This window comes from Streptomyces sp. NPDC014801 (genome assembly GCF_043082085.1).
Classification (GTDB): Bacteria; Actinomycetota; Actinomycetes; order Streptomycetales; family Streptomycetaceae; genus Streptomyces.
On record NZ_JBIBXG010000007.1, the window covers coordinates 1 to 55,026 of the forward strand.

The 55,026-nt window shown below is 72.6% G+C and carries 51 protein-coding genes (1 of these 51 only partly in view); 22 read left to right on the forward strand and 29 right to left on the reverse strand.

The genetic code is table 11. The features are described 5' to 3' along the window. The coding region (locus ACF1AL_RS17510; RefSeq protein WP_391826415.1) for an acetyl-CoA carboxylase biotin carboxyl carrier protein subunit at positions 1–258 on the forward strand (258 nt) is incomplete at its 5' end. 114 nt (positions 259–372) lie between these two features. On the opposite strand, the gene ACF1AL_RS17515 is transcribed toward ACF1AL_RS17510, so the two are convergent. From ACF1AL_RS17515 to ACF1AL_RS17525, 3 genes are all read right to left on the reverse strand, one after another. Continuing rightward, positions 373–1,644, reverse strand: coding sequence for an HNH endonuclease (locus tag ACF1AL_RS17515; protein ID WP_391826417.1), 1,272 nt, complete (start codon positions 1,642–1,644; stop codon positions 373–375). Positions 1,645–1,779: 135 nt separating this feature from the next. Beyond that, complete coding sequence (locus tag ACF1AL_RS17520; protein ID WP_366842210.1) at positions 1,780–2,727, reverse strand: DeoR/GlpR family DNA-binding transcription regulator; 948 nt, start codon at positions 2,725–2,727, stop codon at positions 1,780–1,782. Between the two features lie 179 nt (positions 2,728–2,906). Next, the gene (locus ACF1AL_RS17525) at positions 2,907–4,355 is read right to left on the reverse strand and encodes an NAD(P)H-quinone dehydrogenase (protein WP_366842211.1); all 1,449 of its coding nucleotides are present in this window, start codon (positions 4,353–4,355) and stop codon (positions 2,907–2,909) included. Between the two features lie 86 nt (positions 4,356–4,441). On the opposite strand from ACF1AL_RS17525, the gene ACF1AL_RS17530 reads away from it, so the two are divergent. The 3 genes from ACF1AL_RS17530 (at position 4,442) to ACF1AL_RS17540 (ending at position 7,682) form a co-directional block, all read left to right on the forward strand. After that, positions 4,442–4,879 carry a gamma-glutamylcyclotransferase gene (locus ACF1AL_RS17530; protein ID WP_366842212.1) on the forward strand — a complete coding sequence of 146 codons (438 nt, stop codon included), beginning with the start codon at positions 4,442–4,444 and terminating at the stop codon, positions 4,877–4,879. 306 nt (positions 4,880–5,185) lie between these two features. Continuing rightward, positions 5,186–6,010, forward strand: coding sequence for a purine-nucleoside phosphorylase (locus ACF1AL_RS17535; protein WP_103782069.1), 825 nt, complete (start codon positions 5,186–5,188; stop codon positions 6,008–6,010). Positions 6,011–6,050: 40 nt separating this feature from the next. Beyond that, complete coding sequence (locus tag ACF1AL_RS17540; RefSeq protein ID WP_391826678.1) at positions 6,051–7,682, forward strand: phospho-sugar mutase; 1,632 nt, start codon at positions 6,051–6,053, stop codon at positions 7,680–7,682. Between the two features lie 672 nt (positions 7,683–8,354). On the opposite strand, the gene ACF1AL_RS17545 is transcribed toward ACF1AL_RS17540, so the two are convergent. Beyond that, positions 8,355–9,020: a PH domain-containing protein gene (locus tag ACF1AL_RS17545; RefSeq protein ID WP_391826419.1), complete on the reverse strand. Its 666-nt coding sequence runs from the start codon at positions 9,018–9,020 to the stop codon at positions 8,355–8,357. Between the two features lie 191 nt (positions 9,021–9,211). Here ACF1AL_RS17545 and deoC point away from each other — a divergent pair, with 191 nt between their 5' ends. The 3 genes from deoC to ACF1AL_RS17560 are packed head-to-tail and all read left to right on the forward strand — an operon-like array spanning position 9,212 to position 12,496. Beyond that, positions 9,212–10,171: a deoxyribose-phosphate aldolase gene (gene deoC / locus ACF1AL_RS17550; protein ID WP_366842191.1), complete on the forward strand. Its 960-nt coding sequence runs from the start codon at positions 9,212–9,214 to the stop codon at positions 10,169–10,171. A 5-nt stretch (positions 10,172–10,176) separates the two neighbouring features. After that, positions 10,177–11,613, forward strand: a complete 1,437-nt coding sequence (locus tag ACF1AL_RS17555) for an aldehyde dehydrogenase family protein (protein WP_366842183.1) — start codon at positions 10,177–10,179, stop codon at positions 11,611–11,613. Next, the gene (locus ACF1AL_RS17560) at positions 11,606–12,496 is read left to right on the forward strand and encodes an aldehyde dehydrogenase family protein (protein ID WP_391661625.1); all 891 of its coding nucleotides are present in this window, start codon (positions 11,606–11,608) and stop codon (positions 12,494–12,496) included. Before ACF1AL_RS17555 ends, ACF1AL_RS17560 begins: the two co-directional genes overlap by 8 nt. A gap of 128 nt (positions 12,497–12,624) precedes the next feature. On the opposite strand, the gene ACF1AL_RS17565 is transcribed toward ACF1AL_RS17560, so the two are convergent. Then, positions 12,625–13,071: a hypothetical protein gene (locus tag ACF1AL_RS17565; protein WP_391826422.1), complete on the reverse strand. Its 447-nt coding sequence runs from the start codon at positions 13,069–13,071 to the stop codon at positions 12,625–12,627. 140 nt (positions 13,072–13,211) lie between these two features. On the opposite strand from ACF1AL_RS17565, the gene ACF1AL_RS17570 reads away from it, so the two are divergent. Further along, positions 13,212–13,847 carry a uridine kinase gene (locus ACF1AL_RS17570; protein ID WP_366842186.1) on the forward strand — a complete coding sequence of 212 codons (636 nt, stop codon included), beginning with the start codon at positions 13,212–13,214 and terminating at the stop codon, positions 13,845–13,847. Between the two features lie 285 nt (positions 13,848–14,132). Here ACF1AL_RS17570 and ACF1AL_RS17575 read toward each other — a convergent pair whose 3' ends face one another. Beyond that, entirely contained in the window at positions 14,133–14,870 is a 738-nt protein-coding gene (locus ACF1AL_RS17575) for a SigE family RNA polymerase sigma factor (protein WP_391703810.1), read from the reverse strand. A 238-nt stretch (positions 14,871–15,108) separates the two neighbouring features. Between ACF1AL_RS17575 and afsQ1 the strand changes: the two genes are divergently transcribed. The 5 genes from afsQ1 (at position 15,109) to ACF1AL_RS17600 (ending at position 19,375) form a co-directional block, all read left to right on the forward strand. Then, on the forward strand, positions 15,109–15,786 hold the full coding sequence (gene afsQ1, locus ACF1AL_RS17580) for a two-component system response regulator AfsQ1 (RefSeq protein ID WP_366842188.1): 678 nt from the start codon (positions 15,109–15,111) through the stop codon (positions 15,784–15,786). Further along, positions 15,783–17,354 (forward strand): ATP-binding protein, encoded by a 1,572-nt coding sequence (locus tag ACF1AL_RS17585; protein ID WP_391703813.1) that lies wholly within the window; start codon positions 15,783–15,785, stop codon positions 17,352–17,354. Before afsQ1 ends, ACF1AL_RS17585 begins: the two co-directional genes overlap by 4 nt. Next, complete coding sequence (locus tag ACF1AL_RS17590; protein ID WP_366842190.1) at positions 17,354–17,959, forward strand: hypothetical protein; 606 nt, start codon at positions 17,354–17,356, stop codon at positions 17,957–17,959. The genes ACF1AL_RS17585 and ACF1AL_RS17590 overlap by 1 nt, the downstream gene beginning before the upstream one ends. A 577-nt stretch (positions 17,960–18,536) precedes the next feature. Further along, the gene (locus ACF1AL_RS17595) at positions 18,537–19,109 is read left to right on the forward strand and encodes a VanZ family protein (RefSeq protein ID WP_366838029.1); all 573 of its coding nucleotides are present in this window, start codon (positions 18,537–18,539) and stop codon (positions 19,107–19,109) included. A 65-nt stretch (positions 19,110–19,174) separates the two neighbouring features. Continuing rightward, entirely contained in the window at positions 19,175–19,375 is a 201-nt protein-coding gene (locus ACF1AL_RS17600; RefSeq protein WP_391661629.1) for a PspC domain-containing protein, read from the forward strand. Positions 19,376–19,474: 99 nt separating this feature from the next. Here ACF1AL_RS17600 and ACF1AL_RS17605 read toward each other — a convergent pair whose 3' ends face one another. Both ACF1AL_RS17605 and ACF1AL_RS17610 read right to left on the reverse strand, forming a co-directional pair. Next, a complete protein-coding gene (locus ACF1AL_RS17605; protein ID WP_391661630.1) occupies positions 19,475–19,822 on the reverse strand; it encodes an ATP-binding protein in 348 nt (115 codons plus the stop codon). A gap of 135 nt (positions 19,823–19,957) precedes the next feature. Further along, a complete protein-coding gene (locus ACF1AL_RS17610) occupies positions 19,958–21,121 on the reverse strand; it encodes an adenosine deaminase (RefSeq protein ID WP_391703816.1) in 1,164 nt (387 codons plus the stop codon). 113 nt (positions 21,122–21,234) lie between these two features. On the opposite strand from ACF1AL_RS17610, the gene ACF1AL_RS17615 reads away from it, so the two are divergent. Further along, entirely contained in the window at positions 21,235–21,996 is a 762-nt protein-coding gene (locus ACF1AL_RS17615; protein ID WP_391826424.1) for an alpha/beta hydrolase family protein, read from the forward strand. A 76-nt stretch (positions 21,997–22,072) separates the two neighbouring features. Here the strand turns inward: ACF1AL_RS17615 and ACF1AL_RS17620 are convergent, their stop codons facing one another. Beyond that, complete coding sequence (locus ACF1AL_RS17620) at positions 22,073–23,023, reverse strand: LysR family transcriptional regulator (RefSeq protein ID WP_366838023.1); 951 nt, start codon at positions 23,021–23,023, stop codon at positions 22,073–22,075. 63 nt (positions 23,024–23,086) lie between these two features. Here ACF1AL_RS17620 and ACF1AL_RS17625 point away from each other — a divergent pair, with 63 nt between their 5' ends. Both ACF1AL_RS17625 and ACF1AL_RS17630 read left to right on the forward strand, forming a co-directional pair. Beyond that, complete coding sequence (locus tag ACF1AL_RS17625) at positions 23,087–24,376, forward strand: MFS transporter (protein WP_391826426.1); 1,290 nt, start codon at positions 23,087–23,089, stop codon at positions 24,374–24,376. Positions 24,377–24,506: 130 nt separating this feature from the next. Beyond that, complete coding sequence (locus ACF1AL_RS17630) at positions 24,507–25,523, forward strand: sigma-70 family RNA polymerase sigma factor (protein WP_386419669.1); 1,017 nt, start codon at positions 24,507–24,509, stop codon at positions 25,521–25,523. Here the strand turns inward: ACF1AL_RS17630 and ACF1AL_RS17635 are convergent. After that, a complete protein-coding gene (locus ACF1AL_RS17635) occupies positions 25,407–25,751 on the reverse strand; it encodes an STAS domain-containing protein (protein ID WP_391826428.1) in 345 nt (114 codons plus the stop codon). The two genes, ACF1AL_RS17630 and ACF1AL_RS17635, sit on opposite strands and share 117 nt — an antisense overlap. 173 nt (positions 25,752–25,924) lie before the next feature. Between ACF1AL_RS17635 and ACF1AL_RS17640 the strand changes: the two genes are divergently transcribed. Beyond that, entirely contained in the window at positions 25,925–26,845 is a 921-nt protein-coding gene (locus ACF1AL_RS17640; RefSeq protein WP_391826430.1) for an AEC family transporter, read from the forward strand. Between the two features lie 3 nt (positions 26,846–26,848). Here the strand turns inward: ACF1AL_RS17640 and ACF1AL_RS17645 are convergent, their stop codons facing one another. The 9 genes from ACF1AL_RS17645 to ACF1AL_RS17685 all read right to left on the reverse strand — a co-directional run bounded on the left by ACF1AL_RS17645 (position 26,849) and on the right by ACF1AL_RS17685 (position 37,865). Beyond that, positions 26,849–27,442, reverse strand: a complete 594-nt coding sequence (locus ACF1AL_RS17645; RefSeq protein ID WP_366838017.1) for a Uma2 family endonuclease — start codon at positions 27,440–27,442, stop codon at positions 26,849–26,851. 97 nt (positions 27,443–27,539) lie between these two features. Further along, positions 27,540–28,817 (reverse strand): thymidine phosphorylase, encoded by a 1,278-nt coding sequence (locus ACF1AL_RS17650; protein ID WP_391780425.1) that lies wholly within the window; start codon positions 28,815–28,817, stop codon positions 27,540–27,542. Positions 28,818–28,891: 74 nt separating this feature from the next. Further along, positions 28,892–29,305, reverse strand: coding sequence for a cytidine deaminase (locus tag ACF1AL_RS17655; RefSeq protein ID WP_391703835.1), 414 nt, complete (start codon positions 29,303–29,305; stop codon positions 28,892–28,894). Next, positions 29,302–30,564, reverse strand: a complete 1,263-nt coding sequence (locus tag ACF1AL_RS17660; protein ID WP_366838014.1) for an ABC transporter permease — start codon at positions 30,562–30,564, stop codon at positions 29,302–29,304. Before ACF1AL_RS17660 ends, ACF1AL_RS17655 begins: the two co-directional genes overlap by 4 nt. Further along, the gene (locus ACF1AL_RS17665; protein WP_366838013.1) at positions 30,564–31,682 is read right to left on the reverse strand and encodes an ABC transporter permease; all 1,119 of its coding nucleotides are present in this window, start codon (positions 31,680–31,682) and stop codon (positions 30,564–30,566) included. The genes ACF1AL_RS17660 and ACF1AL_RS17665 overlap by 1 nt, the downstream gene beginning before the upstream one ends. Next, a complete protein-coding gene (locus tag ACF1AL_RS17670) occupies positions 31,679–33,301 on the reverse strand; it encodes an ABC transporter ATP-binding protein (RefSeq protein WP_384208861.1) in 1,623 nt (540 codons plus the stop codon). Before ACF1AL_RS17670 ends, ACF1AL_RS17665 begins: the two co-directional genes overlap by 4 nt. 293 nt (positions 33,302–33,594) lie before the next feature. Continuing rightward, a complete protein-coding gene (locus tag ACF1AL_RS17675; RefSeq protein ID WP_366838012.1) occupies positions 33,595–34,641 on the reverse strand; it encodes a BMP family ABC transporter substrate-binding protein in 1,047 nt (348 codons plus the stop codon). 196 nt (positions 34,642–34,837) lie between these two features. Continuing rightward, entirely contained in the window at positions 34,838–35,905 is a 1,068-nt protein-coding gene (locus tag ACF1AL_RS17680) for a BMP family protein (protein ID WP_386419663.1), read from the reverse strand. A gap of 712 nt (positions 35,906–36,617) precedes the next feature. Continuing rightward, the gene (locus tag ACF1AL_RS17685; protein WP_386419679.1) at positions 36,618–37,865 is read right to left on the reverse strand and encodes a M20 family metallopeptidase; all 1,248 of its coding nucleotides are present in this window, start codon (positions 37,863–37,865) and stop codon (positions 36,618–36,620) included. 353 nt (positions 37,866–38,218) lie between these two features. Between ACF1AL_RS17685 and ACF1AL_RS17690 the strand changes: the two genes are divergently transcribed. Further along, the gene (locus tag ACF1AL_RS17690; protein WP_391821003.1) at positions 38,219–38,884 is read left to right on the forward strand and encodes a class I SAM-dependent DNA methyltransferase; all 666 of its coding nucleotides are present in this window, start codon (positions 38,219–38,221) and stop codon (positions 38,882–38,884) included. A 47-nt stretch (positions 38,885–38,931) separates the two neighbouring features. Here ACF1AL_RS17690 and ACF1AL_RS17695 read toward each other — a convergent pair whose 3' ends face one another. The 4 genes from ACF1AL_RS17695 to ACF1AL_RS17710 are packed head-to-tail and all read right to left on the reverse strand — an operon-like array spanning position 38,932 to position 43,624. Next, entirely contained in the window at positions 38,932–40,011 is a 1,080-nt protein-coding gene (locus tag ACF1AL_RS17695; protein ID WP_391703841.1) for a hypothetical protein, read from the reverse strand. Positions 40,012–40,050: 39 nt separating this feature from the next. Beyond that, positions 40,051–40,989, reverse strand: a complete 939-nt coding sequence (locus tag ACF1AL_RS17700) for an N-acetylneuraminate synthase family protein (protein WP_391821004.1) — start codon at positions 40,987–40,989, stop codon at positions 40,051–40,053. A 14-nt stretch (positions 40,990–41,003) separates the two neighbouring features. Next, on the reverse strand, positions 41,004–42,257 hold the full coding sequence (locus tag ACF1AL_RS17705) for a cytidylyltransferase domain-containing protein (protein ID WP_391826432.1): 1,254 nt from the start codon (positions 42,255–42,257) through the stop codon (positions 41,004–41,006). A 32-nt stretch (positions 42,258–42,289) separates the two neighbouring features. Then, a complete protein-coding gene (locus tag ACF1AL_RS17710; protein ID WP_391826434.1) occupies positions 42,290–43,624 on the reverse strand; it encodes a DUF6716 putative glycosyltransferase in 1,335 nt (444 codons plus the stop codon). 199 nt (positions 43,625–43,823) lie between these two features. Between ACF1AL_RS17710 and ACF1AL_RS17715 the strand changes: the two genes are divergently transcribed. The 3 genes from ACF1AL_RS17715 (at position 43,824) to ACF1AL_RS17725 (ending at position 47,451) form a co-directional block, all read left to right on the forward strand. Beyond that, on the forward strand, positions 43,824–44,801 hold the full coding sequence (locus ACF1AL_RS17715) for a glycosyltransferase family 2 protein (RefSeq protein WP_391703850.1): 978 nt from the start codon (positions 43,824–43,826) through the stop codon (positions 44,799–44,801). Then, complete coding sequence (locus tag ACF1AL_RS17720; protein WP_391826436.1) at positions 44,798–46,183, forward strand: polysialyltransferase family glycosyltransferase; 1,386 nt, start codon at positions 44,798–44,800, stop codon at positions 46,181–46,183. The genes ACF1AL_RS17715 and ACF1AL_RS17720 overlap by 4 nt, the downstream gene beginning before the upstream one ends. A gap of 107 nt (positions 46,184–46,290) precedes the next feature. After that, a complete protein-coding gene (locus ACF1AL_RS17725; RefSeq protein ID WP_391826438.1) occupies positions 46,291–47,451 on the forward strand; it encodes an acyltransferase family protein in 1,161 nt (386 codons plus the stop codon). A gap of 3 nt (positions 47,452–47,454) precedes the next feature. Here ACF1AL_RS17725 and leuE read toward each other — a convergent pair whose 3' ends face one another. Together leuE and ACF1AL_RS17735 are read right to left on the reverse strand one after the other, a co-directional pair. Continuing rightward, a complete protein-coding gene (gene leuE / locus ACF1AL_RS17730) occupies positions 47,455–48,111 on the reverse strand; it encodes a leucine efflux protein LeuE (RefSeq protein WP_366838001.1) in 657 nt (218 codons plus the stop codon). 69 nt (positions 48,112–48,180) lie between these two features. Beyond that, a complete protein-coding gene (locus tag ACF1AL_RS17735; RefSeq protein WP_366838000.1) occupies positions 48,181–49,761 on the reverse strand; it encodes a methylmalonyl-CoA mutase family protein in 1,581 nt (526 codons plus the stop codon). Between the two features lie 210 nt (positions 49,762–49,971). On the opposite strand from ACF1AL_RS17735, the gene ACF1AL_RS17740 reads away from it, so the two are divergent. Next, on the forward strand, positions 49,972–50,817 hold the full coding sequence (locus tag ACF1AL_RS17740) for a L,D-transpeptidase family protein (RefSeq protein WP_391826681.1): 846 nt from the start codon (positions 49,972–49,974) through the stop codon (positions 50,815–50,817). 341 nt (positions 50,818–51,158) lie between these two features. On the opposite strand, the gene ACF1AL_RS17745 is transcribed toward ACF1AL_RS17740, so the two are convergent. The 4 genes from ACF1AL_RS17745 to ACF1AL_RS17760 form a co-directional block, all read right to left on the reverse strand. Next, positions 51,159–52,322: a hypothetical protein gene (locus ACF1AL_RS17745; protein WP_391826440.1), complete on the reverse strand. Its 1,164-nt coding sequence runs from the start codon at positions 52,320–52,322 to the stop codon at positions 51,159–51,161. Further along, complete coding sequence (locus tag ACF1AL_RS17750; RefSeq protein ID WP_384208619.1) at positions 52,322–52,996, reverse strand: RNA polymerase sigma factor; 675 nt, start codon at positions 52,994–52,996, stop codon at positions 52,322–52,324. The genes ACF1AL_RS17745 and ACF1AL_RS17750 overlap by 1 nt, the downstream gene beginning before the upstream one ends. A 464-nt stretch (positions 52,997–53,460) precedes the next feature. Then, a complete protein-coding gene (locus ACF1AL_RS17755; protein WP_391826442.1) occupies positions 53,461–54,276 on the reverse strand; it encodes a hypothetical protein in 816 nt (271 codons plus the stop codon). Positions 54,277–54,418: 142 nt separating this feature from the next. Next, positions 54,419–55,026, reverse strand: partial view of an RNA polymerase sigma factor gene (locus ACF1AL_RS17760; RefSeq protein ID WP_391703867.1) — the 3' portion only. Its footprint extends 25 nt past the window's final position; 608 of the gene's 633 nt are visible here — the last part of the coding sequence; its start codon lies beyond the right edge, outside the window; the stop codon is at positions 54,419–54,421.

Sequence of the window (55,026 nt, forward strand, 5' to 3'; positions counted from 1 at the left end):
CCCAAGCGCCGCGCCGCCAAGAAGTCCGGCCCCGTCGCCTCCGGCGACACCCTCGCCTCCCCCATGCAGGGCACCATCGTCAAGATCGCCGTCGAAGAGGGCCAGGAAGTCAAGGAAGGCGACCTCGTCGTCGTCCTCGAAGCCATGAAGATGGAACAGCCCCTCAACGCCCACAAGTCCGGCACCATCACCGGCCTCAACGCCACCGTCGGCGCCTCCCTCACCTCCGGCGCCGCCATCTGCGACATCAAGGACTGACCCCGCACACCACCCGAAGCGCCCGGCAGACCGCACCACACGGCCCGCCGGGCGCTTCGGCGTTCCCCCAGGCCGTTACGCGAGTCGTTGTACGAGCCGTTGCGGCGAGACGTTTCAGCGCCGGGCGGCGCCGTGGCGCTCCAGGGCGACCTTCAGAAGCAGCTCGCGCAGGGTGTCCCGGGTGCTGCCGCGTGTCTTGACCGCATGGCAGTTCGGGCAGAGGGCCACCATCTGGCTGGGGTGGTCCCGGCCGCCCAGCGCGAGGTCGACCACATGGTCGACTTCGAGTATCGGCTGCCGGCGGTCCGTCACGTCGTCCGGCTGACCCGTACACCGGGGGTTCTCGCACCGGCCTCCGCTGCGCGCCAGCACCAGGTAGCGGGCGGCACGTGAGCGCCGGTGGCGGTGCGCGACCCGGGCAACGCGCTCGCCGTGAACCGCGGCCTCGCGCTCCTCCAACAGCCGGCACCCGCGCTCGTACTCCGCCGCCGTCACCAGCCACTGCTCCGGCCCATGCACCTCACCGCCGGCCGAGTCCGTCGCCTCGGCCTCGTCGAGCCCGACGTCCGCGAGCAACGGGGCAGCGTCCAGGTCGTCGAAGAACGTGTCCAGCAGGGCGTCGATCACGGCGAGGCGGGTGACCGCCGAGTGCCGCAGGACGTCGTACACCGGGTCGGCGAGGCCGCCGCGCGGCTGGTGCTCGGCGAACCAGCGCCGCACGGTCGCATCCCCGTGTGCGCTGGGTACACCGTCGGGGTGATCGGGCAGCGTCCACAGCCGGTCGCGGCACAGTGAGGCCACGGGGTAGTCGGGACGCGGCCGCTCGCCCCGCATGCCGTGCCGCCGCAGCAGCTCCGCCAGCGCCTCCTCGGTCCGCGTCCAGGGCAGCAGCCTGGGCTCACCGCGACGCGCGCGGCCCATGGCCCACAGCAGCGTGATGGGCTTGTACAGTGCGGGCCGGCCGGAGGCCCGGTTCACCGCGAGCCGGGTGATACGGCGGACGAGCTCATCGCGGCTGAGCGTGTCCTGCGGGAGGTCCGCCTGCTCGGGACCCACAGCCGGGCCGACGTGCTCCGGCTGGTCCTGGTGGCCGGGCTGGTCCGGCTGGTGGTCGTCCATCACCTCGAAGCCCAATCCCCGCAGGACACGCGCCACATGCTGGGCCCCGCCGGAGAACTCACGCGCCTTCAGCGGCCGTTGTCCGGGCAGGTGGCCGTGGGCGGCTCCGGCTATCGCCTTGGAGTCGTAGTGGCCGCCGTGGTGGACCAGCAGATAGCGGCGGGCGCGCTGGAAGCCGTAGCGCTTCAGGAATGCGTCGCGTCCGAGCCGGTCGTACTCCTCGATCGCCTTCTCCACCGCGGTCCGCGTGATGTCCGTCAGCGCCATGAAGGGCAATCTACGCAACGGCACTGACAGTCCGGCAGCGGTGACGCCCGCCGTCCCGGCCCGCGGTCGTGCACCACCTCCGCTCCGCCCGACGGTCGGGGCTGCAGCGGGGCGGCCGGCGCGTGTCGTGCGGCGTCAGCGGCGGCGCATGTCGGCTACGCGGGGGCGTTCCGGCTGGGGGGGCTGGTCCGTGAGGACGCCGGTGGGGCGGATGCCGGGGTGCTGGCCGCGGCGGGGGTTGGGGAGGGGGACGTCCCGGCGCTGGGGGCGTGCCGGGACCTGGTCACCCCCCGGGGCTCCGCTCGCCCCGGCCACGGCGATCTGCACCCCCTGGTCGGCGAGGGCCTGGAGTTCGGTCTGGGCGCGGTCGTCGTGGGCCGGCGGCTCGTCGGTGACGAGGCGGGTGATCACGTCGGTCGGGACCGTCTGGAACATGGTGTCGGTGCCGAGCTTGCTGTGGTCGGCGAGGACGACGACCTCGGCGGCGGCCTGGACGAGGGCCCGGTCGACGGACGCCGAGAGCATGTTGGACGTGGACAGCCCGCGTTCGGCGGTCAGGCCGCTGCCGGAGAGGAAGGCGCGCGAGACGCGCAGTCCCTGGAGGGACTGTTCGGCGCCGCTGCCGACCAGGGCGTAGTTGGAGCCTCTGAGCGTGCCGCCGGTCATGACGACCTCCACGCGGTTGGCGTGCGCCAGCGCCTGGGCGACCAGCAGGGAGTTGGTGACGACGGTCAGCCCGGGGATGCGGGCGAGCCGGCGCGCCAGTTCCTGGGTCGTGGTGCCGGCGCCGACCACGATGGCCTCGCCCTCCTCCACGAAGGTGGCGGCGAGGTCGGCGATGGCCGTCTTCTCGGCGGTCGCGACATGGGACTTCTGCGGGAAGCCGGACTCGCGGGTGAACCCGCCCGGCAGGACCGCACCGCCGTGCCTGCGGTCGAGGAGTCCTTCTGCCTCCAGTGCCCGCACGTCCCGCCGTACGGTCACTTCGGAGGTCTGGACGACGCGGGCGAGCTCACGGAGCGACACTGCCCCGTTGGCCCGCACCATTTCGAGGATCAGTTGGCGACGTTCTGCAGCGAACACGAAACTGACAGTAACGCGGCTGACCGTCTGGTTTCAGCAGTATGCGCCGAATAACGGAAGTTGTTCGCACGGGGCGGCGGGAAGTGGTATAGGAGCCTAGTCCCGCCGCCTATGCCGCACGCATGCTCGACAACTCCCTGTGACCAGCGGGGAGTCGCTTTCGGCCGGGCCGAGAGGGCCTAGCTCTCGCCGGCCGTCTTCCGCGTGTGCAGCTGCCGGGCGACCTCGGCGATCGAGCCCGACAGGGACGGGTACACGGTGAAGGCGTTCGCGATCTGCTCGACCGTCAGATTGTTGTCGACCGCGATCGAGATGGGGTGGATCAGTTCCGAGGCGCGCGGCGCCACGACCACACCGCCGACGACGATCCCGGTGCCCGGACGGCAGAAGATCTTGACGAAGCCGTCGCGGATGCCCTGCATCTTCGCGCGCGGGTTGCGCAGGAGGGGGAGCTTGACGACCCTCGCGTCGATCTTGCCCGCGTCCACGTCGGCCTGCGTGTAGCCGACGGTCGCGATCTCGGGGTCGGTGAAGACGTTCGAGGAGACCGTCTTGAGGTTCAGCGGGGCCACCGCGTCGCCGAGGAAGTGGTACATGGCGATACGGCCCTGCATGGCGGCCACGGACGCGAGCGCGAACACGCCGGTCACGTCACCGGCGGCGTACACGCCGGGGGCCGTGGTGCGGGAGACCTTGTCGGTCCAGATGTGCCCGGACTCGCGCAGCTTGACGCCGGCCTCCTCCAGGCCGAGGCCCGCGGAGTTCGGGATCGCGCCGACCGCCATCAGGCAGTGCGAGCCGGTGATCACCCGGCCGTCGGCGAGCGTGACCTCGACGCGGTCGCCGACCCGCTTGGCGGCGGCGGCACGCGAGCGCGCCATGACGTTCATGCCGCGGCGGCGGAAGACGTCCTCCAGGACGGCGGCGGCGTCCGGGTCCTCGCCGGGCAGCACGCGGTCGCGGGAGGAAACGAGGGTGACCCGGGAGCCGAGCGCCTGGTAGGCGCCGGCGAACTCGGCGCCGGTGACGCCGGAGCCGACCACGATGAGCTCCTCGGGCAGCTCGGTGAGGTCGTAGACCTGCGTCCAGTTCAGGATGCGCTCGCCGTCCGGCTGGGCGTCGGGCAGCTCGCGCGGGTGACCACCGGTGGCGATCAGCACGGCGTCGGCGGTGAGCGTCTCCTCGGTGCCGTCGGCGGCGGTGACGACGACCTTGCGGGAGCCGTCGAGGGCCTGCATGCCCTCCAGACGGCCGCGGCCGCGCAGGACCCGGGCGCCCGCGCGGGTGACGGAGGCGGTGATGTCGTGCGACTGGGCGAGCGCGAGGCGCTTCACACGGCGGTTGACCTTGCCGAGGTCCACGCCGACCACGCGGGCCGCCTGCTCCAGAGGCGGGGTGTCGTCGGCGACGATGATGCCCAGCTCCTCGTAGGAGGAGTCGAAGGTGGTCATCACCTCGGCCGTGGCGATCAGGGTCTTCGACGGTACGCAGTCGGTGAGCACCGACGCCCCGCCCAGACCGTCGCAGTCGACGACGGTCACCTCCGCACCGAGCTGGGCGGCCACCAGGGCCGCTTCGTATCCGCCGGGTCCGCCACCGATGATCACGATCCGAGTCACGTACCCCATTGTCCCGCACCCTTCAACGTGCTACCGCCTCGGGGGCCGTCCTGTTGCCGGAGTGACACCTGATGCGCTGCCGTACCCTTCGCTCCATGTCGCTCTACGCCGCGTACGCCGCCCATCTCGACGCGCGGCTGATGTCCCGCCGCGCCCCGCACTCCCCGCTGCGCGCCACGGGCTGGATGAACGGCTGGCGGCTGACCTTCGGCGGCGAGCAGCTGGGCTGGGAGGGCGCGCTGGCGACGATCGTGGAGGACCCGCTGTCGCAGGTCTTCGTCGCCCTGTACGACGTCGCCCCGATGGACGAGCCCTCCCTGGACCGCTGGGAGGGCGTCGGCCTGGACCTCTACCGCCGCGTCCGGGTCCGCGTCCACACCCTGGACGGCGAGGAGCGCGCCTGGACGTACGCCCTCAACGCCTACGAGGGCGGCCTGCCGTCGGCCCGCTACCTGGGCGAGATCGCCGACGCCGCGGAGTCGGCCGGCGCGCCCCACGACTATGTGATGGAGCTGCGGAAACGGCCCTGCTGAGCGCTCCGCGGATGACTGCGGCGCCGGGTGCCTCGCCGAGTGCGTCGCCGGGTGCGGGCGTGTCGTCGGGTGCGTCGCCGGGTGCGGGTGCGTCGCCGGGTGCGGGTGCGTCGCCGGGTGCGGGCGTGTCGTCGGGTGCGGGCGTGTCGTCGGGTGCGTCGCCGGGTGCGGGTGCGTCGTGGCCGGTCGGCGAGTCGGGACCGGGGGCTTGTCACAGCGGCTCGTCGGAAACGACAAGACAACGATCCCCATGCCGTCGGCTCTGACATCTACGCGCGTAGGCGAAGCTCGGCTACCCTCGACCCCGTGAACGCATCTCTTCTTCCGGACGACATCCAGGGCGACCCCTACGCCGCCGCCGACGCCGCCGCCGCGCGCCTGCGCGAACTGACCGGCGCCGAGACCCACGACGTCGCCCTCGTGATGGGCTCCGGCTGGGCGCCGGCCGTCGACGCCCTGGGCACTCCCGAGGCCGAGTTCCAGGTCACCGAGCTCCCCGGCTTCCCGCCCCCGGCGGTCGAGGGCCACGGCGGCAAGATCCGCTCGTACCGCATCGGCGCCAAGCGGGCCCTGGTCTTCCTCGGCCGTACGCACTACTACGAGGGCCGTGGCGTCGCCGCCGTCGCCCACGGAGTGCGTACCGCGGTGGCCGCCGGCGCGAAGACCGTCGTGCTGACCAACGGCTGCGGCGGCCTGCGCGAAGGCATGCGTCCCGGTCAGCCGGTGCTGATCAGCGACCACATCAACCTCACCGCCACCTCCCCGATCGTCGGCGCCAACTTCGTCGACCTGACCGACCTGTACTCGCCGCGGCTGCGCGCGCTGTGCAAGGAGGTCGACGCGACGCTGGAGGAGGGCGTGTACGCCCAGTTCCCCGGCCCGCACTACGAGACCCCGGCCGAGATCCGCATGGCCCGCGTCATCGGCGCGGACCTGGTCGGCATGTCGACCGTGCTCGAGGCCATCGCCGCGCGCGAGGCGGGCGCCGAGGTGCTCGGCATCTCCCTGGTCACCAACCTCGCCGCCGGCATGACGGGCGAGCCGCTGAACCACGAGGAGGTCCTGCAGGCCGGCCGCGACAGCGCCACCCGCATGGGCTCCCTGCTGGCGCAGGTGCTGGACCGCCTGTAAACACCCTTCAGCCATCGAGGACGAGAGGTTGACCCCCACCGTGCACGACGAAGTCATCGCCCGGGCCAAGGCGTGGCTGGCCGAGGACCCCGACGCGGACACCCGCGAGGAACTCTCCCGGCTGATCGACGCCGGCGACGTCAAGGAGCTGACCGCCCGCTTCTCCGGCACCCTGCAGTTCGGCACCGCCGGCCTGCGCGGTGAGCTGGGCGCCGGGCCGATGCGCATGAACCGCACGGTCGTCATCCGCGCGGCGGCGGGCCTGGCGTCGTACCTGAAGAAGAACGGCCAGGAGGGCGGCCTCGTCGTCGTCGGCTACGACGCCCGCCACAAGTCGGCCGACTTCGCCCGCGACACGGCGGCCGTGATGGTCGGCGCCGGCCTGCGCGCGGCGGTGCTGCCGCGGCCGCTGCCCACCCCGGTCCTCGCCTTCGCCATACGGCACCTCGGCGCGGTCGCGGGTGTGGAGGTCACCGCCAGCCACAACCCGCCCCGCGACAACGGCTACAAGGTGTACCTCGGCGACGGCTCCCAGATCGTGCCGCCCGCGGACGCCGGGATCGCCGCGGAGATCGCCGCGATCGGCAGCCTGACCACGGTGGACCGCCCGACGGAGGGCTGGGAGGTCCTGGACGACGCGGTCCTGGAGGCGTACCTCGCCCGTACGGACGCGGTCCTCGCCCCGGACTCGGCGCGCACCGCCCGCACGGTCTACACGGCCATGCACGGCGTCGGCCGGGACGTCCTGCTGGCCGCGTTCGCCCGCGCCGGCTTCCCCGAGCCGGTGCTGGTCGCCGAGCAGGCCGACCCGGACCCGGAGTTCCCGACCGTGGCCTTCCCCAACCCGGAGGAGCCGGGCGCGATGGACCTGGCGTTCGCCAAGGCCCGCGAGGTGGAGCCGGACCTGGTCGTCGCCAACGACCCCGACGCCGACCGCTGCGCGGTGGCCGTGCGGGACGGCGGGGACTGGCGGATGCTGCGCGGCGACGAGGTCGGCGCGCTGCTCGGCGCGCACCTCGTGCGGCGCGGTGCGCGCGGCACGTTCGCCGAGTCGATCGTCTCCTCCTCGCTGCTCGGCCGGATCGCCGAGAAGGCGGAGCTGCCGTTCGAGGAGACCCTCACCGGCTTCAAGTGGATCGCCCGCGTGGAGGGCTTGCGCTACGGCTACGAGGAGGCCCTCGGCTACTGCGTCGACCCCGACGGGGTGCGCGACAAGGACGGGATCACGGCCGCGCTGCTGATCACCGAACTGGCGTCGGAGCTGAAGGAGCAGGGGCGCACGCTGCTCGACCTGCTGGACGACCTGGCCGTGGAGCACGGCCTGCACGCGACGGACCAGCTGTCGGTCCGCGTCCAGGACCTCTCGCTCATCGCCGACGCCATGCGCCGCCTGCGCGAGCAGCCGCCGACGCGGCTGGCGGGGCTGCCGGTGGTGAACGCGGAGGATCTGACGCGGGGCACGGAGGCGCTGCCGCCGACGGACGGTCTGCGGTACACGCTTCAGGGTGCGCGGGTGATCGTGCGGCCCAGCGGCACGGAGCCGAAGCTGAAGTGCTACCTGGAGGTCGTGGTACCGGTCGAGGACCGTGCGGGTCTGCCTACGGCTCGGGGGCGGGCGACGGAGCTGCTGAACGCGCTGAAGGTCGACCTGTCGGCTGCGGCGGGTATCTGACCGGCACCGGTGTTCGCCGGGGCGCCCCTGCCCACGGGGGCGCCCCGGCGGCCGTTTGCGGGGGGGGTTTGCTGCGGGGTGCGGGCTCGTCGTGGTTGCGCCTGCGCCGGGCCTGCGGCGGCTGTGCGGGTGGGTGCGGTTTCGTCGCCGGGTGCGGGGTACCTGCGGCGGCTGTGCGGGTGGGTGCGGTTTCGTCGCCGGGTGCGGGTCCGTCGTGGCTTGTCGCGCAGTTCCCCGCGCCCCTGAATGCCTGCGGCGGCCCGCGCGGGTCCGGTGGGGGCTGATGTAGCGCGTCCCGTGGGTGGGTGAGTCGGGGCCGCGGTGGGGGGTGTCCGTCCTCGGTACGGCCTTACGTTTCTTCGGACGGCACCCGAAGGCAATGCCGTCCGCTGCGGGCGGACACCCCCCACCACGTCCCCTCCCCGCCGCCGGCGACTGCAGGCCGTCGCCGCTACCTGTCGCAGCTGCGGGCATCCGATCCGCCGTAGCTGCGGGCAGTCGTGCCGCTGGGGCGGCACGGGTGGGCGCAGCGGCACCCCGCACCGCCGGGCCGCGCACCCCACGGCGGTCACCCCGGCGCCGGGCGCCTCGCAACCCCCGGCACCGCACCCCACGGCGGTCACCGCACCCCAGGGCATGCGCACCGCAAGGCAGCGTGCCGCCAGGCGGGTGTCAGCCCAGGGCTGCCAGGATTGCCGTCAGGATCGCGCCGGCCAAGGCGGGGGCGATGATCTCGTAGGCCCAGCGGACCGTCACCTCGCCCTGGGCCGAGTCCGCCGTGCAACGGTCCTCGCGGAGTTGCTTCAGGTCGTCCATCGCCTTGTCCGTCTGCGCCCGCGGCGGCTCCCCCGACGCCCCACCCCGCTCCGGCGCACCGAGCAGTCCCCCGCGCTCCGCACCCCCGGCGGCAGCCGCCCGCGCCCGCTGCCGTGCCGCCCGCTTGCGGGCCCGCAGCGAGACCGGCAGGGCCCACAGCTGATACCGCGCGCCGGAGACGGTGACCACCTCGTTGGAGTAACCCGAGCGCAGGTCGCCCACGGTGCCCCAGGGCAGCACGATCACGCGGAGCGGATTGCGCACCCGCAGCCGGTCGTCGTTGACGAAGATCGCCGGGCGCAGCGTGTACGCCACCACCAGCGGGACGACCAGCAGCAGCCCGGCCAGCGCCAGCCAGGGCGTGCGGCCGTGCCCGACGACGATCGCGTCGATGCCGAGCCAGCCGGCGAGGGCCAGCAGCATCACGCCGGACGCGATGCCGGCCGACGACCGGTGGACGCGGTCCTGCACGGCGGGGTCCTGCGGCTGCGGCGCGGGTGACGGGTGTTCCGGGGTGGTCATGGCCCCGATTGTGCCCGACGCCCGCCGCGATCCCCCCCGCCGGTGTCCCCGACCGCCCGGCGCCCGCCACACAGGGCACGGTGCGCCCCGCCCCGCCCCGCCGAGGTGGCCCACGGCGGTACCTCACCGACTCCGGAAAGCCCCCGGGGCTATACATCCGCTACGCGCGTAGATATGCTCGTCTGGTGACCATGCCCACTACCGCACCCACAGCTCACGCACTCTCGGACGTCACCGCGTCCGACAGCACGCTGCGCCGCTTCCTGCACGGGCTGCCCGGCGTCGACGCGGTCGGCCTGGAGGCGCGCGCCGCGTCTCTCGGCACCCGTTCCATCAAGACCACCGCGAAGGCGTACGCCATCGACCTCGCCATCTCGATGGTCGACCTGACGACGCTGGAAGGCGCGGACACGCCGGGCAAGGTCCGGGCGCTCGGCGCCAAGGCGGTCCACCCCGACCCCACCGACCGGACGACCCCCGCGACCGCGGCCGTCTGCGTCTATCCCGACATGGTGGCCACCGCCAAGGAGGCCGTCGCCGGCTCCGGCGTGAAGGTCGCCTCCGTCGCCACCGCCTTCCCGGCCGGCCGCGCCGCCCTCGAGGTCAAACTCGCGGACGTGAAGGACGCCGTCGCCGCGGGCGCCGACGAGATCGACATGGTCATCGACCGTGGCGCGTTCCTCGCCGGCAAGTACCTGAAGGTGTACGACGAGATCACCGCCGTGAAGGAGGCCTGCGGGACCTCCGCCCGACTGAAGGTCATCTTCGAGACCGGCGAGCTGTCGACGTACGACAACATCCGCCGTGCCAGCTGGCTGGGCATGCTCGCCGGTGCCGACTTCATCAAGACCTCCACCGGCAAGGTCGCCGTCAACGCCACCCCGGCCAACACGCTGCTGATGCTGGAGGCCGTCCGCGACTTCCGGGCCCAGACCGGCGTGCAGGTCGGCGTGAAGCCCGCCGGCGGCATCCGGACCAGCAAGGACGCGATCAAGTTCCTGGTCCTGGTCAACGAGACCGCCGGGGAGGACTGGCTGGACAACCACTGGTTCCGCTTCGGCGCCTCCTCGCTGCTCAACGACCTGCTGATGCAGCGTCAGAAGCTGGCCACCGGCCGCTACTCCGGCCCCGACTACGTGACGGTGGACTGATCACCATGGCATCCGCATTCGAGTACGCACCGGCGCCCGAGTCCCGCTCGATCGTCGACATCGCCCCGTCCTACGGCCTGTTCATCGACGGCGAGTTCACGGAGGCGGCCGACGGCAAGGTCTTCAAGACCGTCAGCCCCAGCACGGAGGAGGTCCTCTCCGAGGTCGCCCGGGCGGGCGCCGAGGACGTCGACCGCGCGGTGCGGGCGGCCCGCAAGGCCTTCGGGAAGTGGTCGGCGCTGCCCGGCTCCGAGCGCGCCAAGTACCTCTTCCGCATCGCCCGGATCATCCAGGAGCGCAGCCGCGAGCTGGCCGTCCTGGAGACCCTGGACAACGGCAAGCCGATCAAGGAGACCCGCGACGCGGACCTCCCGCTCGTCGCCGCGCACTTCTTCTACTACGCCGGCTGGGCCGACAAGCTCGACCACGCGGGCTTCGGCGCGAACCCGCGTCCCCTCGGCGTCGCCGGCCAGGTCATCCCGTGGAACTTCCCGCTGCTGATGCTGGCGTGGAAGATCGCCCCGGCGCTCGCCACCGGCAACACGGTCGTGCTGAAGCCGGCGGAGACCACCCCGCTGTCGGCCCTGTTCTTCGCGGACGTCTGCCGTCAGGCCGGCCTGCCCAAGGGCGTCGTCAACATCCTCCCGGGCTACGGCGACGCCGGCGCCGCGCTGGTCGCGCACCCCGACGTGAACAAGGTCGCCTTCACCGGCTCCACCGCCGTCGGCAAGGAGATCGCCCGCACGGTCGCCGGCTCGCACAAGAAGCTGACGCTGGAACTGGGCGGCAAGGGCGCCAACATCGTCTTCGACGACGCCCCGATCGACCAGGCCGTCGAGGGCATCGTCAACGGCATCTTCTTCAACCAGGGCCAGGTCTGCTGCGCCGGCAGCCGTCTGCTCGTGCAGGAGTCGATCCAGGACGAGCTGCTGGACTCCCTCAAGCGCCGCCTGTCCACGCTGCGCCTCGGCGACCCGCTGGACAAGAACACCGACATCGGCGCGATCAACTCCGAGGAGCAGCTGGCCCGGATCACCGCGCTCGCCGAGCAGGGCGAGGCGGAGGGCGCCGAGCGCTGGTCCCCGGCCTGCGAGATCCCCGAGAGCGGCTACTGGTTCGCTCCCACGCTGTTCACCAACGTCACCCAGGCGCACACCATCGCCCGCGACGAGATCTTCGGCCCGGTCCTGTCGGTCCTCACCTTCCGCACCCCGGACGAGGCGGTCGCCAAGGCGAACAACACGCCGTACGGCCTGTCGGCGGGCATCTGGACGGAGAAGGGCTCGCGCATCCTCGCCGTCGCGAACAAGCTCCGGGCCGGTGTCGTCTGGTCCAACACGTTCAACAAGTTCGACCCGACCTCGCCGTTCGGCGGTTACAAGGAGTCGGGCTTCGGCCGCGAGGGCGGCCGTCACGGCCTGGAGGCGTACCTCGATGTCTGACGATCAGCGGCTTTCCGTCTTCAAGACCTACAAGCTGTACGTGGGCGGCAAGTTCCCGCGTTCCGAGAGCGGCCGGGTGTACGAGGTGACGGACTCCAAGGGCAAGTGGCTGGCCAACGCTCCCCTGTCCTCCCGCAAGGACGCCCGGGACGCGGTGGTCGCCGCGCGCAAGGCGTTCGGTGGCTGGGCCGGCGCGACCGCCTACAACCGCGGCCAGGTGCTGTACCGGGTCGCGGAGATGCTGGAGGGCCGGCGGGACCAGTTCGTGCGCGAGGTCGCGGACGCGGAGGGCCTGTCGAAGTCGAAGGCGGCCGCGGTCGTGGACGCCACGATCGACCGCTGGGTCTGGTACGCGGGCTGGACCGACAAGATCGCCCAGGTGATCGGCGGCGCGAACCCGGTCGCCGGGCCGTACTTCAACCTCTCCTCCCCCGAGCCGACGGGCGTGGTCGCCGTCGTGGCCCCGCAGGAGTCGTCGTTCCTGGGCCTGGTCTCGGTGCTGGCGCCCGTGATCGCCACCGGCAACACCGCGGTGGTCGTCGCCTCCGAGAAGGCCCCGCTGCCCGCGCTCTCGCTCGCCGAGGTGCTGGCCACCTCCGACGTGCCGGGCGGCGTCGTCAACGTCCTGTCCGGCCGTACGGCGGAGATCGCGGCGCCCCTGGCCGCGCACCAGGACGTCAACGCGATCGACCTCGCGGGCGCCGACGAGGAGCTGGCGAAGGAGCTGGAGATCGCCGCGGCGGACAACCTCAAGCGCGTGCTGCGTCCACAGCCTGTGGATTATTTCGCGACGCCGGGCATCGACCGGATGACCGCGTTCCTGGAGACGAAGACGGTCTGGCACCCCACGGGCTCCCTGGGCGCCTCCGGTTCGTCCTACTGACCGCAGCCGCACGGCGCGTCCGCGAGGCCGCCGCGCCGGTGGCCCCCTGACCGCCACCCCCCACGCGTGAGCCGCGCCACCCCTCCGTCCGGGGGCGGCGCGGCTCTCGCACGTGGGTGCCGGGCGGGTCAGCCCAGCGGCCCGCCCTGCACCCCGCCGAGCAGGCCCGTCACCTGGCCGAGCACCGGGATGCTGCCGACCGACTGCGCCTGCGCGATCGGGGCGGTCAGCGCCTGGGTGGCCACCGGCTTGAAGTCGGCGACCTGGGTGCCGGCGCCGTTGTCCAGCGGGTCCACGCCGGTGCCGGCCAGCGGGTTGGGCTTGAGGCCGGAGACCGGTCCGGTGACATAGCCGACCGAGTTGGTCAGCGCCGTCAGCCCGGCCTTCGGGTCGACCTTGCCGAGGGAGGAGGCGTGGTGCGGCACCTCCAGGAGCGGGGCGCCCGGGTCCGTCGCCGGGGTGAGGACGTCCGCTGAGGCCGTCGCCGCGCCGGCCGCCATCGCCGCGCCCACGGTCGCGAGGGCGACCAGGGCACGCCGGCCGGTCGAGGTCTGGGAGAAGTCGTGTCGCGCCATCGCGGGTGCCACCTTCGCTTGCGTGATGCTGCTACGAGACGTAATCGGGTCGACGCGAAGCGTAGTTGAGGTGTGACGCGCACTCCAAAGCCGACCCGCGGGGTCGGCAGCGGGCCCACCATGCGTCAAACTGGTGTTCCGTGAGCCTTCATCCCCCCTCCCCCGCCCGTGTCGTGCTGCTGTGCGGCCCCTCGGGCTCGGGCAAGTCCCTTGTCGCGGCCCGCTCCGGGCTGCCGGTCCTGCGCCTGGACGACTTCTACAAGGAGGCCGACGACCCGACGCTGCCGCTGGTGGAGGGAAGCGCGGACATCGACTGGGACCACCCGCAGTCGTGGGACGCGGAGGTCGCCGTCGCCGCCATCGCCGAGCTGTGCGCGACCGGTTCGACCCGGGTGCCGGTGTACGACATCGCGCTGAGCGCCCGCACGGGCGAGGAGACGCTGAGCATCGGCCGTACCCCGCTGTTCATCGCGGAGGGCATCTTCGCCGCCGAGATCGTCGAGCGCTGCCGTGAGTCGGGGGTGCTGGCGGACGCGCTGTGCCTGAGCCGCGGCGCGGTCACCACCTTCCGCCGTCGCTTCCTGCGGGATCTGAAGGAGGGCCGCAAGTCGGTGCCGTTCCTGCTGCGGCGCGGCTGGCGGCTGATGCGCGCCGAGCGGTCGATCATCGCCCGCCAGACGGCGCTGGGCGCCCACCGCTGCGACCTCGACGAGGCCCTCGGCCGGCTCGCGGCAGCGGCGGCGGGCCGGCAGGTACGGGCCCGCTCGGCGGCGTAGGCGTCGTCGCCGTATCCCCGCACGGCCGCAGGCACGAGAAAGCGGGACTGGACGGACCCCCCGGCCCTCCAGTCCCGCTCCTGTTTCCCCCGCGGCCCCCGTGGATCCCCCGATCCCCGGTGGCCCCCCGGGGATCCCCCGATCCCCGGTTGTTCCCCCGTGTCCCCCACGTCCCCCGTGGAGTTCCCCCGTGGGTCCCCCCGGACCGTGCCACCCCCGTGGCTCCCCCGGCCCCCGGTTTCCCCGGTCTTCCCTGTTCCCCCGTTTCCTGATTCCCCCGTGACCTCAGGCGACGAGCTCGCCGAAGGCGTCCTCCTGGTCACGGCCGAAGCTGAGGACCTCGTCCTCGCGCAGCCGGCGGAGCGACCGCCAGATGCTCGACTTCACCGTGCCGACACTGATGTCGAGGATCTCCGCGATCTCCGGGTCCGTGCGGCCCTCGTAGTAGCGCAGGACCAGCATGGTGCGCTGGAGTTCCGGCAGCCGGGCCAGCGCCTGCCACAGGACCGCGCGCAGCTCGGTGCCGCGCATCGCGTCCGTGTCGCCGGGCGTCTCCGGCAGCTCCTCGGTCGGGTACTCGTTCAGCTTGCGGCGGCGCCACGCGCTGATGTGCAGGTTGGTCATGGTGCGGCGCAGGTATCCGCCGACCGCGGCCTTGTCGGTGATCCGGTCCCACGCCCGGTAGGTCGAGAACAGCGCGCTCTGCAGCAGGTCCTCGGCCTCGAAGCGGTCGCCGGTGAGGTGGTAGGCGGTGGCGTACAGGGAGGCGCGGCGCTCCTGGACGTAGGCGGTGAATTCCGCTTCCGTCAGGGACTTCCGCTCCCCCGGGTCCTCCCCGTACGCGCTTCCCCCGTGCGTTTCCCCCGTGAGACCGTCAACCACCGTCATGATCGCGGTGTGCTGACGCCCGGCGCCGCGAGCGCACCCCCGCCCGCTCACGGCACCGGACTTCTCGTGACCCCGGTGCACGTCGTGCAGACGCGTGACCACTGCGCTGGTGCTGGTGCTGTGCAGCGTGTTCATCTCGCGCCCCCCGTCGTGGACTTTCCGGTCTTCTCACTGGCTCGGACGGTGGTGCCCTGCCCGATGCCGAAAAGCTTGCCGCGGCACTTTCATCGCCGTGTCCGCCGACTGTCACAGACGTGTCACAGGGGTACGGCCGCCCCGCGTCGAAGATCGTGCACGGCTCCGGGTGACGCTCTCGCCGGTTCTGCACAACCCACAGGTGAACAAGGCCCGCTCCATGGGCCAGAATGAGCCCGTGCCTTCCCTGTTGCTGATCGAGGACGACGACGCCATCCGCACGGCCCTGGAGCTCTCACTGACGCGCCAGGGTCACCGGGTGGCGACCGCTGCCAGCGGTGAGGACGGTCTGAAGCTGCTGCGCGAGCAGCGGCCGGATCTGATCGTGCTGGACGTGATGCTGCCCGGCATCGACGGTTTCGAGGTGTGCCGGCGCATCCGGCGCACCGACCAGCTGCCGATCATCCTGCTGACCGCGCGCAGCGACGACATCGACGTCGTGGTCGGCCTGGAGTCCGGCGCGGACGACTATGTCGTCAAGCCCGTGCAGGGCCGCGTCCTCGACGCCCGGATCCGGGCCGTGCTGCGCCGCGGGGAGCGGGAGTCGACGGACTCGGCGACCTTCGGCAGCCTGGTCATCGACCGCTCGGCGATGACGGTGACGAAGAACGGGCAGGACCTGCAGCTGACGCCGACCGAGCTGCGGCTGCTGCTGGAGCTGAGCCGGCGGCCGGGGCAGGCGCTGTCGCGGCAGCAGCTGCTGCGGCTGGTGTGGGAGCACGACTACCTCGGCGACTCCCGGCTGGTGGACGCGTGCGTGCAGCGGCTGCGCGCCAAGGTCGAGGACGTCCCGTCGTCCCCGACGCTCATCCGTACCGTGCGTGGTGTCGGCTACCGCCTGGATCCGCCTCAGTGAGCGATCAGCACGAGGAGTCCCGCGGCACGGAGCCCGCGGATCGCAAGGGAGTGTTCTCGCGGCTGCGCTTCACCAGCCTGCGGCTGCGGCTGGTGGTGGTGTTCGGGCTGGTCGCGCTGACCGCCGCGGTGTCGGCGTCGGGGATCGCGTACTGGCTGAACCGGGAGGCCGTCCTCACCCGCGCCCAGGACGCCGTACTGCGCGACTTCCAGCAGGAGATGCAGAACCGGGCGGGCGCGCTGCCGGAGCACCCGAGCCAGGACGAGCTGCAGCACACCGCCGGGCAGATGGCGAACAGCAGTCAGCGCTTCACCGTGCTGCTGGTCGCGACGGACGCGAGCGGCAAGACGGTGTACGGCAACTCCGGCGGCCTGAACGGCTTCTCGCTGGAGGAGGTGCCGCGGTCGCTGCGTACGGCGGTGGACCGCGAGCAGAAGGTGACGGCCGCGAACAAGTCGCCGTACCACCTGTACTGGCAGCGGGTCGTCGAGGACGGCAAGCCGTATCTGGTGGCCGGGACGCGGGTGATCGGCGGCGGGCCGACCGGGTACATGCTCAAGTCGCTGGAGCCGGAGGCGAAGGACCTCAACTCGCTGGCCTGGTCGCTGGGGATCGCGACCGGCCTGGCGCTGATCGGCGCGGCCCTGCTCGCGCAGGCCGCCGCGACGACCGTGCTGAAGCCGGTGCAGCGGCTCGGGGTGGCCGCGCGGCGCCTGGGCGAGGGCAAGCTGGACACGCGGCTGCGGGTGTCCGGCACCGACGAACTGGCCGATCTGTCGCGGACGTTCAACAACGCGGCGCAGGCCCTGGAGAAGCGGGTCGCGGACATGGCGGCGCGCGACGAGGCATCCCGGCGGTTCGTGGCGGACATGTCGCACGAACTGCGCACCCCGCTGACGGCGATCACCGCGGTGACCGAGGTGCTGGAGGAGGAGCTGGAGGCCGGGGGCATCGACCCGATGATCGACCCGGCGGTACGGCTGGTGGTCTCCGAGACGCGTCGGCTCAACGACCTCGTCGAGAACCTGATGGAGGTCACCCGCTTCGACGCCGGTACGGCACGGCTGGTGCTGGACGACGTCGACATCGCCGACCAGATCACCGCCTGCATCGACGCGCGGGCCTGGCTGGACGCCGTCGACCTGGACGCCGAGCGCGGCATCCACGCGCGGCTCGACCCGCGCCGGCTGGACGTGATCCTGGCGAACCTGATCGGCAACGCGCTCAAGCACGGCGGATCGCCGGTCCGGGTGTCGGTGCGGGAGACCGACAGCGAGATCGTCCTCCAGGTGCGCGACCACGGGCCCGGCATCCCCGAGGAGGTCCTGCCGCACGTCTTCGACCGCTTCTACAAGGCCAGCGCCTCGCGGCCGCGGTCGGAGGGCAGCGGGCTGGGGCTGTCCATCGCGCAGGAGAACGCGCACATCCACGGCGGTCAGATCACCGCGGCGAACTCCCCCGAGGGCGGCGCGGTGTTCACCCTGCGGCTGCCGCGGGACGCGTCGGAACTGGCCCGGCAGGAGGAACAGGGCCGGGAGACCAACCGGGAGAAGGAGGGCGACGGCTGATGAGGGCCGCGCGACGCCTGCTGGCCCTGCCCCTGCTCGCCGTGCTGGCGGCGGGGTGCGGGATCCGGGCGACCGAGGTGCCGACGGACTTCGGCGCGGCGCCCTCACGGGTGCGCTGCTCGCTGTCCGAGCCGGAACTGTCCACGCAGACCTCGCGGGGCGTGCCGGTGCAGGTGTTCCTGCTGTGCGGGTCCTCGCTGGTCGCGGTGGACCGGGTGGTGCGGGTGCCGGAGGGCGCGGCCGACTCCAAGCGGCGGGTGCTGGTGGCGCAGGGGCTGCTCGACCAGCTCGCCGAGACGCCGTCGGCGGCGGAGCGGGAGGCCGGGTACTCCACCGACGTGCGGGGCGGCATGACCGTCTCCGGGCCCGGGGCGCACGACCCCGAGGACGCGTTGCGGCTGAGCACCGCGCCGAGCGCCCTCACGTCGTACGCCCTCGCGCAGATCGTGTGCACCTTCTCCGACTCGGCGGCGGCCGAGGGCGACGGCTCGGTCATCCTCGGCGGCCCCTCGGGCGAGCCGCTGCGCCGCTACGCCTGCACCAACGCGGTCCGCACCCGCCCCGGCACGAAGGAACCCCCGTCGACGGAGGTCACGGGCACCTGACCGACACCGACGCCCCCGCCGCAGCCGTGCCGCTGGGGGCGGCGCCCACCCCGCGTAGCTGCGGGCAGTCGTGCCGCTGCGGGCGGCGCCCACCCCGCGTAGCCGCGGGCAGTCGTGCCGCTGCGGGCGGCGCCCACCCCGCGTAGCTGCGGGCAGTCGTGCCGCTGGGGCGGCACGGGTGGGCGCAGCGGCACCCCGTCACGCCGGGCTGCGCGACCCCGGCGGTGACGGCAACGCCGGGTGCGCAGTGCGCCGGTTGCCTGGTGACCCGGGGTCGTCGTGAATGCCGTGGGGATCGCAGCCCGGCGGTGCGGGGTGCCGCCCGCGCCCACCCGTGCCGCCCCAGGCGGCACGCATGCCCGCGGGTGAGGCTGACGGACGAACGCCCCGGGCCCGCCGACCCGCGTCCCGCGGGTGGGGCGGACGAACGCTCCGCTTGCCGCCCGGCGGCGCGCGGCCGCGGACAGCGCGGACGCACGGCCCCGGTCGGCTGGTGGTCTGCCGGGTGTGGGCGACGCCTCAGTAGGCCGCGGTGGGGTGCGGAACCGATCCTGCCGTGGGGTGCGTCTTGGGGGGCGTGCAGCGTCAAGGCTCCATCGGCGGCAGCGCCGCGTCTCGCGTCCGGGTGGCAGGAGGTCTCCTCCTCGTCGCACACCTCGCGTTCGTCGCCTGGTTCACGCTGCGGCCGCTGGACGTCCCCTGGGTGATGCCGGCGAACCTGCGCCCGTTCGCCGGGATCCGTTACGACCTCACGCTGGGCCCCGCCGTGGCGGCACGCCGTATCGGCACCGGCCTGGCGCTGTTCGCGCCGCTCGGCGTCCTGCTGCCGCTGGCGCACGGCCGGCTCGACGCCTCCCCGCTCGGTTCCCTGCTGCGCACGACGGCCGCGGCGGCCCTGCTCTCGCTCGGCGTCGAGCTGCTGCAGACGGGCGTGCCGGGGCAGGTCACGGACGTGGACGCGCTGCTGCTGAACACCACCGGCGTGGCGCTGGCGCACCTGCTGGTCGTCCCCGCCGGCCGCGCCTGGCTGCGGCGCAGGTCGCGGATTGCGCTCCTGCCCGCGCAGGAGCCGGGTCAGGGTCGTACCCCGACGATTCCCAGGGTCGGGATCGCCCCGTGGAGCGACGTTGCGCCCCCTTCGTCCCCGTAGCGTGGAGGTCAGTCGAGGCAGCCGCTCGGGCGGCCTTACGACCACCGCTCGCGAAGGAGCCGACCATGACCGCCCTGACCCGCCCCACCGATGGCCGTGTGATCGCCGGCGTGTGCGCCGGACTGGCCCGGCGCTTCGGGACCTCCGCGACCACGATGCGGGTGATCTTCCTGCTGTCGTGTCTGCTGCCGGGGCCGCAGTTCCTGCTGTACATCGCGCTGTGGATCCTGCTCCCGGCGGAGGACAAGGCCCGCACCGCCTGGTGAACCGACCGGCCCGTGGGCCACGGACACGACGGCGGGGCGCACCCCTGGGCAGGGGTGCGCCCCGTCGCGCGTGTCAGGCGTCTCGCGGGTGCCGCGAGGTCAGCCCAGCGGGATCCCGTTCAGGCCGCTGGAGCCGAGGCCCTGCACCGGCAGTCCGCCGAGCAGCCCGGTGATGGGCTTCGCGGGCCCGTCGGCGAGCACCTTGCCGATGGCCGGCTGCGCGGCGGCCAGGCCCGCACCGGCCGCGCCCTGGCCCTGGCCCAGCGCCTGGCCGGCGCCCGGCAGCGCCGAGGCGACGTTCTGCGCCGGCAGCGTCGAGGTCACCCCGCCCAGCGCCTGGGTGGCGTCCGGGAGGGCGGGGGCGGCGTTCGCGGCGCCGGCGCCCGCGGCGGCGAAGGCGGCACCGAGGGCGGCGACACCGAGGGTCTTGGCAGCAGACTGCTTCATGAAAATGCGTCCTCGAATGGAGACGGGGATTGAGCGGTCCACGACCGTAAACACGGGGCGCCACCGGCCGCAAACATCGAAATGCGGACGGATTGTGAACGCCCGTCCGCATTTCCGTGCCGGTCCCGCCCGGCCTCAGTCCTCCGAGGACACAGAACCGCTGGTCGAGGCGGTCTGCTGAAACAGCCATTCGGATTTCAGTTCTGCATATCCGGGCTTGATCACGTCATTGATCATGGCCAGTCGTTCATCGAAAGGAATGAACGCTGATTTCATCGCATTGACGGAGAACCACTGCAGGTCGTCGAGCGTGTAACCGAACGCCTCGACCAGGTGCTCGAACTCCCGGCTCATGCTCGTGTGCGACATCAGGCGGTTGTCCGTGTTGACGGTCGCCCGGAAGTGGAGCCGCCGCAGCAGCCCGATGGGGTGTTCGGCGTACGAGGACGCGGCCCCCGTCTGGAGGTTGGAACTGGGGCACAGCTCCAGCGGGATGCGCTTGTCGCGGACGTAGGAGGCGAGCCGGCCGAGCGTGACCGTGCCGTCCTGCGCCACCTGGATGTCGTCGATGATCCGCACCCCGTGCCCGAGCCGGTCCGCGCCGCACCACTGCAACGCCTGCCAGATGGACGGCAGTCCGAACGCCTCGCCGGCGTGGATGGTGAAGTGGTTGTTCTCCCGCTTGAGGTACTCGAAGGCGTCCAGGTGCCGGGTGGGCGGGTAACCGGCCTCCGCACCCGCGATGTCGAAGCCGACGACACCCGAGTCCCGGTAGCGGTTGGCGAGTTCGGCGATCTCCAGGGCGCGCGCCGCGTGCCGCATCGCCGTGAGCAGGGCGCCGACGCGGATGCGCCGGCCGTTCTCGCGGGCGAGGCGCTCGCCTTCCCGGAAGCCCTCGTTGACGGCCTCGACGACCTCCTCCAGCGTCAGCCCGCCCTCCAGGTGCTGCTCGGGGGCGTAGCGCACCTCGGCGTAGACGACGCCGTCCTCGGCGAGGTCCTCGGCGCACTCGCGGGCGACCCGCACCAGGGCCTCGCGGGTCTGCATCACGCCGACGGTGTGCGAGAAGGTCTCCAGGTAGCGCTCCAGCGAGCCGGAGTCGGCCGCCTCGCGGAACCACAGGCCGAGCTTGCCGGGATCGGTCTCCGGGAGCTGGGAGTAGCCGCTTTCCCGGGCGAGTTCGACGACGGTGGCCGGACGCAGACCGCCGTCGAGATGGTCGTGCAGCAGAACCTTGGGCGCCCGGCGGATCTGGTCCGGCGTCGGAATGCTGCCCTTTTGGATGGTCTGGCTCGTCATTTCCGCACTCTACCTCCTACGCGCGTAGACGGCCTGGTGTACATCGCCGCCGATATGTAACGGTGACCGCACGGACGGGTGGCGTACACCCTCGCTTCTGACACTGTTCTGTCATGGGACAGCAAGCGACGCCGGTCCGCACGGCCCGGCTGGGGCGGGCACTTGGTCCGGAACCGACGGCGGTGAGCGGCGTGGTCCTGCTGCTCCCCGGCGGTGACGAGGTCTCCTCCCGCAAGCCCTCGCCGACGCTGGCGGCGGCCTCCGTGCGGGCGTTGGGGCGCACCCTGGCGCGCACGGGCCGCGGTGAGGGGCTGGCCGTGCACGTGGTGCACTACCGCTACCGCGGCTGGAACGGCAGCGACGCCCATCCCGCCCAGGACGCCGCCTGGGCCGCGGAGGAGGCCGTACGGCGCTACGGCGACGTCCCCGTCTGCCTCACCGGTGTCGGCATGGGCGGGCGGGCCGCGCTGCGGGCCGCCGGCCACGAGGCGGTGAACTCGGTGCTGGCGCTGGCGCCTTGCCTGCCCGAGGACGACGTGGCGGCGCCACCCGAACCGGTGAAACAGCTCGCCGGCCGCCGGGTGCTGATCGTGCACGGCACCAACGACCAGCGCACGGACCCGGAGTTGTCGTTCCGGCTGGCGGCGCGGGCGAAGAAGTCGAACCGGGAGGTGTGCCGGTTCGAGGTGCACGGGGACGGGCACGGGCTGCGGGCCTACCGGGACGAGGTGCTGGCGCTGGCCTCGGACTTCGTGATGGGCGCGGTGTTCGGGTGGGCGTTCTCGCGGCCGGTGCGCGACGCGCTGGAGGCTCCGCCGCCGCTCGGGCTGCGCATGCCGCTGGCCTCCGGGTTCGGGCGGACGTTACGGCGGTAGGGCGGTGGCGGTGCGGGCCGTTACGGCGGTAGGGCGGTGGCGGTGCGGGCCGCGGTGGTGGCGCCCCGGCGTGCCTTCAGGGCAGGAGACTTCCCCTCCGCGACAGCAGGAACTTCTTGAACGCGGCCACCGGCGGCGTGTCCGGGTGGCCGTTGAGCCAGGCGACGCCGATCTCCCGGGCCGCCCTCGGCGCGGTGACCGTCAGTTCCACCACTCCCGGGCGGGGGACGGCCGGCGGGGGCAGGAGCGCCACGCCCAGGCCCGCCGCCACCAGGCCCCGCAGGGTCTCCGCCTCCTCGCCCTCGAAGGCGACCTTCGGGGTGAAGCCGGCCTCGCGGCACAGGTCGTCGGTGATGCGGCGCAGGCCGTAGCCGGGCTCCAGGGTCACGAAGGCCTCGTCGGCGGCCTCGGCGAGGCGGATGCGGCGCCGCGAGGCCAGGCGGTGGTCGGCCGGGACGACCAGGCGCAGCTTCTGCTCGTCGAGGCGGCGGGCGACCAGATCGGGGGCGTCGGGGACGGGTGAGGTCAGGCAGAGGTCGAGGTCGCCGGCGCGCAGGCGTTCCAGCATGGCCTCGCCGTAGTTCTGGACGAGGCTGAAGCGGACGCCGGGATGGTCGGCGCGGAAGGCGTGGATGAGGCCGGGCACGGTCTCGGCGCCCATGGTGTGCAGGAAGCCGAAGGCGACCTTGCCGGTGGCCGGGTCGGCGTCGGCGCGGACCTCCTCGGCGGCGCGGCGGATCTCGGCGAGGGCGCGGTCGGCGGAGGTGAGGAAGGTGCGGCCGGCCGGGGTGAGGGAGACGGTGCGGCCGTGGCGGGCGAACAGCTGCACCCCGAGGTCCTCCTCCAGGCGGGCCATCGCGCGGGAGAGGGTGGACTGGGGGACGTTCAGCTCGTGGGAGGCGCGGGTGACGTGCTCGGTGCGGGCGACCGCGGCGAAGTACGCCAGGCGGGGCGCAAGCGTCAGCGCCATGTCTTCTGTGTCACCGGACGGTGACAGTCGGGGCTGTGACCTCTGCTGATGCGGCATGGGAACGATTATGGCGATTCCATGCATTGGACGGATGAGTGGCGGCCTCCTTACGGTCGTGGCATGACTCCCGCCAGTACCGGGGCGTCCACCACCGTGGGCGCCGCTGCTCGTGTCCCTGCTCCCTCCCCGGCCTCCGACTCCCGCATGGTCCCGGGCGGCCCGGGTTACCGCCGGATGAGCCTCGCCCTCTTCCTCGCGGGTGTGGCGACCTTCGCGCTGCTGTACTCCACGCAGGCCCTGCTGCCGCTGATCTCCGGGGACTTCGGGGTCGCGGCGAGCGAGGCGAGCTGGACGGTGGCGGCGGCGACCGGCGGTCTGGCGCTGTTCGTGCTGCCGATGAGCGCCCTGTCGGAGCGCTACGGCCGCCGTACGGTGATGACCGGTTCGCTGGCGGTGGCGGTGACCGTGGGGCTGCTGGTGCCGTTCGCCCCCTCGCTCGGGGTGCTGGTGGTGCTGCGGGCGCTGCAGGGCGCGGCGCTGGCCGGGCTGCCGGCCTCGGCGCAGGCGTATCTCGCGGAGGAGGTCTCGCCGCGGGCGCTGGTCACCGCGATCGGGCTGTTCGTGGCGGGCAACAGCGTCGGCGGGATGAGCGGCCGGGTGATCACCGGCTGGGTCGCGCAGGAGTGGGGCTGGCGGGTCGCGGTGGCCGTGGTCGGGGTGATCGCGGTGGCGTGCGCGGTCGCGTTCCGGCTGCTGCTGCCGGCGCCGCGGCACTTCACGCCGGGGTCGCTCAGGCCGCGGGTGCTGGCCCGCACGGTCCGCGACCATCTGGCGAACCCGCTGCTGCGGCGGCTGTACGCGATCGGCGCGCTGTTCATGACGGTCTTCGGCGGGGTGTACACGGTGATCGGGTACCGGCTGACCGGGGCGCCGTTCTCGCTGCCGCAGGGCATCGTCGGGTCGATCTTCCTGGTGTACCTGGTGGGGACGGTGTCGGCGTCGACGGCGGGCCGGCTGGTCGGGCGGCTGGGCCGGCGCGGAGCGCTGTACCTGGCGGGCGGCACGACGGCGGCGGGGCTGCTGCTGTCGCTGATCGGCTCGCTGCCGCTGGTGCTGCTGGGTCTGGTGCTGATCACGGCGGGCTTCTTCGCGGGGCACGCGGTGGCGTCCTCGGCGGTCAGCAAGACGGCCGCGCACGGGCGGGCGCAGGCGTCGGCGCTGTACCAGTCGGCGTACTACATCGGCTCCAGCGTCGGCAGCACGGTCGGCGCGCTGGCCTTCCACTCGGGCGGCTGGGCCGGGACGGTGGGCGTGGGCCTGCTGGCGGTGCTCGGCGTCGTGGCGATCACCCTGCTCGGCACCCGGGCGGCCCGGGTGGCCGCGCGCCGGGAGCCGGTGCCGGCGCACTGATCGCCCCCGCCTCCTGACCTGCCTTTTCGTCCACTCCGGAGGCCGTTGTCAGTGGGCTGCGGTAGCTTCCGAAGTGTCCGGTCGCGACGATGCGGCCGGGCATCGACACGGCCACAGGGGTGGGTGGACGATGGGTGACGGTACGGCGACGGCGGATCTGGACGTCAGGCTGGAGAAGCACCGGGTCGAGCTGACGGGGTACTGCTACCGCATGCTCGGCTCCTCCTTCGAGGCCGAGGACGCGGTGCAGGACACGATGGTCCGCGCCTGGCGCAGCTACGACAAGTTCGAGGGCCGTTCCTCGCTGCGCTCGTGGCTGTACCGCATCGCGACCAACGTCTGCCTGGACATGCTGACGGCGGGCAACAAGCGGGCGCGGCCGATGGATCTGACGGAGTCGACGCCGCTGGCGCGGGCGGCGCTGTCGCCGCGGCCGGAGAACACGTGGCTGGAGCCGATGCCGGACGCCCGGGTGCTGCCGGTGGTCGAGGACCCGGCGGAGGCCGCGGTGGCGAAGGAGTCGGTGCGGCTGGCGTTCATGGCGGCGCTGCAGAAGCTGCCGCCGAAGCAGCGCGCGGTGCTGATCCTGCGCGAGGTGCTGGCCTGGAAGGCGAGCGAGGTCGCGGAGCTGCTGGAGACGTCGGTGGCGTCGGTGAACAGCGCGCTGCAGCGGGCCCGCGCGACGCTCGCCGAGCAGCCCGAGCGGGGCGCCGACGCGGCCGTGTCGGACCCGCTGGACGAGGAGCAGCGCAAGCTCCTGGAGCGGTATGTGCAGGCCTTCGAGGGCTACGACATGGCCGCGCTCACGGCGTTGCTGCACGAGGACGCGATCATGACGATGCCGCCGTTCGACCTGTGGCTGACCGGCCCGGCGGACATCACCGGCTTCATGACCACGCTCGGCGCGTCCTGCGCGGACTCGCGTCTGGTGCCCGTGCAGGTCAACGGCCTGCCGGGGTTCGCGCACTACAAGCCGGACCCGGAGAAGACGGGCGGGTTCACCGCGTGGGCGGTGCAGGCGCTGGAGATCTCAGACGGCCGGATCACCGGGTTCCACTGCTTCCTGGACGTGCAGCGCTGGTTCCCGCTGTTCGACCTGCCCCTCCAGCTCGAACCGGAGGCCGGTCAGGTCCAGCAGGGCGGCTAGCCCGGGGTCGGGATCGCGCAGGCGTATCCGCCCGCCGACGCGGCGGGCGGTCAGCTGGAGCCGGGCGAGCAGGTCCACGGCGGCGAGACCGGGCGGGCCGAGGCCGCCCACGTCGCAGACGACGACGCCGGTCCGGGTCCCCTCCAGCAGCGCCCGCACGTCGTCGCACAGCCCCGCCACCTCCTCCCGGGTGACGGGGCCGGCCAGCGCGAGTACGGGCGGTGTCATGGCGTCCACGTGCGGTAGACCGCGCGGACGGACGGAACTCATCGCGGCGGGCGGGGCCGCCGACGAGGATCACATTGACCGCGCTCCGCCAAGCCGCGCAGGGTGGGCGCCATGCCCTGCGAACCAGCACCCGCGCTGACACCCGACGGCCTTCCGCGCTCCGAGGGGGCCCCGTGCAAGGGGTGCTGAGCGGGTTCGCGGTCATCGCGGTCGTCATCGGGGTCGGATACGTGCTCGGCAGGCTCGGCTCCCTGGGCGAGCAGGGCCGGGACGTGCTGACCGCGCTCGCCTTCCACGTGGCGACGCCCGCGCTGCTGTTCAGCACGCTGGCTCGGGCCGACCTGTCGGTGATCTTCTCCAGCCGGCTGCTGGTGACGGCGCTGAGCACGGCGGCCGTGGTCGGCGTCTTCGTCGCGGTCGGCGTGGGGCGCCGGTGGGGCGTGGGCCGCACCACGATCGGCGCGCTGTGCGCCGGTTACGTCAACTCCGGCAACCTCGGCATCCCCATCGCCGTGTACGTCCTCGGGGACGCCTCCCTCGTGGCGCCGGTGATGCTCTTCCAGCTGATCCTGGTCACCCCGGCCGCCCTGGCGGTGCTGGACCTGTCGGGGCGGGGCGAGAAGGGCCCGCTGTGGCAGCGGTTGCTCACGCCGCTGCGCAACCCGGTCGCGGTGGGCTCGCTGGCCGGGGTCCTGGTGTCGGCGTCGGGCCTCACCGTGCCCGGACCGGTCATGGACCCGATCCAGCTGATCGGCAACATGTCGGTGCCGGCGTCCCTGCTGGCCTTCGGCATCTCCCTGTACGGCAGCGCGGCACCGGGGCGGGGGCGGGACCGCCATCCGGTCCTGCTGTCGGTGTCCCTGAAGTCGGTGGGCCAGCCGCTGATCGCCTGGCTCCTGGCGCGGGGCGTCTTCGGCCTGCACGGCGCGCCCCTGCTGGACGTGGTGGTGACCTCGGCCCTCCCGGCCGCGCAGAACCTCTTCACCTACGCCAGCCGCTACCGCGTCGCCGAGTCCCTGGCCCGCGAGTCGATCCTGCTGTCGACGGTGGCGTCGGTACCGGTACTGGTGGCGGTGGCGGCGGTGCTGGGGTGAGGGTCAGTCGACCGGAAACTCGCTGGTGTCGAGGTCGAGGTCGAAGGGCTTCGGCAGGGAGATCGTGACGCCGAACTTGCCGGCGCGCAAGACGCGGTAGACGTCACCGTGCGGTTCGCCGTACAGCGTGATCGTTGGTCCACCGGGAGCCCAGTGGTCGATGAGGAGGTAGAGAGGAACACCGGCCTGCGCATAACCCGCAGCTTTCTTGATCCGGTCATTGCTCGCGTTCGACTTCGACGTGATCTCCACAACGAGCTCGGCCGCAGCTGCCGCGATGTAGTGACTCTTCTGCGCGCGCAGTACTTCCCTCGGCGCGACGGCGATGTCCGGGATGTACAGCCCGTCACGGGACGGGACTGCCGTACCCAGTGTCTGGTAAATGCCCCAACTCTTGGGGATCACTTCGTACAGACTGCGCTGAACGAGGTCAGCGATGTCGTTGTGGTCATTCGACGGCGGTGGTGCCACGGTGACGATCCCCTCGATGATCTCCACCTTGCAGCCCTCCGGTGCGTCCGTCTCCTCCCAGATACGGACGAGGCCGTCCCACTCGCGGCCGCCGGCCGTCGAGTGGTCGACGGTGAGTGCGCTCATGGCGGTTCTCCAATCGGTGCGGCACCGATCCCAGCATGCCGAACGGGACCGGTGGCGGTCCACCGATCCCGTTCACCCGAAAGTAGAAACCCCCTGATCAGGCGATACGTTCCAGCACCACCGGCGACGCGGTGAAGGACGTGCCGGGGGCCGCGACGTCGTAGGAGCCCTCGATCGCCTGGAGGGCGTACGCGAAGCGCTCGGGGGTGTCCGTGTGGAGGGTGAGGAGGGGCTGGCCCTCGGTCACCGTGTCGCCGGGCTTGGCGTGCATCTCCACGCCGGCCCCGGCCTGCACCGGGTCCTCCTTGCGGGCACGGCCGGCGCCCAGGCGCCAGGCGGCCACGCCGATGTCGTAGGCGTCGAGGCGGGTCAGGACGCCCGAGGACGGCGCCTTGATCACGTGCTGCTCGCGGGCCACCGGCAGCTCCGCGTCCGGGTCGCCGCCCTGGGCCGCGATCATGCGGCGCCACACGTCCATCGCGGACCCGTCGGCGAGGGCCTTGCCCGGGTCGGCGTCCTTGATCCCGGCCGCGTCGAGCATCTCGCGGGCCAGGGCGATGGTCAGCTCGACGACGTCCGCGGGGCCGCCGCCCGCCAGGACCTCCAGGGACTCGCGGACCTCCAGGGCGTTGCCCGCGGTCAGGCCGAGTGGGGTGGACATGTCCGTGAGGAGGGCGACGGTCTTCACCCCGTGGTCGGTGCCGAGGCCGACCATCGTGGTGGCCAGCTCGCGGGCGTCCTCGATCGTCTTCATGAAGGCGCCCGAGCCGACCTTGACGTCCAGGACCAGGCTGCCGGTGCCCTCGGCGATCTTCTTCGACATGATCGAGGAGGCGATCAGCGGGATCGCCTCGACCGTCCCGGTCACGTCGCGCAGCGCGTACAGCTTCTTGTCGGCGGGCGCGAGGCCGTCACCGGCGGCGCAGATCACCGCGCCGACCTCGTCCAGGACCCGCAGCATCTCCTCGTTGGACAGCAGCGCCCGCCAGCCCGGGATGGACTCCAGCTTGTCCAGGGTGCCGCCGGTGTGGCCCAGGCCGCGGCCGGACAGCTGCGGCACGGCCGCGCCGCAGGCGGCGACCAGCGGGGCCAGGGGCAGCGTGATCTTGTCGCCGACGCCGCCCGTGGAGTGCTTGTCGGCGGTCGGGCGGCTGAGGGAGGAGAAGTCCATGCGCTCGCCGGAGGCGATCATCGCGGCCGTCCAGCGGGCGATCTCCCGGCGGTCCATGCCGTTGAGCAGGATGGCCATCGCGAGCGCGGACATCTGCTCGTCGGCGACCTCGCCGCGCGTGTACGCGTCGATGACCCAGTCGATCTGCTCGTCGCTGAGCTCACCGCGGTCGCGCTTGGTGCGGATGACGGAGATGGCGTCCATGGCCATGGCGTTCCTTCCGAGACGTTCAGGAAATACGCGGCCCCTCTGAGCCGACTCAGAGGGGCCGCGCGGAGTTACTTGCCGAGATGGTCCGGGCCGAAGGCCTGGGGCAGCATCTGGGAGAGCGGCAGGATGCCCGCCGGGGTCTCCAGCAGCAGGTCGGGGCCGCCGAACTCGTAGAGCAGCTGCCGGCAGCGGCCGCACGGCACGAGGATGTCCCCGCGGCCGTCCACGCACGTGAAGTGCGTCAGCCGCCCGCCGCCGGTGCGGGCCAGCTCGGAGACCAGCCCGCACTCGGCGCACAGGCCGATGCCGTAGGAGGCGTTCTCGACGTTGCAGCCGGAGACCGTGCGGCCGTCGTCGACCAGGGCGGCCACCCCGACCGGGTAGCCGGAGTAGGGGGCGTACGCGCGGGTCATGGCCTCGCGGGCCACCGCGCGCAGCGCCTCCCAGTCGACGCCGGTGCCGGCTGCGGCGGGCGGGGTCACTTGCCCTGTCCCTTGCGGTACGGCAGTCCGTCCGCCTTCGGCATGCGCAGCCGCTGGGCGGAGAGGGACAGCACGAGCAGGGTGACGATGTACGGCGTGGCCGTCACCAGCTGGCGCGGCACCTCGTCGGTGCTGCTGTACCAGAGGAACATCAGCGCCGAGATGACCAGCGTGATGACACCGCTCACCAGGCGCTTGCGCCACAGCAGGTACGCCGCGCCGAAGACCAGCAGGATCGCCAGCAGCAGGATCAGCGCGTGCACGTTGGTGGTGCCGCCGCGCAGGTTGAGGCTGTCGGTGTAGCCGAACAGGCCCGCGCCGAGGGCGAGGCCGCCCGGCATCCAGTTGCCGAAGATCATCGCCGCGAGGCCGATGAAGCCGCGGCCGGCGGTCTGGCCGTCGAGGTAGACGTTGGACGCGACGATCGACAGGAACGCGCCGCCCAGACCGGCGAGACCGCCGGAGATGATCACCGCGATGTACTTGTACTTGTAGACGTTGACGCCGAGGGACTCCGCCGCGACCGGGTTCTCGCCGCAGGAGCGCAGCCGCAGGCCGAACGCGGTGCGCCACAGCACCCACCAGGTCGCCGGCACCAGGGCCACCGCGATGACGGTCAGCGGCGAGAGGTTGGTGACCAGGCCGCCGAGCAGGCCGGCGATGTCGGAGATCAGGAACCAGTGTTTCTCGTTCAGTGTCTGCAGCCCGTCGGACAGGCCGGGGATGCTGAACGTGCCGAGCGAGTCGATCGGCGGGGACTGCTTGGACGAGCCCTGGGGCGCGTCCTCGAAGGTGAACTTCGACAGGTACCGGGTGACGCCGAGGGCCAGGATGTTCAGGGCCACACCGGAGACGATGTGGTTGACGTTGAAGGTGACGGTGGCGATGGCGTGCAGCAGCGCGCCGAGGGCGCCGCCGAGGATGCCGAAGACGACACCGGTCCACGGGCCCCACTGGTAGCCGGCCCAGGCGCCGAACCAGGTGCCGAGGATCATCATGCCCTCGAGGCCGATGTTGACCACACCGGAGCGCTCCGCCCACAGACCGCCGAGACCGGCCAGGCCGATCGGGACGGCCAGGCGCAGCGCGGTGGACATCTGGCCGGTGGAGGTGATGCCGTCCGCGCCGGAGACGATGCGGACGATCGAGGTCAGGACCAGCACGCCCGCGATGATCAGCAGGAGCACCGGGAGCGAGAGACGGCGGCTGCCCTTGCCGGGCTGCTTCGCCGGGGGCTTGGCGACGGTCGCGGTGGACATCAGGCCGCCACCTCCTTCGTGTTGTGGGCGGCCTGAGCGGCGAGCTCGGCACCGACCCTCTTCTGCTGGCGGCGCAGACCCCACTGGCGGACGGCCTCGTAGGAGATGACGACCGTGAAGACGATCACGCCCTGCATGATCGTGGCGATCTCCTTCTCGTAGGCGACCGGGACGGCGTAGTCGAGCGCCGGGGACGCCTTGTCGAGGAAGGCCCACAGGAGGGCGGCCAGCGCGATGCCGCCGGGGTTGTTGCGCCCGAGGAGGGCGATGGCGATGGCGTTGAAGCCGACACCGGCCGGGAAGGTCAGGCCGTAGGTGTGGGCGTCGCCGAGCAGCAGCGGCAGGCCGGAGAGGCCGGCGACGGCGCCGGAGATCAGCATCGCGGTGAGCGTCATGCGCTTGGCGTTGACGCCGGAGGCCGCGGCGGCGGTCTCGGAGGCGCCGGTGGCGCGCAGGTCGAAGCCGAAGCGGGTGCGGTTGAGGACGATCCAGTAGGCGACGCCGAGCAGGACGGCGAGGAAGACCAGGCCGTAGATCTCGCCGACGTCGGGGCCGAGGTCGATGCCGGGCACCCAGCCGGACTTCTTCATGATGCCGGTGGTGTTGTTGTCGCCGACCAGCACGCCGAAGTTGTCGGTGAGGGTGAGGTAGCCGATCAGGGCGGTGGCGATCGAGTTCAGCATGATCGTGGAGACGACCTCGCTGACCCCGCGGGTCACCTTCAGCACGCCCGCGATGCCGGCCCACATGGCGCCGGTGAGGGCGCCGACGATCAGCAGCATCGGGACCTGGAGCGCGGCGGGCAGGGCCACGTGGGCGCCGACCAGCGCGGTCATCAGGGCGCCGAGCCGGTACTGGCCGTCCACACCGATGTTGAACAGGTTCATCCGGAAGCCGAGGGCGACCGCCAGGGCGGCGATGTAGTACAGCGACGCCTGGTTGATGATCAGCACCTGGACGTCGGAGTAGCCGATCTGCTCCAGCATCAGCCGGTACGGCTCGATCGGGTTGCGGCCGGACGCGATCAGTACGACCGAGGTGAGCAGGATCGCGGAGACCAGCGCGATGACCGGTCCGGCCACCGCGACGAGCACGCGGTCCTTGTCGAACTTCTTCATCGGGCCTCGTCCTCCGGGGCGGCTCCGTCGCCGCCGTTCGCTTCGTGCTCCAGGTGACCGGTGGCGGCACCCGTCATGGCCGAGCCCAGTTCCTCCGGCGTGACGGTGGCCGGGTCGGCGTCCGCGACCAGCCTGCCGTCGTAGATGACGCGCAAGGTGTCCGACAGGCCGATCAGCTCGTCGAGGTCGGCGGAGATCAGCAGCACGGCCAGGCCCTCGCGGCGGGCGTCGCGGATGCGGTCCCAGATCTGCGCCTGGGCGCCGACGTCCACGCCGCGGGTGGGGTGGGCGGCGATCAGGAACTTGGGGTCGTGGCTCATCTCGCGGCCGACGATCAGCTTCTGCTGGTTGCCGCCGGACAGGGAGGCCGCGGTGACGTCGATGCCCGGGGTGCGGACGTCGTACTCCTCGACGATGCGGCGGGTGTCGTCCTGGGCGCCCTTGGGGTTCAGCCAGAAACCCTTGGCGTTGGGCTTCTCGGTGACGTGGCCGAGGATGCGGTTCTCCCACAGCGGGGACTCCAGGAGCAGGCCCTGGCGGTGGCGGTCCTCGGGGATGTAGCCGACGCCGGACTCGCGGCGCTTGCGGGTGGCCCAGCCGGTGATGTCCTCGCCGAGGAAACGGATCGTGCCCGCGTCGGCGTTCTTGGTGCCGATCAGGGCGTCGATCAGTTCGGTCTGGCCGTTGCCCTCGACGCCGGCGATGCCCATGATCTCGCCGGCGTGGATGGTGAAGGTGACGTCGTCGAGGACCCGCTTGGCGCCGGCGTCGGAGACGTCGGTGAGGGCGGTGCCGACGGACGTGGGCTCCGCCTCGGTGCCGAGGGAGGCGCCGGCGGCGTACACCGTGAGGCCCTGGACCTCGATCACCGGCCGGTCGGTGACGGTCGACTCGGCGGTCTCCGGGGTGGGCAGTTCGCTGCCGACCATCATCTCGGCGAGCTGGCGCGGGGTGGTCTCGGCGGGGACGGCCGTGCCGACCGTCGTGCCGCGGCGGATGACGGTGATGTCGTCCGCCACCGACAGCACCTCGCCCAGCTTGTGCGAGATGAAGATGACGGACAGGCCCTCGGACTTCAGTTCGCGCAGGTTGGCGAAGAGTGCGTCGACCTCCTGCGGGACGAGCACGGCGGTCGGCTCGTCGAGGATCAGGGTCTGCGCGCCGCGGTAGAGGACCTTGAGGATCTCCACGCGCTGGCGGTCGGCGACGCCGAGGTCCTCGACCAGGACGTCGGGGCGTACGCCGAGGCCGTACCGGTCGGAGATCTCCTTGATCTTCTTGCGGGCGGAGCCGCCGATGCCGTACAGCTTCTCGCTGCCCAGCACGACGTTCTCCAGCACGGTGAGGTTGTCGGCCAGCATGAAGTGCTGGTGGACCATGCCGATGCCGCGGGCGATGGCGTCGGCGGGGCTGGAGAAGGTGACCTGCTCGCCGTCGACGGTGATGGTGCCCTCGTCCGGCTTCTGCATGCCGTAGAGGATCTTCATCAGGGTCGACTTGCCGGCGCCGTTCTCGCCGACGAGCGCGTGGACGGTGCCCTTGCGGACGGTGAGGTGGATGTCGTGGTTGGCGACGACACCCGGGAAGCGTTTCGTGATGCCCGCGAGCTCCACCGCGATCGTCGACTGAGCGGTGAGCGGAGGGCTGCTGGTCGCGTCGATGGCGCACTCTCCTCGGGAAAGGGGCCGCTCTACGCGCGTAGCGCCCCTGCTTTAAATAGAGCCCGGACCCGACCGGGTCTTTTCAGGTACCCGATCGGTTCCGAGCATTCTGCCGCGCGAACGGGTCGCCCCCGCCGCCGATCGGGAGACCGGCGGCAGGGGCGCGGTGAGCCATCCTCTCCGCGCCCCGTTCCGTGGCCGTAACGCTGCCATTACGGCGATCCGTTGGCCAAGGCCTCTGACCGGGACGGTCAGGAGGTCTTCACCTGGATGGTGCCGTTCTTGATGCCTTCCTCCGCCTTCTTCACGGCGTCCTGGACGGCCTTGTTGCCGGCGAACGCCGGGTTGGAGTTCGACAGGCTCACGCCGCCGTTCTCCAGGCTGCCGCGGATCTCACCGGTCTGCGGCTTGCCGTCGTGCACGGACTTGGCGAGGTCGTACACCGCGCCCTCGACGTTCTTCATGGCCGAGGTGAAGATCGAGGCCTTGTACTTGGCCAGCGCGTCCTGCTTGTACTGGTCGGAGTCGACGCCGATCGCCCACACGTGGCGCGCGTTGGCGGCCTTGATCACGCCCTGGCCGGACAGACCGGCGGCGGCGTAGACGACGTCCGCGCCCGCGTCGATCTGGCCCTCGGCGGCGTTCTCACCCTTGTCGGGGCTGGAGAAGCCGCCCTCCTGCGCGGTCTCGGTCAGGTACTGCGACTTGACCGTGACGCCCTTCTTGGTGTCGGCGACGCCCTGCTTGAAGCCGGCCTCGAACTTGTGGATCAGCGGGACGTTCACACCACCGATGAAGCCGACGACGTTGCTCTTGGTGGCCTTGGCGGCCGCGACACCGGCGAGGTAGGAGGCCTGCTCCTCGTGGAAGACCAGGTCGGCGACGTTGGACGCCTTGATGGTGTTGTCGTCGACGATGCCGAAGGTGGTCTTCGGGAACTTGGCGGCGGCCTCCTTGACGGCCGGCGCGTAGGCGAAGCCGACGCCGATGACAGGGTTGTAGCCCTGCTTGGCGAGGGTCTCCAGGCGCTGCACCTTGTCCGCGTCGGACTCGCCGTCCTGCGGCTCGACGGCCGTGGACTTGTAACCGAACTCCTTGTTCGCCTTCTCCATACCGGCGGTGGCGGCGTCGTTGAAGGACTGGTCGCCCTTGCCGCCGACGTCGTAGGCCAGAGCGAGGCCAAGATCCTTGTTACCGCTGGAGGACGAGCTCGACGACGAGCTTCCACAGGCGGAAACGGTGACGGCGAGAGCTGCGGTCGCAACACCCGCGACCGCGATACGGGACACCCGGCGCATGGAACGAGACTCCTTTGTGCAAGCGCCCATACCAGGCGCTGGTTCCGCCGCAGCGTAACGCGCGTAGACCAGACGGAAAAACCCTTCTGTCCGGTCCGTTATCGAGCTGTGGCCGCAGTCGCGGCCCAGATTACGGACAGCGAAACGCCCCTCGCGGGAAGCGAGGGGCGTGACGGCGGGAAGGAACCCTAAGGGCCTACTTGGTGTTGACGGTCACCTTGCCGTTGATGATGTCCTGCTTGGCCTTGTCGACCGCGGCCACGACATCCTTCATGGCCTGGTACTTCGGGTTGGAGTCGGCGAAGCCCACGCCGTCGTTGGCGAGGGAGCCGCGGACCGTGCCGCTGAGCGGCTTGCCCTCGTGGACGGACTTCGCGAGGTCGTAGACCGCGCCGCCGACGTTCTTCAGGGCGGAGCCGAGGATCCAGTCCTTGTACGCGGCGAGCGCGCTCTGCCGGTACTGGTCGGAGTCCACGCCGATCGCCCACACCTTGTGCTGCGCGGCGGCCTTGATCACGCCCTGGCCGGACAGGCCGGCGGCGTGGTAGACGACGTCGGCGCCGGCGTCGATCTGCCCGTTGGCCGCGGCCTCGCCCTTGTCGGGGCTGGAGAAGCCGCCCTCCTGCGCGGTCTGCGTCAGGTACTGCGACTCGATCTTGATGTTCGGGTTCACGGACTTGGCGCCCTGCACGAAGCCGGCCTCGAACTTGTGGATCAGCGGGATGTCGACACCGCCGATGAACCCGATGTGGTTCTTCTTGGTCGCCTTGGCCGCGGCGACGCCCGCGAGGTACGACGACTGCTCCTCGTGGAAGACGAGGTCCGCGACGTTCTTCGCCTGGACGGTGTCGTCGTCGATGATGCCGAAGGTGATCTTCGGATACTTGGCGGCGACCTCCTTCACCGCCGGGGCGTAGACGAAACCGACGCCGATGATCGGGTTGTACCCGGCCTTGGCGAGCTGCTCGAGGCGCTGCACCTTGTCGGCGTTGGACTCGTTGTCGCTGGGCTCGACGTCCCGGCCGCCGATCTTGAACTCCTTCTCGGCCTTCTGGAAGCCGGCGAAGGCAGCGTCGTTGAACGACTGGTCGCCCTTGCCGCCGATGTCGTACGCGAGGCCGATGCCGTTGCCGGAATAGGCGCCGGACGACTTCTCGCCGCCCGACGAGGAGCTGCTGCTGGACGAGCCGCAGCCGGCGGCGGCGAGAGCGATGACCGCCGCCGTCACGGCGGCTTGGGAGAACCTGGTCCTCCGAGAGTTCATACGCACTGCGAGCACCCCTTCATCCCCACGGTGCCGTCACCGGACCGCATCCCCAACGTGCCGCCAGTGGTGGCGATTTCGGCGCACAGTAACGCGCGTAGAGGGGCGGGGGAACGGCCTTGCGCCCGGCGTTACCGTTTCGTGCCGCCGGTGGATGACGAGCGGAGACCTCCGGTTACAGCGGGGTGACACAAAGGGACGAAGAGGTACCGATCGGGCACCTTTTCGTCCCCTCGGACCGCGGGTCGTACCTACGGGGTGGTCACGGTCAGCGTGGCGGGCCGCCGCCCAGATCACGTCCACCTTCGGTGATCACGGTGCGGCCTCAGGTGACCGCCGCGGGTGCCTCCCCCAAGCTCTTCGAGCAGGGGGGTCCCAGCGCCCACCCGTGCCGCCCCAGCGGCACGACTGCCCGCAGCTACGGAGGCGGACAGCCGCCGACGGCGGGGAGGGGACGTGGTGGGGGGTGTCCGCCCGCAGCGGACGGCATTGCCTTCGGGTGCCCTCTTGAACTGACGTAGGGCCGTACCGAGGACGGACACCCCCCACCGCGGCCCCGACCCACCCACCCGCAGAACGCGCTACCGCAACCGGCCACCGGACCCGCGCAGGCCGCCGCAGGCATTCAAGGGGCGCGGGGAACTGCGCGACAAGCCACGACGGACTCGCACTCGGCAAGACACCGCACCCACCCGCACAGCCGCCATAGCCGTCAAACCGCCGGACGGCCCACCGCGTCCAGGAGCGCCGCTGCCGTGAACAGTTCCACGCCCACCTGGATCGCCGACTCGTCCGCGTCGAAGTCGCCCTGGTGCAGGTCCCGCACCGTCCGCTCACCCGGTGTGCGCACGCCCAGCCGGGCCATCGCGCCGGGGACGCGCTCCAGGTACCAGGAGAAGTCCTCGCCGCCCAGCGACTGCTCGGTCGTCTCCACCGACTCCACGCCCCGCCGCGCGGTCATCGCCTCGCGCAGCAGCTCCGTGGAGGCGGGGTCGTTCACCACCGGCGGCACCCCCCGCACGTAGTTGATCTCCGACTTCGCCCCGTGCAGGTTCGCGACCTCGTCGATCGCGGCGACGACGATGTCCGGCGCCTGCCGCCACGCCTCGATGTCCAGGCACCGCACGGTCGCGGCCAGCTCCGCGTGCTGCGGGATGACGTTCGGCGCGTGCCCGGACTCGATGCGGCCCCAGGTCACGGCGAGCCCGCTGCGGGTGTCGACCCGCCGGCCGACCAGCGCGGGGACGTCGATGACCACCCGGGCGGCGGCGGTGACCAGGTCGGTGGTCAGGTGCGGCCGGGCGGTGTGGCCGCCGGGGCCGTCCAGGGAGATCTCCAGCCGGTCGCAGGCCGAGGTGATCGCACCGGCCCGCAGCCCGACCCGCCCCGCGTCGACCCGCGGGTCGCAGTGCACGGCGAGGATGCGGCCCACGCCCTCCAGCGCGCCGGAGTCGATGACCTCGACGGCACCACCGGGCAGCACCTCCTCCGCGGGCTGGAAGATCAGCCGTACCGGCCGGGGCAGCCGGCCCTGCCGGTGCAGCTCGGCGAGGACCAGACCGGTGCCGAGGACGACGGTGGTGTGCACGTCGTGGCCGCAGGCGTGGGCGCGGTCGGGCACCGTGGACCGGTACGGGCAGTCGGCCTTGGTGTCCGGGATGGGCAGCGCGTCGATGTCGGCGCGCAGCGCGAGCACGCCGGAGCCCCCGTCGAGGGGCGCGTCCGCGGGTACGCCGATGTCGCAGATGAGGCCCGTGCCGCTGGGGAGCACGCGGGGGCGCAGCCCGGCCGTCTCCAGACGTGCCTTGATCGCCGCGGTGGTGCGGAACTCCTGGTTGCCGAGCTCCGGGTGCATGTGCAGGTCGCGGCGGAAGGCGACGAGTTCGGCGCGCAGCTGTTCGGGAAGCGCGCCGGGGAGCACGGCGTCCCTGGACGGATCGGCCTCGGACTGTGGCGACATCAGTTGCTTCACCCTCTGAAGGGTAGGGCGCCGGGGCGGCCAACTGACCCGCGATCAACAAAAGTTCAACCCGTTAGGGGAAGAAAATCTGGCCGCTCGACGCATAGTGGTCGTCGTGGACGGGTAAACTCGCCCGACTCCGACCGGATCACACCCGGGTCGATGGGGCATCGAGTCCGGGTCGATCGCGGGCCGGCTTCGGATGGGCGCCCGCCCCCTCTTTCTCTTTTCACCTCTTTTCCACGGATACCACGCCGCGCGCAGACCACGCGGCCGATGTTCGTCTGTCGGGACGGCGCGGGGTTGGCGGATCGCCTCACCCGGGCGGCGCGGGGACCGTAGGGTGCCCGGACGTGACCGCCTCCCCCGCATCCCCGGATGCCCTCCTCGCCGCCACCCGTGCCTCGTACGACGCCATCGCGCCCGCCTACACCGAAACGTACCCGGACATTCTGGGCGACCGCCCGCTGGAGCGGGCGCTGCTCGCGGCGTTCGCGGAGCTGGTGACGGGGAACGGGCCCGAGCCCGTCGCCGACGTCGGCAGCGGACCCGGACATGTGACGGCCCGGCTGCACGCGCTCGGGGTGCCGGTGTTCGGCGTGGATCTCTCGCCGCGGATGGTGGCCCTCGCCCGTGCGGCGCACCCGGAGCTGCGCTTCCACGTCGGGTCGATGACCGCGCTGGACCTGCCGGACGCCACGCTGGGCGGGCTGCTCGCGCTGTACTCGGTGATCCATGTGCCCGACGAGCGGCTGCCGGCGGTGTTCGCCGAGTTCCGCCGGGTGCTGGTGCCCGGCGGGTACGTCCTGCTGGCGTTCCAGGTGGGCGACGGGGAGCGGCTGCGGATGACGGAACGCTTCGGGCAGGAGATCACGCTCGACTACTACTGGCGGAGCCCGGAGGCGGTGGCCGCGGCGCTGAGGGAGGCGGGCCTGCCCCCGCAGACCCGCATGGTCCGCGAACCCCTGGACGAGGAGAGACGCCCCCGGGCCTTCCTGCTGGCCCGCAAGCCGGGCTGACCGGCCGCGCGGCCCCCGCGCCACCGCCCTCGATCCGGCGCGACCCCCTAGGCCACGCTCATCGCCGTCAGTCTGCGGGCGCCGTGGGCCGTGCCCGTCACGCCGGAGAGGAAGCCCTGGGCGCGGGGGGAGGCCGTGCGGGTGAGCCAGTCGGGGTCGATGTCGCAGACCGCGACCTGGACCTCCGTGCCGGCGAGGGCCAGCGGCAGGGTGTGCACGACCGTCGAGGGGAAGCTGAGGACGGTCCGGCCGACCGGCCCCCGGCGGGCGATCAGCTCCAGCGGCAGCTCCGGGCGGACGACCTCCAGCCCGGTCTCGACGGCCAGCCGGTGCAGTTTCTCCGCGCTCTCGCGGCGGTGGGCGAAGTAGCGGGTGGCGCCGTGCGTCTTGGCCAGGGTGCGGACGGCGTCGAGGTAGCGCTCGCCGTCCACGACGCCGGTCTCCACCAGGGACGTACCGACCATGTCGGCGCCCTTGGTGATGCGGGGCGGGCCGAAGCGGGCGCGGGTCCAGGCGAAGGCGTTGCGGGTGACGATCACCCCGTCGGGGACCTCGTCGATCGGCATGGAGGAGAAGATCTCCACGTCGCGCTCGCCGCCCGGTGTGAGACGGCGCCGGGCGAGGGCGGACACCGGCGCGAAGACCAGGTCGCGCGGCCCGCGCCGGCCGCCCTTGCGGTGCCAGCGCACGAGGCGCTCGCCGCGCGCGAGCTGGCCGACGAACTCCATGGTGGCCGTGCCGTCGTCGACGACGACGAGGTCACGGGCGCGGGTGATGGTCAGCAGCAGCTGGACGTACCGGGAGAACGGGTCGCCCATCACGATCCGCTCGGCGCGCCGCAGCCGCCCCGCGAGGCCGCCGACCGTCTGGAAGGGGGCCGCGGGTCCGCCCCGCGCCTCCTCCCAGCGCACGGTGTGCCCCTCGTCCCGCGCCAGGTCGGCCATGCGGCGCAGCTGGCCGCGGGTCATGGGGTCGGTCGGGGACAGGACGACGAGGGTGAACCCCGCGCCGGGCTCCTGAAGCGGCCGGATGCCGTGGGCGTGGGCCCACTCCAGGACGTTGAGGAGCTGTACCGGGCTCTCCACGAAAGCGAGGGTGGTGCCGGTCTCACCGGCGCGCGGGTTCATCGACGCAGGTCCGTCCCGTCAGAAAGAGCTGCGGATCCGTCAGACGCCGACCGGCTCGCCCGCCGCCGCCGCGATCTCCGCCTCGGCGACCACGCCGCTGACCCGGCGCAGCTTCTTCATCGGGGCGAGCTCGGAGTCGTAGACCTTCTTCACGCCGTCGCCGAGGGCCTCCTCGATGGTGCGGATGTCGCGGACCAGCCGCTGCAGGCCCTGCGGCTCGACGGAGGCGGCCTGGTCGGAGCCCCACATGGCGCGGTCGAGGGTGATGTGCCGCTCGACGAAGCAGGCGCCGAGGGCGACGGCGGCGAGGGTGGTCTGCAGGCCGGTCTCGTGGCCGGAGTAGCCGATCGGGACGTTCGGGTACTCCTTCTCCAGCGTGTTGATCACGCGGAGGTTCAGCTCCTCGGCCTTGGCCGGGTAGGTGGAGGTGGCGTGGCACATGAGGATGTTGTCGCTGCCGAGGACCTCGACGGCGTGCCGGATCTGCTTCGGGGTGGACATGCCGGTGGAGAGGACGACGGTGCGGCCGGTGGCGCGCAGGGTGCGCAGCAGCTCGTCGTCGGTGAGGGAGGCGGAGGCGACCTTGTGGGCGGGCAGGTCGAACTTCTCCAGGAAGGCGACGGCCTCGGTGTCCCACGGGGAGGCGAACCAGTCGATGCCCCGGGTGCGGCAGTACTCGTCGATCTGCCGGTACTCGTCCTCGCCGAACTCCACGCGGTGGCGGTAGTCGATGTACGTCATCCGGCCCCACGGGGTGTCCCGCTCGATGTCCCACTGGTCGCGCGGGGTGCAGATCTCCGGGGTGCGCTTCTGGAACTTCACGGCGTCGCAGCCGGCCTCGACGGCGGCGTCGATCAGCTTGAAGGCGTTCTCCAGCTCACCGTTGTGGTTGATGCCGATCTCGCCGCAGATGTAGACGGGGCGGCCGGGGCCGACCTCGCGGGAGCCGAACGTGCGCAGACGGGAGGGGGTGCTCATGACAGGGGGTGTCCTTACTTGGTGAGCTGGGGGAGGTGGGGAAGGTGGGGGGCGGGGGGAAGGGCGTCGAGGGAGGGGCCGAGGATCCAGCCGGCGATCTCCCGGATCGCGCCGTCGCCACCGGGGACGGTGGTGACCGCGCGGGCGGCGCCGCGTACGGCGTCGTGGGCGCTCGCGACCGCCACGGGCCAGCCGACGAGGGCGAAGCAGGGCAGGTCGTTGACGTCGTTGCCGACGTAGAGCACCCGCTCGGGCGCGGTGCCCGTGTCCTCGCACCACTGTTTGAGGGCGAGGTCCTTGCGGTCGACGCCGTGCACCACCGGCAACTGCAGCTTGCGGGCGCGGGCGGCGACCACCGGGTTCTGTTCGGTGGACAGGATCAGCAGCTTCAGGCCGCTTCTGCGCAGGGCGGCGATGCCGAGTCCGTCGCCGCGGTGCACGGAGACGAACTCGCGTCCCTCGGCGTCGATCAGCACCCGGTCGTCGGTCTGGGTACCGTCGAAGTCGAGGACGACCGCGTCGATGTCGTCGGCGGTCGGCAGGGCGCCGGGCCGGTCCGCGTCGAGGAGGGGCGCGAGCGCACGGGCTCGGGCGAGGTCGTGCGGGTCGTCGATCTCCAGGACGCGCGCGGGGTCGGTGCGCACCAGTTCCGTACGGCCGAAGAAGCGGTGGCGGTGCTCGCGGAAGCCGGCCGCGTCCATGGCGTAGGCGGCGCCGGTCTCCAGCAGGTCCTGCGGGCGGTCCTGGCGGCGGGGGCGGTAGGACTTGTCGTGGTTGACGCCGAAGCCTCCGTCCTCCTCGCGGCCGGCGTCGTCGCGCCAGAGGAAGCCGTGGAAGGGGGCCACGGTCACCGCCGTGTCGGCGCCCTGCTCCACGATCGCCGCGGCCACGCCGTCGACGTCCTCGCCGAGGAGGAAGGGGCTGGTGCACTGCACGAGCAGGACGACGTCCACGGGCGTGCCGGCCTGCGCCTCGTAGGCGTCGAGGGCGTGCAGGACCGCGGCCTCCGAGGTCGCGGTGTCGCCGGCGAGGGCGGCGGGGCGGGAGACGACCTCGGCGCCGGCCTCGCGGGCGGCGGCCGCGATGGCCTGGTCGTCGGTGGAGACGACGACGTCGGTCACCAGACGGGCGGCGCGGCACGCGCGCACGGCGCGGGCGACCAGCGGGACGCCGCCGACGGGGGCGAGGTTCTTCGCGGGGACGCCCTTGGAGCCGCCGCGCGCCGGGATCACGGCGAGGACGCGGCGGGGCGCCGGGGTGTCGGGCATGGGGTGTTCTCCTTGGGCTCCGTGGAGCGCGGTCACAGCTCCCCCATCCGCCGGATGACGGGCGCCACGCGCTGCACGCCGTGCCGGTAGGCGCCGCGCGCGGCCCGGCGCACGATCTGCCGGACGGGGCCGGGTTCGCGGTCGGCGGCGGGGGCGCCCGGCAGTGGGCTGCCGTCGGGGGCGAGGTGGTGGCGGGCGAGGATGCCGGGCAGGTATCCGGGGGCGGTCTCGACGGTGTAGTACGGCGTGAGGGGCGGCAGCGGGCCGGGCCGGTGGAGCAGCTTGGCGATCCGCTCGCGGGCCGCGTCGAAGGCGGTCGCGTACGTCCCTCCCCCGGACGGGGTGCCGCCGGCGGCGACGCCCTGGCGGGCCACCCACTCGGGGTCGGGTTCGGGCCGCCGGCCGGCGTCCAGCTGGTCCCAGGAGGCCAGGCAGCCGGAGCCGAGGAAGTGGTGGTTGCCGAGCACCTCGCGCACTCCGAGGTCGGTGAGCACGGCGGTGGGGATGCGGCGGTGCAGCGACTCCAGGGCCGCCGTGGAGCTGACCGTGACCAGCAGGTCGGTGCGGTCGAGGACCTCGCCCATGTTGCCGTAGACCAGACGCAGGTTGGGCGGCAGCGGACCGGCCTTCTGCGCCAGCTTCTGGTAGGGCAGCTCCTCCAGGTGCGTGGTGTGCTCGCCGGGCCGGGAGCGCAGCTTGAGCAGCACCTCCCGCTCGGGGTGCAGGCGGGCGTGCCGGATCAGGCGGTCGAGGAGGTAGGCGCGGTCGGCGCGGGACTCCGGGACGGAGGGCTGGGCGGCGAACACGACCGTGCAGGGCTCGCGTTCGCCGGTGTAGGGCGCGCCGCCGAGGAACGGCAGCGCGACCTCGGTGACCGCGGAGGCGTCGGCGCCCACGCCCTCGTACACCGCGCGGAAACGTTCGGCGTCCTGGCGGGAGTTGGCGAGCACGAGGTCGGCGCCGTGGCGCAGCAGCAGGCCGTCGGCGAGCTTCTCGTAGACGACGCCGACATAGCCGGTGACGACGACGGGCCGCCGCGCGCGGCCCTCCCAGGCGCGCCGCAGTCCGTGCAGCATCGCCTGCACCCCGCCGCCGACGAGCGCGAGCACGAGCACGTCGTACGGCTCCTCGCGCATCCCGTCGAGGAACTGAACGGCCGTCACCTCGCGCAGGGAGTCGGCGCGGACGCCGACTTCGCGCAGCTGGCGGGCGGTGGGGGTGGCGCGGCCTCGCAGGAGATAGCCGTCGAGCCGGATTCCGGGTGCCTCGGGGAGCAGGCGCCGCGCGGTGAGCGCGCCCCATTTCCACCGGGTGTCGGAATCCGCGAGAACGGCTACTCGCGGGGCGTTCGTTGCACTGACTGGCACGCCGAAGACGCTAGGAAGGCATTCCGAGGCGCGGCCCAACCGGAACGCAACAAATGGTTAACAGCACTTCGCCGAACGGCGAATCGGGACGCGGAACGCCCCGGGAAGGGCTGGATTCACGACTCCGCCACGCGTCGTTCACTCCTCGGCAAACCGACGGCAAAGACGCGGGCCGGGCCCGCGCCCTAACGTCGCCTGCGTGGTCAAGCTCTCCGTCATCGTGCCCTTCTACAACGTGCAGCAATACGCCCCGGCCGCGCTGCGGTCGCTGCGCGCGAACGCCCGTGAGGACTTCGAGTTCCTTCTGATCGACGACTGTTCGACGGACGGCACGAAAGAAATTCTCGAACAGGCCGAGCGCGATCTTCCTGGCGCGGTGCTGATCCGACGCACCGAGAAAGGGGTGTCCGCCGCACGCAACACCGGAATCGACGCGGCCCGCGGCGAGTATCTGACGTTCATGGACGGAGACGACTACGCGGCTCCGGGTTATTTCGCGCAATTGCTCGACTCGATCGAGTCGTTGGGCTGTGATTTCGTCCGCACCGACCACGTGCGGTTCACCGGGAGCCAGCGCACCCTGTACCGGGTGCCGTTCGGGCCGCGCGACACGGTCGTGGACCCGCGGGCCGTGATCCTGCCCGCCGAGCGCTCCACCCCGGTCGACTACCCCTACTCCTGGGCCGGCGCCTACCACCGGCGGCTGATCGGCGAGGGGCTGCTGCACTTCCCGGAGGACCTGCGCACGGCCGAGGACCGGCCGTGGATCTGGCGGCTGCACCGCAAGGCGCGGTCCTTCGCGGTGCCGAGCGTGTTCGGCATCTTCTACCGGCGGGGCGTGACGTCGTCGCTCACGCAGATCGGCGACATGCGGCAGCTGGACTTCATCCCCTCCTTCGACCGGGTGCTGCGGGAGACCGCCGAGGACCCGGACGCGGACCGGTTCCTGCCGAAGGCCGTGCGCACCTACTGCGCCATCATCAGCCACCACCTGGCCACCATCGAGAAGTTCGAGGCGCCGGTGGCCCGCCGTCTCCGTTCCCTGAGCGCCGCCGCCCTGCGCCGCATGCCGCAGGACCTGCTCGACGACACCCTGGACTCCATGGACCTCGACCGCGCCACCCAGCTGCGCCGTCTGCGCCGCCGGCCCTCCACCGCCCCGGAGGCGGCGGCATGAGCACCCCGAGCCCCCACACCGCCCGAGGCTCCCGCCGCACCACCCGGATCCTGTGCGCCTCCACCCTGTACGGTGCGGCCACCCTGGCCGCCGCGCTCGACGCGGGCTGCTTCGGCCCCGCGGACCGGCTGCTGCTGCTGGTCAGCGACAACAGCGCCACGCCGGAGCTGAGCGACCCCTTCGGCCGCTCCCCCGCCTTCGCGCACCTGCGGGACCGGTTCGACGGGGTGCTGTCCTGGAACGAGGCCATCGCGCCCTTCCACCCGGGCGGTTGGGGCCCCCGGCCCGACGACCAGATCCTGTGGGAACGCCATCTGCGGATGCTGTGGGACCTGGGCGACGACCACATCGAGCTGGCCGTGGAGTCGATCCAGGTCAACCCGGCGCTGGCGATCTGCCAGATCTTCGCCGGCGCGCCCGTCGACGTGTACGCGGACGGGCTGATGAGCTACGGCCCCACCCGGTTCAAGATCGATCCGCTGGTGGGGACGCGGGTGCGGCGTGTGCTGCACCTGGACCTGGTGCCGGGCCTCGCCCCGCTGCTGCTCACCGAGTTCGGGGTGGCCCCCGAGATGGTGCCGACGGACGCCTTCACGAAGGTGCTCGCCGCACTGGGCGGCGCCGAGCAGGACCTGCCGGCCGCGGAGGGGGCGGCGCTGCTGCTCGGCCAGTACCTGTCGGCGCTGGACATCCTCACCGCCGAGGAGGAGGAGGACCTCCATGTGCGGATGCTGCGCGGGGTGGTCGCGCTCGGGCACACGCGCGTGGTGTTCAAGCCGCACCCCTCGGCCCCGGCCCGCTGGTCGCGGGCGCTGGAGCGGGAGGCGGGGCGGCTGGGCGCCGCCCTGACCGTGCTGGACACGCCCGTGCTGGCCGAGGTGGTCTACCAGCGGATGCGGCCCGCGCTCGTCGTGGGCTGCTTCTCCACCGCCCTGCTCACCGCGTCCGCGCTGTACGGCCTGCCGGTCGCCCGCACCGGCACCGGGCTGCTGCTGGAGCGGCTCACCCCGTACGAGAACAGCAACCGCGTCCCGGTCACCATCGTCGACGCGCTGCTGCCCGACCTGGCCGACGGCGACGCCGTGCGGGAGCAGCGCCGGGGACTGGACGCCGAGGGGCTGACCGAGCTGCTGCGGGCCGTCGGCTACGCGATGCAGTCCAAGATCTATCCCGAGCTGCGCCCGGAGGCCGAGCGTTATCTGACGCGACACCTGGACGCCCGCACCCGGCGGTACTTCAAGCGCCGCCGGCTCACCTCGCTGGGCCTGCCCGGCGGGGTCCCGGCGCAGCTCGCGTTCATCCCGCGCAACGCGACGGTACGGCGGATGGCGCGGCGGGCGCGACGGCTGCGGCGGCGGGTGGCCCGCCGGGGCGACGCCTGAATGAACACTCGCGGACGGCCCGGCGAAAGGTCGCCGCGAGGGGCCGAAGCGGCCGGTGCTCCCCGTTACCGTCCGGTTGAGTTGACGAGCTTCGATGAGAGGTCCCTGTGATCGACACGCCCGCGGAGACCCTGGGGAGCCCCGTGGCCGACCCGGCGGTGCGCACCGCGCCCCCGCAGGCCCCGGACCGGCCGCCCCGCACGGTTCGGCTGCGCGCCCTGGACGGGCTGCGGCTGGTGGCCGCGCTGATGGTGGCGGCGTACCACTACGGCGGCCGGGGCGGTGAGGTCACCAAGGCGTGGGGGTCCTCCCCGCGCTTGCAGTTCCCGACCCTGCACACCCTGTTCGCCTACGGCTGCCTGGGCGTGCAGATCTTCTTCGTGATCAGCGGGTTCGTGATCTGCATGAGCGGCTGGGGCCGCCCCTTGCGCTCGTTCTTCGCCTCCCGCGCCTCCCGGCTGCTGCCCGCCTACTGGGTGGCGATCGTGCTGGTGACGGCGGTGATGGCGCTGCCGGTGCTGACGTACAAGACGGTGTCGGCGAGCGAGACGCTGGTCAACTTCACGATGCTGCAGATGCCGCTCGGGGCGCACCGGGTGCTCGGCGTGTGCTGGACGCTGTGGGCGGAGGTCCGCTTCTACGCGCTGTTCGCGCTGTGCATCGTGCTGCCGGGCGCCACCCGCTGGCGCGTGATCCTGTTCTGCGCGTGCTGGACGCTGGCGGCGGCGATCGCGGGCGGGCTGAACCAGCCGGTGCTGGACGCGGTGGTGATGCCGGACTACGCGCCGTTCTTCATCGGCGGCATGGGCCTGTACCTGGTGCACCGCGACCGCCGCGACCCGTACGCCTGGGGCATCACGGCGGTCAACTGGCTGATCGGGCAGCAGGTCGCCGTGCGCAGCCTGTGGCACCCGGCGACGCCGGACATGTTCTCCTACCGCAGCGCCTACGGCGTCATCCTGATCGTCACGCTCGGCTTCCTCGCCGTCGCCGCGATCGGGCTGGGCTGGCTGCACTGGGCGAACTGGCGCTGGCTGACGGTCGCGGGCGCGCTGACGTACCCCTTCTACCTGGTCCACGAGCATCTGGGCTGGCCGGTCATCCAGGCCCTGCACCGGGGCCTGGGCATCCCGTCCGCGGGCACGTTCCTGCTCACGGTGACGATCATGCTCGGCCTGGCCTGGCTGATGAACAAGCTGGTCGAGGAACGCTTCACCCCGAAGCTGAGGGCGCTGCTGAACCGTCCGGCGGGGCGGCCCGACGCCTAGCCGCTACGCACTCGCGAGGGACAGCTTCACCGCGAAGCCTAGGAAGATCGCGCCGGCGGCCGAGGTGGCCCCGGCCGCGAGGCGCCGGCGGCGGCGGAAGGCGTCGGCCAGGCGGGTGCCGCTGAATATCAGCAGCGACAGGTAGAGGAAGCTGGCCGTCTGCAGCAGGGCGCCGAGGACGACGAAGGAGAGCGCCGGGTAGGCGTAGTGCGGGTCGACGAACTGCACGAAGAAGGAGATCAGGAACAGGATCGCCTTCGGGTTGAGCAGCGAGACCACCAGGGCGCGCCGGTAGGGCCGCTCGTCGGCGGCGTCCGCGACGGCGGGCTCGGCGGGCGCCTCCCGGTGCTCGCCGCGCGCCTTCCACAGGGCCCACGCCGAGCGCAGCATGCCGTACGCCATCCACGCCAGATAGCCGGCGCCGGCGTACTTCACCACCAGGAACAGCAGCGGGGTCGTGGTCAGCACGGAGGCCGCGCCGAGCGCCGCCAGCGTCATCAGGATCGTGTCCCCGGTGAACACGCCGGCCGCCGCCTTGTACCCGGTGCGGATGCCCTTGCGGGCGGCGACGGACAGCACGTAGAGCGAGTTGGGGCCGGGCAGCAGGACGATCAGCACGAGACCGGCCAGGTAGGTGGGGAGATCGATGACGCCGAACATGCACAGGAGTGTCGCACGCGGCTACGACACCCCTTGAGCCCGTCTCGAGTCCCGGTCGGCCGTCGACTCTCAGAACGCGTCCGACGGCACGTACGTCCCCCAGATCTCGCGCAGCGCGTTGCAGACCTCGCCGACCGTGGCGCGGGCGCGCAGGGCGTCCTTCATCGGGTACAGGACGTTGTCCTCGCCCTCGGCGGCCTTCTTCAGCGCCGCGAGCGCCGAGTCGACCGCCGCCTGGTCCCGCTCGGCGCGCAGCTTGGCCAGCCGCTCCGCCTGCTGGGCCTCGATCGCCGGGTCGACGCGCAGCGGCTCGTACGGCTCCTCCTCGTCGAGCTGGAAGCGGTTGACGCCGACGACGACCCGCTCGCCGCTGTCGGTCTCCTGGGCGATGCGGTAGGCGTTGCGCTCGATCTCGTTCTTCTGGAAGCCGTGCTCGATGGCGTTGACCGCGCCGCCGAGGTCCTCGACCTTGCCCATCAGCTCCAGCGCGGCCGCCTCGACCTCGTCGGTCATCTTCTCGATGACGTAGGAGCCCGCGAACGGGTCGACGGTGGCGGTCACGTCCGTCTCGTAGGCGAGGACCTGCTGGGTGCGCAGGGCCAGGCGCGCGGACTTGTCCGTGGGGAGCGCGATCGCCTCGTCGAAGGAGTTGGTGTGCAGGGACTGCGTGCCGCCGAGGACCGCCGCGAGGCCCTGGACGGCGACGCGCACCAGGTTCACCTCGGGCTGCTGCGCGGTCAGCTGCACGCCCGCCGTCTGCGTGTGGAACCGCAGCATCATGGACTTCGGGTTCTTCGCCCCGAACTCCTCCTTCATCACCCGCGCCCAGATCCGGCGGGCCGCGCGGAACTTGGCGACCTCCTCCAGGATCGTCGTGCGGGCGACGAAGAAGAAGGACAGACGCGGGGCGAAGTCGTCGACGTCCATGCCGGCCGCGACGGCGGTGCGCACGTACTCGATGCCGTCGGCGAGGGTGAAGGCGATCTCCTGCGCGGGGGACGCGCCGGCCTCGGCCATGTGGTAGCCGGAGATCGAGATGGTGTTCCACTTCGGGATCTCGGCCTTGCAGTACTTGAAGATGTCGGCGATCAGCCGCAGCGAGGGCTTGGGCGGGAAGATGTACGTCCCGCGCGCGATGTACTCCTTCAGCACGTCGTTCTGGATCGTGCCGGTCAGCTTGTCCGCGCTGACGCCCTGCTCCTCGGCGACCAGTTGGTACAGCAGGAGCAGCAGGGCCGCGGGCGCGTTGATCGTCATCGACGTGGACACCTTGTCCAGCGGGATGCCGTCGAACAGCACCCGCATGTCGTCCACGGAGTCGATCGCCACGCCGACCTTGCCGACCTCGCCGTGCGCGATCGGGGCGTCGGAGTCGTGACCCATCTGGGTCGGCAGGTCGAAGGCCACGGACAGGCCCATCGTGCCGTTGGCGATGAGCTGCTTGTAGCGGGCGTTGGACTCCACCGCGGTGCCGAAGCCCGCGTACTGGCGCATGGTCCAGGGCCGGCCGGTGTACATGGTCGGGTACACGCCGCGGGTGAACGGGTAGGCGCCCGGCTCGCCCAGCTTCTCCGCCGGGTCCCAGCCCGCCAGAGCCCCTGGCCCGTACACCGGCTCGATGGGCAGTCCGGACTCCGACTCGCGTGCCATGGTGTGCCTCCGCACTACGTCGTTACTCGCCAGTAGAAACCAACCCTCGGCACGGACTGTAGCGACGGCCGTGCGACCGGTGGAGGGCCCCACGCTGGGACCTTCCTCACAGACCCCCTCCCCACCATGCCCCGCCGTTCGCGGGGCGTCACGCCTGGAAAGCATCTGAAGGACAGCAACCCGAAGCGGTGGGACGACGGGGGGTCCGTGATGCGCGGTACGGGCAGGGTCAGAGCGATCGCCGCAGGGGCGGCCGTGGTGGCGGTGGTCGCGGTGGGCGGCGGGTGCACGGTGCAGGGCGCGGGCGGCGGCCGGTCCCCGGTCCACGTCGACCTGCCGGGCACGTCCTCGCCGTCGCGCGGACCGTCGGCGCCCACCGCCACCGGCTCCTCCGGTTCCGGTGACGGCAAGCAGGGCGTCGCGCCGCCCGTGCTGCTCTCCCCCGGCGACACCGGCCGGAACGTGCGCGAACTCCAGGCCCGGCTGCGCCAGGTGGCATGGCTCTTCGACGGCCCCACCGGCACCTACGACGACCTCACCGAGCAGGCGGTCAAGGGCTTCCAGGGCAAGCGCGGGCTGCCGCGCACCGGACGCGTCGACACCGTCACCTGGCAGCGGCTGCTGGGGATGACGCACGAGCCCGGGAAGTGGGAGCTGTACCTGATGGGCGGTCAGCCCGCCGCCGCGCCGGACCCGCGCTGCATGACCGGGCGGGTGCTGTGCATCAGCAAGTCGAGCCGCACCCTGCGCTGGATGATCGACGGGCGGACCGTGTCGACGATGTCGGTCCGCTTCGGCTCGCAGTACACGCCGACCCGGGAGGGCGTCTTCCACGTGTACTTCAAGTCCCGGCACCACGTGTCCACGCTGTACGACTCGCCGATGCCGTACGCCATGTTCTTCAGCGGCGGCCAGGCCGTGCACTACTCATACGACTTCGCCGCCCGGGGCTACGCGGGCGGCTCGCACGGGTGCGTGAACGTGCGGGACGAGACGGCGATCGCGGCGCTGTACGCGCAGGTGCGCACCGGGGACAAGGTCGTCGTGTACTGGTGAGGAACCGCGCGGCGCGAGAGGCCGGGACACCGGGAGGGCCGAAGAGAGACGGGGCGCGGGCGGGACCGGGGGAACGTGTCCCGCCCGCGCCAGGTGCACGAGCCGTGGGTACGGGGGGAACCCCGGCTCAGTGCGACGGCCGATGACCAGTCGGCTCACTCATTACTGCGCCCCCGCGGCAAAAAACGTCACACCTTGGGCGAAGAATTTTTCGTGTGTTACGAAACCGCAGGTCAGAGGCGGTTCGCAGGGCGAGACGGGGGTGATGTGCGGGGGCGGCGCCGGGCGCGGCGGGCCGAGCGGAGGGCGTCGGCGGGGCGTGGCGTCGGTGGGGCGTGGCGTCAGTGGCCGTGGCCGCCGTTGCCCTGGCCCTTGCCCGCGCCCTTGCTGGAGCCGTGGCCGCCGGTGCCGTTCGCGCCGCCCGCGCCGTGACCGCCGGAGCCACCGTGGCCTCCGGAACCACCGGTACCGCCGGTGCCGCCGGAGCCGTGCCCCCCGTGGCCCTGGGAGCCGGCTCTGCCATGGCCGTCGTCGTCACCGCCCTGGCCTTTGTCGCCGCCGCCGCCCTGGCCGGTGCCGTTGCCCTTGCCGCCGTTGCCGTCGCCCTGGCTGTTCCCGCCGCCCTGGCCGTTGCCCTGGCCGCCGCCGCCCTTGAGGCCCTCGGTGGCCGTGCCGGTGCCGGGCTTGCCGGACGTGCCGTTCTTCCCTCCCGAACCGCCCTGGGAGGTGCCCCGGCCGTCGTGGCCGGTGTCGGCGCCGGGCGCGGCGAGGACCGTCTTGCAGTACGCGCCCACGCGCGGGGCGCCGCCCGCCGCCGTCTCCAGGGCGCGCCGGCGGTCGCCGTCCAGGCCGCGGCCGCCGCGCAGGTCCTGGCAGGCCTCGGTGATGCGGCGCCGCCATGCGTCGGTGCCCTGGCCCTCGGTGGTGCCGGGGCGGGCCGCGGTGCCGCGGTCGCCGTCCCGGACGGTGCCCCGGCCCGCCGTACCGCCGCTGCCGCCCTCGGGTGCGACGGACCCGGTGCCGTCCGGCGTGGGCGGGGCCGGCGGGTGTTCGGCGGTGGCGTCGGCGGACACGGAGACGCGGGGGCCGGGCTCGGCGCCGCCGAACGTGGGCAGCACCCCGGTTCCGGCCGCGACCGCGACCCCGCCGACGGTTCCGGCGGCCACGACGGCGCAGAGCGCGAGCCGGACCGGCCGGCCCCAGCGGGAGCGGCGGGCGGTGCCCGCGCCGCCGAACCGCACGAGACCGGTGTCCGCCGCACGGCCGGCGCGCGCGGGGGACGCCGCCGGGGTGGTGGCGCGCGCGGCGCGGAAGGCGGTCAGCGCGGCGGCCTCACCGGGGAGTTCACCGTCGGCCTTCTCCGGAACGGCGGACAGCGCGTCCAGGGCGCGGGTGAGCCGTTCGGCCTGCTCACGGGCCTCGTCTGCGACGGCGTCCAGCGGCTCGCCGCGCAGCAGACGCTCCGCCGTCTCGCGGTCCAGCCACCTGTACTGCTCGTCGGCCATCACATGTCCTTCTGCGTCCGCGCCCATCGTTGCGTCACACCGGCGGACGACACCGCGCGGGCGCGCGGTTCTCTCTGCGGCGGCAGCGCGTCGAGCACGCCGGCCGATTCCGGATCGGTGTCCGGGCGCTCCCCGAGCAGTTCGGCGAGCTTCTTCAGACCGCGGTGCGCGGCCGTGCGCACGGCTCCCGGCCGCTTGCCGAGGGTCTCCGCGGCGGTCTTCGCGTCGAGCCCCACGACCACGCGCAGCACGACCGCCTCGGCCTGGTCCTGCGGCAGCCGGGCGATGAGGGAGAGGGTGCGGTCCGTGGCCAGCGCCTCGATGGCCTCGCCGGCCGTGTCGGAATCGGCGGGCCGGCCGGTCAGCTCGGTCTCGTCGCCGCCGACGGCGGGGCGGCGGCCGCGCATGCGGATGTGGTCCAGCGCCCGGTTGCGCGCGATCCGGGCGGCCCAGCCGCGGAAGCGGTCGGCGTCGCCCTCGAACCGCTCCAGATCGCGGGCGATCTGCAGCCACGCCTCGGAAGCGACGTCCTCCGCCTCCAGGTCGCCGACGAGCGTCCTGACGTATCCGAGCAGCCGCGGGTGCACGGTGCGGTACACGGTCCGGAACGCGGTCTCGTCCCCGTCCTGCGCCGCACGCACCGCGGCTGTCAGCTCCGCGTCGTCCCCCAGCACCCTGGTTCCTCGATCGATGGTCGCGGTTCAAGACCGCAGGTGGTCGCGGTGGTCCGGGCCCCCCGCGGTCCGGCGCGAAAGGCACGTTACGGCTTTAAACCACTGCTCGTCCACGTCGGTCCGGGATGCAACCGACTCGTGACGCGCACGAATGCCGACGGGGTGTGACAGAAAACGCACGCTCGGCGCTGTAGGAAGTACGGGCCGCCGCGCGGCCCGTGCCGCGCGACGGCCGGGGCCTCTCCTGTGGGGGGTGGCGGCCCCGGCCGTTGCCATGGCGGCCCCCGCGAGGGGCTGAAGGCCCAGGTGAGCGGGGTGTTCTACGGATCCTGCGCTGCTGCGGCTGCTTCGGCTCCGGCGGCTTCTTCCGCTTCTTGGGATCCTGCGGCTTCTTCCGCTGCATCCAGGGCGCTGCATCCAGGGCGCTGCTTCCGGGGGGCTGCTTCGCCTTCTCTTCCGTGGCGCTACTGCGCCTTGCCCCCGTTGTCCGGTCCGCCGCTGTGCTCGGTGCCGTTGCCCGGCTGGGCGGGGTGTCCGGCCGGCGTGGGCTGCCCCGCCGTCGTGGGCTGCCCCGCCGTCGTGGGCTTCCCGGCCGTGGTGGGCTCGGCGGCCGTGGTGGGCTCAGCGGCCGTGCCGGGCTTGGCGGTGCCCTGCCCCTGCGCGGCGTGGGCGAGCTGCTCGGCGCAGTACGCCCGGACCCGGTCCGTGCCGCCCGCGGCCGCGACGAGCCGCTGCCAGGAGGTGGCGTCGAGCGCCTTGCCGTTCTCGCCGACGCGCTCCCAGGCCCGGCAGTGGGCCTCGGTGTCCTGCGCGCCGTCCGGCCGGTCGGGGCGGCCGGGCGATCCGACGGCACCGGGACCGGCGGAACCGCCGTGCGGCGCGGCGGTCGCGGCCGTGTCCGGCGAGCGTCCGGCGTCGCCGGTCGCCGCGTGGGAGGCGCGCCGTCCGTCGTCCGGGCCGCCGGGGCCGTCGGAGGAGGCGCCCGGGGTGCCGATGGCCGCGTAGGCGACCCCGCCCAGGGTGAGGCCGGCCACGACCACGGACAGGGCGGCCTTCAGCGAGCGGCGGGGGCGGCGGGTGCGCGGCCGCCAGTCGTCGCGGCCGCGGGTGCGGGCCTGAGCGCCTTCGGCACGGGCGGCGCGGAACGCGGCCACGGCGCGCTGCTCGGCGTCGCCGTCGATGACGTCGGCCCGGATCGCCGCGGCGAGCAGGGCCTCCAGCGTGGCGTGCTCGCCGCCGCCCGCCACGCGGTCGCCGGGGCGGCGGGTGTCGTCGGACACGGTGCCGCCGGGGAGCGTGTGCCGACGAGCGTGCGGCCCGCCTCCCCTGTGCGTGTCACCCATGTCCGTGTCCGTCCCTGTCCGCCCGGCCCGCCGTGCCGGACCTGTGCTGTGGGGTGTACGGCCTGTCGCCGCCACCGTTTCATTTCGACTCCCCCAGCGTCCGGGAAGCCTCATCCGTCACACCTTCGCCCTCCGTGCCCGGTACATCCAGTTGCCGGGCGAGTCGCCTGAGCCCTCGGTAGGCGGCGGTGCGGACCGCGCCGGGGCGCTTGCCGAGCACCCGGGCCGTGGCGGGTCCGTCGAGGCCGACGACGACCCGCAGCAGCACCGCCTCCGCCTGGTCGCGGGGCAGCGCGCGGACGAGCGCGAGGGCCTGGGCGGTGGAGAGCGACTCCAGCGCCTGCTCGTGCGTGCTGTGCGGCCCGGGCAGGTCGAGGACCTCCGCCTCCAGCGCCGCCGGCCGGGGCCGGGAGCGCCGGCGGCGCAGATGGTCCAGCGCCCGGTGCCGCGCGATGGTGGCCGTCCAGCCGCGGAACCCGGCGCCGTCGCCCTGGAACCGCCCGAGGTCGCGGGCTATCTCCAGCCAGGCGTCGGAGGCCACGTCCTCGGCGTCCTCCCCGACCAGGCCGCGCAGATAGCCCAGCAGCGCGGGCTGCACGATGCGGTACGCGACCGCGAAGGCGGCCTCGTCGCCGTCCTGGGCCCGCGCGACCGCCGCGCCCAGCTCCCCGTCGTTCGCCCGCGCGC

What these genes read in the sequence shown, in the direction of transcription:
- ACF1AL_RS17515 (WP_391826417.1), bottom strand. Translation starts at nt 1,644, where the DNA reads ATGGCGCTGACGGACATCACGCGGACCGCGGTGGAGAAGGCGATCGAG.
- ACF1AL_RS17525 (WP_366842211.1), bottom strand. Translation starts at nt 4,355, where the DNA reads ATGGGGTACGTGACTCGGATCGTGATCATCGGTGGCGGACCCGGCGGA.
- ACF1AL_RS17530 (WP_366842212.1), top strand. Translation starts at nt 4,442, where the DNA reads ATGTCGCTCTACGCCGCGTACGCCGCCCATCTCGACGCGCGGCTGATG.
- ACF1AL_RS17545 (WP_391826419.1), bottom strand. Translation starts at nt 9,020, where the DNA reads ATGACCACCCCGGAACACCCGTCACCCGCGCCGCAGCCGCAGGACCCC.
- deoC (WP_366842191.1), top strand. Translation starts at nt 9,212, where the DNA reads ATGCCCACTACCGCACCCACAGCTCACGCACTCTCGGACGTCACCGCG.
- ACF1AL_RS17555 (WP_366842183.1), top strand. Translation starts at nt 10,177, where the DNA reads ATGGCATCCGCATTCGAGTACGCACCGGCGCCCGAGTCCCGCTCGATC.
- ACF1AL_RS17560 (WP_391661625.1), top strand. Translation starts at nt 11,606, where the DNA reads ATGTCTGACGATCAGCGGCTTTCCGTCTTCAAGACCTACAAGCTGTAC.
- ACF1AL_RS17565 (WP_391826422.1), bottom strand. Translation starts at nt 13,071, where the DNA reads ATGGCGCGACACGACTTCTCCCAGACCTCGACCGGCCGGCGTGCCCTG.
- ACF1AL_RS17575 (WP_391703810.1), bottom strand. Translation starts at nt 14,870, where the DNA reads ATGAACACGCTGCACAGCACCAGCACCAGCGCAGTGGTCACGCGTCTG.
- ACF1AL_RS17590 (WP_366842190.1), top strand. Translation starts at nt 17,354, where the DNA reads ATGAGGGCCGCGCGACGCCTGCTGGCCCTGCCCCTGCTCGCCGTGCTG.
- ACF1AL_RS17600 (WP_391661629.1), top strand. Translation starts at nt 19,175, where the DNA reads ATGACCGCCCTGACCCGCCCCACCGATGGCCGTGTGATCGCCGGCGTG.
- ACF1AL_RS17605 (WP_391661630.1), bottom strand. Translation starts at nt 19,822, where the DNA reads ATGAAGCAGTCTGCTGCCAAGACCCTCGGTGTCGCCGCCCTCGGTGCC.
- ACF1AL_RS17610 (WP_391703816.1), bottom strand. Translation starts at nt 21,121, where the DNA reads ATGACGAGCCAGACCATCCAAAAGGGCAGCATTCCGACGCCGGACCAG.
- ACF1AL_RS17615 (WP_391826424.1), top strand. Translation starts at nt 21,235, where the DNA reads ATGGGACAGCAAGCGACGCCGGTCCGCACGGCCCGGCTGGGGCGGGCA.
- ACF1AL_RS17620 (WP_366838023.1), bottom strand. Translation starts at nt 23,023, where the DNA reads ATGCCGCATCAGCAGAGGTCACAGCCCCGACTGTCACCGTCCGGTGAC.
- ACF1AL_RS17625 (WP_391826426.1), top strand. Translation starts at nt 23,087, where the DNA reads ATGACTCCCGCCAGTACCGGGGCGTCCACCACCGTGGGCGCCGCTGCT.
- ACF1AL_RS17630 (WP_386419669.1), top strand. Translation starts at nt 24,507, where the DNA reads ATGGGTGACGGTACGGCGACGGCGGATCTGGACGTCAGGCTGGAGAAG.
- ACF1AL_RS17635 (WP_391826428.1), bottom strand. Translation starts at nt 25,751, where the DNA reads ATGACACCGCCCGTACTCGCGCTGGCCGGCCCCGTCACCCGGGAGGAG.
- ACF1AL_RS17645 (WP_366838017.1), bottom strand. Translation starts at nt 27,442, where the DNA reads ATGAGCGCACTCACCGTCGACCACTCGACGGCCGGCGGCCGCGAGTGG.
- ACF1AL_RS17650 (WP_391780425.1), bottom strand. Translation starts at nt 28,817, where the DNA reads ATGGACGCCATCTCCGTCATCCGCACCAAGCGCGACCGCGGTGAGCTC.
- ACF1AL_RS17660 (WP_366838014.1), bottom strand. Translation starts at nt 30,564, where the DNA reads ATGTCCACCGCGACCGTCGCCAAGCCCCCGGCGAAGCAGCCCGGCAAG.
- ACF1AL_RS17665 (WP_366838013.1), bottom strand. Translation starts at nt 31,682, where the DNA reads ATGAAGAAGTTCGACAAGGACCGCGTGCTCGTCGCGGTGGCCGGACCG.
- ACF1AL_RS17675 (WP_366838012.1), bottom strand. Translation starts at nt 34,641, where the DNA reads ATGCGCCGGGTGTCCCGTATCGCGGTCGCGGGTGTTGCGACCGCAGCT.
- ACF1AL_RS17680 (WP_386419663.1), bottom strand. Translation starts at nt 35,905, where the DNA reads ATGAACTCTCGGAGGACCAGGTTCTCCCAAGCCGCCGTGACGGCGGCG.
- ACF1AL_RS17685 (WP_386419679.1), bottom strand. Translation starts at nt 37,865, where the DNA reads ATGTCGCCACAGTCCGAGGCCGATCCGTCCAGGGACGCCGTGCTCCCC.
- ACF1AL_RS17695 (WP_391703841.1), bottom strand. Translation starts at nt 40,011, where the DNA reads ATGAACCCGCGCGCCGGTGAGACCGGCACCACCCTCGCTTTCGTGGAG.
- ACF1AL_RS17700 (WP_391821004.1), bottom strand. Translation starts at nt 40,989, where the DNA reads ATGAGCACCCCCTCCCGTCTGCGCACGTTCGGCTCCCGCGAGGTCGGC.
- ACF1AL_RS17705 (WP_391826432.1), bottom strand. Translation starts at nt 42,257, where the DNA reads ATGCCCGACACCCCGGCGCCCCGCCGCGTCCTCGCCGTGATCCCGGCG.
- ACF1AL_RS17720 (WP_391826436.1), top strand. Translation starts at nt 44,798, where the DNA reads ATGAGCACCCCGAGCCCCCACACCGCCCGAGGCTCCCGCCGCACCACC.
- leuE (WP_366838001.1), bottom strand. Translation starts at nt 48,111, where the DNA reads ATGTTCGGCGTCATCGATCTCCCCACCTACCTGGCCGGTCTCGTGCTG.
- ACF1AL_RS17735 (WP_366838000.1), bottom strand. Translation starts at nt 49,761, where the DNA reads ATGGCACGCGAGTCGGAGTCCGGACTGCCCATCGAGCCGGTGTACGGG.
- ACF1AL_RS17740 (WP_391826681.1), top strand. Translation starts at nt 49,972, where the DNA reads ATGCGCGGTACGGGCAGGGTCAGAGCGATCGCCGCAGGGGCGGCCGTG.
- ACF1AL_RS17745 (WP_391826440.1), bottom strand. Translation starts at nt 52,322, where the DNA reads ATGGCCGACGAGCAGTACAGGTGGCTGGACCGCGAGACGGCGGAGCGT.